Origin of the sequence: Roseateles sp. (assembly GCF_039595595.1) — a bacterium.
GTDB lineage: Bacteria > Pseudomonadota > Gammaproteobacteria > Burkholderiales > Burkholderiaceae_C > Roseateles.
In genome coordinates, this window is record NZ_JBCNLG010000019.1 from 1 (window position 1) to 56,180 (window position 56,180).

Annotated in this window: 48 protein-coding genes (1 of these 48 running past the window's edge); 27 read left to right on the forward strand and 21 right to left on the reverse strand. The window is 69.7% G+C overall.

Translation table 11 applies throughout. The features are described from left to right. Positions 1-218 precede the first annotated feature (218 nt). Positions 219-566, reverse strand: coding sequence for an antibiotic biosynthesis monooxygenase (locus ABDW61_RS19435; protein ID WP_343641029.1), 348 nt, complete (start codon positions 564-566; stop codon positions 219-221). Further along, the gene (locus ABDW61_RS19440) at positions 563-1,537 is read right to left on the reverse strand and encodes a hypothetical protein (RefSeq protein WP_343641030.1); all 975 of its coding nucleotides are present in this window, start codon (positions 1,535-1,537) and stop codon (positions 563-565) included. The genes ABDW61_RS19435 and ABDW61_RS19440 overlap by 4 nt, the downstream gene beginning before the upstream one ends. A 78-nt stretch (positions 1,538-1,615) precedes the next feature. Between ABDW61_RS19440 and ABDW61_RS19445 the strand changes: the two genes are divergently transcribed. From ABDW61_RS19445 to ABDW61_RS19455, 3 genes are all read left to right on the forward strand, one after another. Further along, positions 1,616-2,320, forward strand: a complete 705-nt coding sequence (locus tag ABDW61_RS19445; RefSeq protein ID WP_343641155.1) for a helix-turn-helix domain-containing protein — start codon at positions 1,616-1,618, stop codon at positions 2,318-2,320. After that, positions 2,317-3,114: a DUF72 domain-containing protein gene (locus ABDW61_RS19450; protein WP_343641032.1), complete on the forward strand. Its 798-nt coding sequence runs from the start codon at positions 2,317-2,319 to the stop codon at positions 3,112-3,114. Before ABDW61_RS19445 ends, ABDW61_RS19450 begins: the two co-directional genes overlap by 4 nt. A 92-nt stretch (positions 3,115-3,206) precedes the next feature. Next, a complete protein-coding gene (locus ABDW61_RS19455; RefSeq protein ID WP_343641033.1) occupies positions 3,207-4,409 on the forward strand; it encodes a GGDEF domain-containing protein in 1,203 nt (400 codons plus the stop codon). An 18-nt stretch (positions 4,410-4,427) separates the two neighbouring features. On the opposite strand, the gene ABDW61_RS19460 is transcribed toward ABDW61_RS19455, so the two are convergent. After that, positions 4,428-5,033, reverse strand: coding sequence for a YdeI/OmpD-associated family protein (locus ABDW61_RS19460; RefSeq protein ID WP_343641034.1), 606 nt, complete (start codon positions 5,031-5,033; stop codon positions 4,428-4,430). A gap of 58 nt (positions 5,034-5,091) precedes the next feature. Between ABDW61_RS19460 and ABDW61_RS19465 the strand changes: the two genes are divergently transcribed. From ABDW61_RS19465 to ABDW61_RS19475, 3 genes are all read left to right on the forward strand, one after another. Then, positions 5,092-6,207, forward strand: a complete 1,116-nt coding sequence (locus tag ABDW61_RS19465; protein ID WP_343641035.1) for an ionic transporter y4hA — start codon at positions 5,092-5,094, stop codon at positions 6,205-6,207. A 221-nt stretch (positions 6,208-6,428) separates the two neighbouring features. After that, complete coding sequence (locus ABDW61_RS19470) at positions 6,429-6,737, forward strand: hypothetical protein (RefSeq protein WP_343641036.1); 309 nt, start codon at positions 6,429-6,431, stop codon at positions 6,735-6,737. Further along, positions 6,734-7,348: a hypothetical protein gene (locus tag ABDW61_RS19475; protein ID WP_343641037.1), complete on the forward strand. Its 615-nt coding sequence runs from the start codon at positions 6,734-6,736 to the stop codon at positions 7,346-7,348. The genes ABDW61_RS19470 and ABDW61_RS19475 overlap by 4 nt, the downstream gene beginning before the upstream one ends. A gap of 50 nt (positions 7,349-7,398) precedes the next feature. Here ABDW61_RS19475 and ABDW61_RS19480 read toward each other — a convergent pair whose 3' ends face one another. The 4 genes from ABDW61_RS19480 to ABDW61_RS19495 all read right to left on the reverse strand — a co-directional run bounded on the left by ABDW61_RS19480 (position 7,399) and on the right by ABDW61_RS19495 (position 15,727). Beyond that, the gene (locus ABDW61_RS19480; RefSeq protein WP_343641038.1) at positions 7,399-8,949 is read right to left on the reverse strand and encodes a methyl-accepting chemotaxis protein; all 1,551 of its coding nucleotides are present in this window, start codon (positions 8,947-8,949) and stop codon (positions 7,399-7,401) included. A gap of 31 nt (positions 8,950-8,980) precedes the next feature. Next, a complete protein-coding gene (locus ABDW61_RS19485) occupies positions 8,981-10,195 on the reverse strand; it encodes a hypothetical protein (protein ID WP_343641040.1) in 1,215 nt (404 codons plus the stop codon). 74 nt (positions 10,196-10,269) lie between these two features. Next, on the reverse strand, positions 10,270-13,554 hold the full coding sequence (gene icmF / locus ABDW61_RS19490) for a fused isobutyryl-CoA mutase/GTPase IcmF (RefSeq protein ID WP_343641042.1): 3,285 nt from the start codon (positions 13,552-13,554) through the stop codon (positions 10,270-10,272). 199 nt (positions 13,555-13,753) lie between these two features. Continuing rightward, entirely contained in the window at positions 13,754-15,727 is a 1,974-nt protein-coding gene (locus ABDW61_RS19495) for a PEP-CTERM sorting domain-containing protein (RefSeq protein ID WP_343641044.1), read from the reverse strand. 171 nt (positions 15,728-15,898) lie between these two features. Between ABDW61_RS19495 and ABDW61_RS19500 the strand changes: the two genes are divergently transcribed. The 4 genes from ABDW61_RS19500 to ABDW61_RS19515 all read left to right on the forward strand — a co-directional run bounded on the left by ABDW61_RS19500 (position 15,899) and on the right by ABDW61_RS19515 (position 19,702). Then, positions 15,899-16,525 (forward strand): ANTAR domain-containing protein, encoded by a 627-nt coding sequence (locus ABDW61_RS19500; RefSeq protein ID WP_343641046.1) that lies wholly within the window; start codon positions 15,899-15,901, stop codon positions 16,523-16,525. Between the two features lie 310 nt (positions 16,526-16,835). Continuing rightward, on the forward strand, positions 16,836-18,059 hold the full coding sequence (locus ABDW61_RS19505; protein WP_343641048.1) for a CmpA/NrtA family ABC transporter substrate-binding protein: 1,224 nt from the start codon (positions 16,836-16,838) through the stop codon (positions 18,057-18,059). 23 nt (positions 18,060-18,082) lie between these two features. Beyond that, the gene (ntrB, locus tag ABDW61_RS19510) at positions 18,083-18,853 is read left to right on the forward strand and encodes a nitrate ABC transporter permease (RefSeq protein WP_343641049.1); all 771 of its coding nucleotides are present in this window, start codon (positions 18,083-18,085) and stop codon (positions 18,851-18,853) included. Positions 18,854-18,898: 45 nt separating this feature from the next. Next, the gene (locus ABDW61_RS19515; RefSeq protein ID WP_343641050.1) at positions 18,899-19,702 is read left to right on the forward strand and encodes an ABC transporter ATP-binding protein; all 804 of its coding nucleotides are present in this window, start codon (positions 18,899-18,901) and stop codon (positions 19,700-19,702) included. Between the two features lie 144 nt (positions 19,703-19,846). Here the strand turns inward: ABDW61_RS19515 and ABDW61_RS19520 are convergent, their stop codons facing one another. Next, positions 19,847-21,142: a type IV pili methyl-accepting chemotaxis transducer N-terminal domain-containing protein gene (locus ABDW61_RS19520; protein ID WP_343641051.1), complete on the reverse strand. Its 1,296-nt coding sequence runs from the start codon at positions 21,140-21,142 to the stop codon at positions 19,847-19,849. 301 nt (positions 21,143-21,443) lie between these two features. Here ABDW61_RS19520 and ABDW61_RS19525 point away from each other — a divergent pair, with 301 nt between their 5' ends. Then, complete coding sequence (locus ABDW61_RS19525) at positions 21,444-22,718, forward strand: MFS transporter (protein ID WP_343641053.1); 1,275 nt, start codon at positions 21,444-21,446, stop codon at positions 22,716-22,718. Between the two features lie 16 nt (positions 22,719-22,734). Here ABDW61_RS19525 and ABDW61_RS19530 read toward each other — a convergent pair whose 3' ends face one another. Beyond that, entirely contained in the window at positions 22,735-24,453 is a 1,719-nt protein-coding gene (locus ABDW61_RS19530) for a bifunctional protein-serine/threonine kinase/phosphatase (RefSeq protein ID WP_343641055.1), read from the reverse strand. A 50-nt stretch (positions 24,454-24,503) separates the two neighbouring features. On the opposite strand from ABDW61_RS19530, the gene nirB reads away from it, so the two are divergent. The 4 genes from nirB to cobA are packed head-to-tail and all read left to right on the forward strand — an operon-like array spanning position 24,504 to position 31,186. After that, positions 24,504-27,038 (forward strand): nitrite reductase large subunit NirB, encoded by a 2,535-nt coding sequence (gene nirB, locus ABDW61_RS19535; RefSeq protein WP_343641057.1) that lies wholly within the window; start codon positions 24,504-24,506, stop codon positions 27,036-27,038. A 14-nt stretch (positions 27,039-27,052) separates the two neighbouring features. Next, positions 27,053-27,433 (forward strand): nitrite reductase small subunit NirD, encoded by a 381-nt coding sequence (gene nirD, locus ABDW61_RS19540; protein ID WP_343641059.1) that lies wholly within the window; start codon positions 27,053-27,055, stop codon positions 27,431-27,433. 13 nt (positions 27,434-27,446) lie between these two features. Next, on the forward strand, positions 27,447-30,245 hold the full coding sequence (locus ABDW61_RS19545) for a molybdopterin-dependent oxidoreductase (protein ID WP_343641061.1): 2,799 nt from the start codon (positions 27,447-27,449) through the stop codon (positions 30,243-30,245). Beyond that, a complete protein-coding gene (cobA, locus tag ABDW61_RS19550) occupies positions 30,242-31,186 on the forward strand; it encodes a uroporphyrinogen-III C-methyltransferase (protein WP_343641063.1) in 945 nt (314 codons plus the stop codon). Before ABDW61_RS19545 ends, cobA begins: the two co-directional genes overlap by 4 nt. Here cobA and ABDW61_RS19555 read toward each other — a convergent pair. The 3 genes from ABDW61_RS19555 to ABDW61_RS19565 all read right to left on the reverse strand — a co-directional run bounded on the left by ABDW61_RS19555 (position 31,154) and on the right by ABDW61_RS19565 (position 34,741). Continuing rightward, positions 31,154-32,338 (reverse strand): YbfB/YjiJ family MFS transporter, encoded by a 1,185-nt coding sequence (locus ABDW61_RS19555; RefSeq protein ID WP_343641065.1) that lies wholly within the window; start codon positions 32,336-32,338, stop codon positions 31,154-31,156. The genes cobA and ABDW61_RS19555 overlap by 33 nt on opposite strands. A 9-nt stretch (positions 32,339-32,347) precedes the next feature. After that, positions 32,348-32,695, reverse strand: coding sequence for a HigA family addiction module antitoxin (locus ABDW61_RS19560; RefSeq protein WP_343641067.1), 348 nt, complete (start codon positions 32,693-32,695; stop codon positions 32,348-32,350). Between the two features lie 237 nt (positions 32,696-32,932). Continuing rightward, positions 32,933-34,741, reverse strand: coding sequence for a methyl-accepting chemotaxis protein (locus tag ABDW61_RS19565; RefSeq protein WP_343641069.1), 1,809 nt, complete (start codon positions 34,739-34,741; stop codon positions 32,933-32,935). Positions 34,742-34,928: 187 nt separating this feature from the next. On the opposite strand from ABDW61_RS19565, the gene ABDW61_RS19570 reads away from it, so the two are divergent. Beyond that, positions 34,929-35,708 (forward strand): type III pantothenate kinase, encoded by a 780-nt coding sequence (locus ABDW61_RS19570; RefSeq protein WP_343641071.1) that lies wholly within the window; start codon positions 34,929-34,931, stop codon positions 35,706-35,708. A gap of 27 nt (positions 35,709-35,735) precedes the next feature. On the opposite strand, the gene ABDW61_RS19575 is transcribed toward ABDW61_RS19570, so the two are convergent. The 7 genes from ABDW61_RS19575 to ABDW61_RS19605 form a co-directional block, all read right to left on the reverse strand. Beyond that, a complete protein-coding gene (locus tag ABDW61_RS19575) occupies positions 35,736-36,308 on the reverse strand; it encodes a nuclear transport factor 2 family protein (protein WP_343641072.1) in 573 nt (190 codons plus the stop codon). Continuing rightward, entirely contained in the window at positions 36,305-36,553 is a 249-nt protein-coding gene (locus ABDW61_RS19580) for a hypothetical protein (protein WP_343641073.1), read from the reverse strand. Before ABDW61_RS19580 ends, ABDW61_RS19575 begins: the two co-directional genes overlap by 4 nt. 114 nt (positions 36,554-36,667) lie before the next feature. Further along, complete coding sequence (gene hslU / locus ABDW61_RS19585) at positions 36,668-37,999, reverse strand: ATP-dependent protease ATPase subunit HslU (RefSeq protein WP_343641074.1); 1,332 nt, start codon at positions 37,997-37,999, stop codon at positions 36,668-36,670. Positions 38,000-38,031: 32 nt separating this feature from the next. Beyond that, positions 38,032-38,592, reverse strand: coding sequence for an ATP-dependent protease subunit HslV (hslV, locus tag ABDW61_RS19590; protein WP_343641075.1), 561 nt, complete (start codon positions 38,590-38,592; stop codon positions 38,032-38,034). A 195-nt stretch (positions 38,593-38,787) separates the two neighbouring features. Continuing rightward, the gene (locus ABDW61_RS19595; protein WP_343641076.1) at positions 38,788-40,545 is read right to left on the reverse strand and encodes a hypothetical protein; all 1,758 of its coding nucleotides are present in this window, start codon (positions 40,543-40,545) and stop codon (positions 38,788-38,790) included. Between the two features lie 74 nt (positions 40,546-40,619). After that, a complete protein-coding gene (gene dksA / locus ABDW61_RS19600; RefSeq protein WP_343641078.1) occupies positions 40,620-41,255 on the reverse strand; it encodes an RNA polymerase-binding protein DksA in 636 nt (211 codons plus the stop codon). Positions 41,256-41,404: 149 nt separating this feature from the next. Beyond that, positions 41,405-42,550, reverse strand: coding sequence for a GTP-binding protein (locus tag ABDW61_RS19605; RefSeq protein ID WP_343641079.1), 1,146 nt, complete (start codon positions 42,548-42,550; stop codon positions 41,405-41,407). A 126-nt stretch (positions 42,551-42,676) separates the two neighbouring features. On the opposite strand from ABDW61_RS19605, the gene ABDW61_RS19610 reads away from it, so the two are divergent. The 7 genes from ABDW61_RS19610 to ABDW61_RS19640 all read left to right on the forward strand — a co-directional run bounded on the left by ABDW61_RS19610 (position 42,677) and on the right by ABDW61_RS19640 (position 50,636). Then, positions 42,677-43,561: a transporter associated domain-containing protein gene (locus ABDW61_RS19610; RefSeq protein ID WP_343641081.1), complete on the forward strand. Its 885-nt coding sequence runs from the start codon at positions 42,677-42,679 to the stop codon at positions 43,559-43,561. Continuing rightward, complete coding sequence (gene lnt, locus ABDW61_RS19615; protein WP_343641083.1) at positions 43,561-45,039, forward strand: apolipoprotein N-acyltransferase; 1,479 nt, start codon at positions 43,561-43,563, stop codon at positions 45,037-45,039. The genes ABDW61_RS19610 and lnt overlap by 1 nt, the downstream gene beginning before the upstream one ends. 65 nt (positions 45,040-45,104) lie before the next feature. Next, complete coding sequence (gene glyQ / locus ABDW61_RS19620; protein WP_343641084.1) at positions 45,105-46,067, forward strand: glycine--tRNA ligase subunit alpha; 963 nt, start codon at positions 45,105-45,107, stop codon at positions 46,065-46,067. An 18-nt stretch (positions 46,068-46,085) separates the two neighbouring features. After that, on the forward strand, positions 46,086-48,227 hold the full coding sequence (gene glyS / locus ABDW61_RS19625) for a glycine--tRNA ligase subunit beta (protein ID WP_343641086.1): 2,142 nt from the start codon (positions 46,086-46,088) through the stop codon (positions 48,225-48,227). Positions 48,228-48,273: 46 nt separating this feature from the next. Beyond that, entirely contained in the window at positions 48,274-48,924 is a 651-nt protein-coding gene (gmhB, locus tag ABDW61_RS19630) for a D-glycero-beta-D-manno-heptose 1,7-bisphosphate 7-phosphatase (protein WP_343641087.1), read from the forward strand. Next, entirely contained in the window at positions 48,924-49,715 is a 792-nt protein-coding gene (locus ABDW61_RS19635; RefSeq protein ID WP_343641089.1) for a lysophospholipid acyltransferase family protein, read from the forward strand. The genes gmhB and ABDW61_RS19635 overlap by 1 nt, the downstream gene beginning before the upstream one ends. 15 nt (positions 49,716-49,730) lie before the next feature. Beyond that, the gene (locus ABDW61_RS19640; protein WP_343641091.1) at positions 49,731-50,636 is read left to right on the forward strand and encodes a SprT family zinc-dependent metalloprotease; all 906 of its coding nucleotides are present in this window, start codon (positions 49,731-49,733) and stop codon (positions 50,634-50,636) included. A gap of 360 nt (positions 50,637-50,996) precedes the next feature. Here the strand turns inward: ABDW61_RS19640 and ABDW61_RS19645 are convergent, their stop codons facing one another. Then, positions 50,997-52,052 (reverse strand): MBL fold metallo-hydrolase, encoded by a 1,056-nt coding sequence (locus ABDW61_RS19645; protein ID WP_343641093.1) that lies wholly within the window; start codon positions 52,050-52,052, stop codon positions 50,997-50,999. Between the two features lie 46 nt (positions 52,053-52,098). Between ABDW61_RS19645 and ABDW61_RS19650 the strand changes: the two genes are divergently transcribed. The 4 genes from ABDW61_RS19650 to ABDW61_RS19665 are packed head-to-tail and all read left to right on the forward strand — an operon-like array spanning position 52,099 to position 55,373. Continuing rightward, positions 52,099-52,560 carry a MerR family DNA-binding transcriptional regulator gene (locus tag ABDW61_RS19650; protein ID WP_343641095.1) on the forward strand — a complete coding sequence of 154 codons (462 nt, stop codon included), beginning with the start codon at positions 52,099-52,101 and terminating at the stop codon, positions 52,558-52,560. 8 nt (positions 52,561-52,568) lie between these two features. Next, on the forward strand, positions 52,569-52,961 hold the full coding sequence (locus tag ABDW61_RS19655; RefSeq protein ID WP_343641096.1) for an S-adenosylmethionine decarboxylase: 393 nt from the start codon (positions 52,569-52,571) through the stop codon (positions 52,959-52,961). 47 nt (positions 52,962-53,008) lie between these two features. After that, positions 53,009-54,253: a YjgN family protein gene (locus ABDW61_RS19660; RefSeq protein WP_343641097.1), complete on the forward strand. Its 1,245-nt coding sequence runs from the start codon at positions 53,009-53,011 to the stop codon at positions 54,251-54,253. A gap of 16 nt (positions 54,254-54,269) precedes the next feature. Continuing rightward, a complete protein-coding gene (locus ABDW61_RS19665; protein WP_343641099.1) occupies positions 54,270-55,373 on the forward strand; it encodes a M48 family metallopeptidase in 1,104 nt (367 codons plus the stop codon). Positions 55,374-55,409: 36 nt separating this feature from the next. Here ABDW61_RS19665 and ABDW61_RS19670 read toward each other — a convergent pair whose 3' ends face one another. Next, positions 55,410-56,180, reverse strand: partial view of a prolyl oligopeptidase family serine peptidase gene (locus tag ABDW61_RS19670; RefSeq protein WP_343641101.1) — the end only. It continues 2,304 nt past the right edge of the window; 771 of the gene's 3,075 nt are visible here — the last part of the coding sequence; its start codon lies off the right edge, out of view — the gene reads right to left on this strand; the stop codon is at positions 55,410-55,412.

Below are 56,180 nucleotides of genomic sequence, written 5' to 3' on the forward strand. Positions count from 1 at the left end.
GCTGTCTGTTCATGACGAACCGAGGTCGGCCGCCACGACCCTCGCTCTCCCTCGGTATGGCGCCCAAGCGCCTACCCTGGGCGGGTCGGCCTGTGGCGGCCTGGGCGTACTTTGCTACATACAAGGGGGGGGCTTCGAAGGGCAGCAGCGCTGTGGCACGAGCCCCCTCCCCTCCCTCTCCCCGCTGGGGCGAGGGGGTAGAGAAGAGAAGGGGCGCCTCAGGCGCGATGCCGTTCGCGGCTGTCTGACGGGGCCTGTTCGCGCTCTGTCATGCCGTAGTCTCTCAGCACCGATGCGACGCGCAACCGGTAATCGGCGAACACGCCGCCGCGCCCTTCCGACTGCGCTGCGCGATGCGCCTCCAGGCGGCGCCACTCGCGCACCGCCTCCTCGTCGCGCCAGAACGAGAGCGACAGCAGCTTCGTCGGATCGGTCAGGCTCTGAAACCGCTCGATGCTGAGGAAGCCGTCGATCTCCTGCAGCAACGGCTTGAGTTCGGCAGCGAGTTCCAGGTAACGGTCACGCCCGTCGGCGTTCGGCGTGACTTCGAAGATGACGGCGATCATGAGCGGTACTCCTGGTCCGGGTGGTCTTGAAACTGGGGGATGTCCATGTTGGGCAGCACCATTGGCTCCGCCGGCAACGGCCAGCGCAGGCCGGCCTGTTCGCCGAGCCAGACCAGCGCCGCATGAGCGCTCGACAGGGCCAGGCCTTGCCCGGGACAGCGATGCTGGCCGTCGCCGAACGGATGGTCCGTGCCGGACAGCGGCACCGTCACTGGCTTCGCTGGCGTCTCGCGGCCATCGAAGCGTTTGGTGATTCGCACGGCCCCGCCATCGCGTGCCAGCCGCAACAGGTCCTCCCGCGTCGGCGCGCACGCCGAGCCTCGCATCTCGATCAGCGCATGGCCGAGCAGCGCCGCCCCCGCCTCATGGCTCTGCCAGATCAAGCCCAGCCGGTTGGCGGTGAACGCCGCGCGGTCACTCCAGCGCGCCGCCGGGGCATGACGCAGCAGCGTCCATTGCAAGGGCGCGTCGGGCGATCGGCGCTCGGCATCGTCGAGCCCGTTCAGCAACGCGGCGACCGCCTCGCCCGCGGCCCGGACGTCCTCGCCATCCGCCTGCGCGCCCAGTCCCGCGGCCATTGCGCGCAGATCCTGATGCAATCGCCGCTGGGCATCGACGTCGTCGACAGCCCATCCCAACAGGCTCGCGACTGTCGCTGCCGGCACCGCCCAATGCCAGTGGCCCCAGCCTCCTCGCATCGCGATCGCGGCCTGGCGCCGCGCATGCGCGCGGATGTCGTCCTCCGACAGCGCCATCAGCGCGCGCGTCAACGCGGACTTCTCGGCGGCATGGGCCGCATCGTCCCGCTGTCGCAGCCAGCGCGCGAAGACCTCGGCCAGCGGGCCGCCATGCTCGCGCAATGGCGCGGGAAGCGGCTCGCCCGGCGGCCGCATGCGCAGCGCCGGATCGAGCAGCGGCGGCATGGCCGGGGCGCCGGCATCGTGCCGCGAATGAAAGGGACAAGCGCTCATGGCAGGGCCTGGATCGGTGGTCATGGGGGGATCTTCGCGATGGATCGCCCGGAACGCTTCGCTTAGCATCGAAACATGATTGACGTCCCCACCGCCGACGAGGCGCTGGCCCACATCGCCGCGAGCATGGCCGAGCCGGTCCGCGCCCGCATGCTGTGCTGCCTGATGGATGGCCATGCGCGCACGGCCACCGAGCTGGCCGCCGTTGGCGAGGTCGCCGCCTCGACCGCCAGCGCGCATCTGGCCAAGCTCCTTGGCCAGGGACTGGTGGGCTGCCTGGCCCAGGGCAAGCACCGCTACTACCGGCTCGCCGGTCCCGAGGTGGGCCAGGCGCTCGAGGCGATGCTGGTCCTGGCCGGGCTGCCGCGGCCGCGCTTCGAGCCCAGCACGCCGCCCGCGCTGCGCCAGGCGCGACGCTGCTACGACCACCTCGCGGGTCACTGGGGCGTGCGGTTGCACGACCTCGCGCTGAGCCGCCACTGGATGACGCCCGACCCCGAAGAGACGCGGGGCTACCGCTTCACCGGCGAGGGCCTGGACGCGCTGCGCGAGCTGGGCGTGGATGTCGAGGCCGCCACCGGCGCGCGCCGGCGCCGCCTGGCCTGTGCCTGCATGGACTGGAGCGAGCGCCGCCCGCACCTGGGTGGCGCGCTCGGCGCGGCCTGGCTGCAGGCGATGCTGGCGCAGGGCTGGCTCGACCCCGATCCCGACAGCCGCGCGCTGCGCGTCACGCGCCGCGGGCAGACCCGTCTCGAACGACTGATGGAGGACACGACGACATGAGCACCTCGATCCACGTGGGCATCGGCGGCTGGAACTTCGAGCCGTGGCGTGAAACCTTCTATCCGAAGGACCTGCCGGCCTCGCGCGAGCTGGAGTACGCCAGCCGCAAGCTGACCGCCATCGAGGTCAACGGCACCTACTACTCGACCTTCAAGCCGGCGACCTTCGCCAAGTGGCGCGACACCGCGCCCGAGGGCTTCGTGTTCTCGCTCAAGGCCAACCGCTTCGCGACCAACCGGCGCGTGCTGGCCGAGGCCGGCGAGTCGGTCTCCCGCTTCATCGACAGCGGCGTCGCGGAACTGGGCCCCAAGCTCGGCCCCATCGTGTGGCAGTTCGCGCCGACCAAGCGCTTCGACGCGGCCGACTTCGGCGCCTTCCTGAAGCTGCTGCCGGCGCAGTCGGGCGGCGTCGCGCTGCGGCATGCGCTCGACGTCCGGCATGAGAGCTTCCGCCATCCCGAGTTCCTCGCCATGGCGCGTGACCATGGCGCCGGCGTCGTCTTCACCGAGTCGGACGACTATCCGCCCATCCCCGATGTCACCGCGGACTTCGTCTACACCCGCGTGATGCGGACTCGCTCCGAACTCGTGACCGGCGTGACCGAGGACGAGCTCGACGGCATCGCGGCGAGCGCGAGCCGCTGGCAGTCGGGCGGGCAGCCGGACCGGCTGCCGCTGGTCGAGGCCGGCCGCGCGCCGCCGAAGCAGCCGCGCGACGTGTTCGTGTTCTTCATCAGCGGCGCCAAGGAGCGCGCGCCCGCCGCGGCGATGGCGCTGATCGAGCGGCTGCGCTGAGCGGGCTTGACGCGGCGCTCACGCCGCGAGGGCCGCGGGCGGTGCAAGACAGGGGGTAGGCGCGGCGGCGCCGATCACTACACTGTCTCGCCATGGCGTCCATCCACATCCCCACGCTGATGTTGGCGCTGCTGAGCGGGTTCGCGATGCTCGGCGTGCAGCTGTGGGCGGCGCAGCGCAGCCGGTTGCGCTATCTGGACCTGGGGGTGTGGACCTGGGGCTCGTGGACGCTGCTGGCCGGCTTCACGCTGCTGACCGCGCGGCTGATCATCCCGGTGTGGGTGTCGGCGCTGCTGGGCAACGGCTTGATCGCGCTGGGCCTGGTGTTCTACGACGAAGCCATCCATCGCCACGTGCTGGGCCGCTCGCTGCCGCGCTGGTTGTGGTGGGGCGCGCCCGCGGCCGCCTGGGCGCTCACGGCGTGGATGCTCAACTGGCCGCTGGCCTTGCGCACCAGCGCGATCTCCCTGGTCTTCGCATTGCTGCTGTGCCCGTCCATCCTTGTGCTGCTCGGGCCGGGCTGGCGAGGCGAGGCCTCGCTGCGGGCCGTCGGCGTGACGCTGGTCGCCGCGGCGGCGAGTCTGCTGCTGCGCAGCGTCCACGCGCTCACCAATCCCGAGGACTACCAGAACCTGATGCAGAGCAGCCTCGGCCAGGGCCTGACCTTCCTGTTCAGCTTCATCTGCCTGATGGGCGCGGGCTTCGGCTTCGTGCTCGCGAACTTCGAGCGCATCGCGCGGCGCATGGAGGAGATGGCCTCCACCGATGGCCTCACCGGCTGCCTCAATCGGATGACCGCGGATGCGCTGCTGCGGCACGAACTCGAACGCGGCCGCCGCGAAGGCACGCCGCTGGCCTTCGTGCTGCTGGATCTGGACCACTTCAAGGATGTCAACGACTGCCACGGCCACCACGCGGGCGACGACGCGCTGCGCGCCTTCGCCGAGGAAGTGCGATCGCGCCTGCGCGCCTCCGACGTGGTGGGCCGCTGGGGCGGCGAGGAGTTCGGCCTGATCCTGCCGGCGACCGATGGCGTCGGGGCGATGCGGCTGGTCGAGCAGATCCGCGAGGCGGTGGCGACGCTGCGTCTGTGCGATGGCGATGGCCGCGATTTCAGCCTGACCGTCTCGGCCGGCATCGCGGTGGCGGATCCCGGCGGCAAGCTCAGCGCCGACCACCTCTTCATGCGCGCCGATCGCGCGCTCTATCGCGCGAAGGACGTGGGACGCAACAACGTGCAGGTGCACGACAGCGACTGGCCCCGGGGCGTGGACCTGGGCGGGGCGCCGCTCTGACGGGCCGGGCGGCCGGGCTCAGCAGTTCTCGTACTTCCAGTTCCGGCGCTTGCCTTCGGCCATCCATTCGACAGCCTGCTCGAGGCGGCGCGCGCGGGTCTCCGGCCTTTTGGCCTCGACGATCCAGTCGATGTACTCGCGCCTTTGTCCCGGCGGAAAGCTCTCGAAAGTCTTGCGCGCGGCCGCGTTGCCCTGGAGCGCGGCCGCGAGATCGTCCGGCGTCTCGGGCGGCGGCCTGGGCGCGGAGGCGCGGGCGGGGCGGGCCTTCACGCCCGTCTCGATCAGGGTCATCGCGCGCTTCAGGATTGCTTTCTGTTCGGCCTGGGGCGGCAGGTCCTTGACGGAGGTGAGCCGGCCGAAGTCGCCCATCGCGCCGCCCTTGGCGTGATCCGCGCCGACGGCGGCCTCGCCGTGCCAGAAGCCGATCGAGCAATGGGCCTTGAACGCGGCCATGCCGGTCAGGATGCGGTCGCGGTAGGTGAAATTGGGGAAGCCCCACTTGATGGTCTCGACGACCTCGGGGCAGTGCGTGTGCACGGTCGCGCGCCAATGGCGCAGCAGCTCCTGCGCGAACGGCGCGGCGCGATCGATGTAGGCGTCGACGCGGGGATCGAGGGTGGGCATGGGCGCGAGCCTAACGATTGCCCGGCCATTCGACCATCGTGGTCTATGCTCGGTTCCCATGCGCGCCAAGTCCTCGACCTCCCTGTTCGCCCGCCTGCCGGCGGCCCTGCCGATCTGGACCCTTCTCGCGCCGTTGGCCGCGATCCTCGCCCTGCTGGGAGTGACGGCGGGCGGCAACTCGACCCTGGTGCTGGCGATGGTCAGCGCGCTGCTGATCGCAGCGGTGCTCGCGGCGGTGCATCACGCGGAGGTCGTCGCACACAGGGTCGGCGAGCCGTATGGCTCGCTGGTGCTCGCGGTGGCGGTCACCATCATCGAGGTCGCGCTGATCGTGTCGCTGATGCTGGCCGGCGGCGAGGCGACCAATGCGCTGGCGCGGGACACGGTGTTCTCCGCGATCATGATCGTCTGCAATGGCGTGCTGGGCCTGTGCATCCTGGTGGGCGGCTGGAAGCATCAGGAGCTGGCCTTCCGTGTCGAGGGCACCAGCCCGACGCTGGCGGTGCTGGCCGCGCTGTCGGTGCTGACGCTGGTGCTGCCGGCCTTCACGACGAGTTCGCCGGGCCCGACCTTCACCACGGCGCAGCTGCTGTTCGCGGGCGGCGTGTCGCTGGTGCTGTATGGCGCCTTCGTGTTCGTGCAGGCGGTGCGGCATCGCGACTACTTCCTGCCGGTGGCCGGTGTCGACGATCAGGACACCCATGCCGAGCCGCCGAGCTGGCGTGTCGCGGGCGTGAGCCTGGCGCTGCTGCTGGTGTGCCTGGTGGGGGTGGTCGGCCTGGCGAAGCTGCTGGCGCCGACGATCGAGCGCGGCGTGCATGCGATCGGCGCGCCGGCGTCGCTGGTCGGCGTGATCGTGGCGATGCTGGTGCTGCTGCCGGAGACGGTGGCGGCGGTGCGGGCGGCGCTGCACAACCGGCTGCAGACCAGCCTCAATCTCGCGCTGGGCTCGGGCCTGGCGAGCATCGGCCTGACGATCCCGACGGTGGCGGTGCTGTCGCCGCTGTTCCCGCACTCGCTGGTGCTGGGCCTGACGCCGCTGAGCATGGTGCTGCTGTTCCTGACCTTCATCGTCGGCGCGCTGACGCTGGGCGGCGGCCGCGCCACGGTGCTGCAGGGCGCGGTGCACATGGTGGTGTTCGTCGTGTTCCTGTTCCTGGCGGTGATTCCCTGAAAGCGCGTCGAGCGCTCCGGTGTTCCCGCCACGTCGATGAGGGCCGCCCGAGGGCGGCCTTTCTCATTGGCTGAGCCTGTCGTCAAGGATGAAGCGGTCTCGACCCCGAAACATTCTTCGCAACAGAATCTGATCCAAACGAGGTCTGGAGTCGCGCGACAACTTGCGCTTGATAGTTTTGAAAGAACAATACGACGCTTTTCGTACACTGTGAGCGCAGCGTGATTGAACCCAAGGGATTCAGAGCGGTGAGGCAGGCAGTCATCGAGGCGCTTCGTACGGGCTCTTTCCGGCATGAGATGCGGGATGAGTTCGATGAGAAGAACTTGCTTGGCTACGGCATGGTGACTGTGGATGACGTTCTAACGATCATCCGGTCAAGCCGAGGAACGGACTATTCCTGTTCCCCTTTGCATGGAGATCCGAAGATTGCCTGTCATCTGCTCAAGACCGGAGGTTGGTACGTGAAGTTCTACTTCGCCGATCCGCATACCGTCTTCATCAGCGTTCATCGAATGAGACTCTCATGAAAATCTTCGAAGCCGGCGAACACAGCAAGGCCTACTGTCGTGACTGTCGAAAGATGGTTCGGACGACCTTCGCTCGCAGGGATGTGCCCTTCAAGGACGGGCGCGGCATTGCTCGAAACGTACTCGTCGGGGTCTGTGATGAGTGCGACCGGGCGATCGAAGTCCCTCCGCAGACAACCCCTGCACTCGCCAGGGCGAGGAAGGCCGCGACACAAGCGATTGAGGCGAACCTTCCCGCAAGCTACATCGACGTCTTGGATTGCGCTGTACTGCGCATCGACGGTCAGGCCTCCACTGATTTCAGGCGAGCGCTGCTGACCTACTTCGTTCACAAGGCTGCGATCGACGCACGCGGAGGAACTCTGCTTTTGATGTCCTACCGGAAGGCAATCGAGCGTTTTCCTGAGGAGCGCGGTATTGCCAGGAGACGGCTATCGATGAAGGTGCCTCCACGGGTTACGGAGGACTTCCGGCGGCTTGAAGATTCGACCGCGTTGAACACAACAGAACTTCTGAAGTCCGTGGTGTTCTTGATTCAGGTCCGAGTCTTGGATGATCCGCGTCCCCGTTTGATGGAAGAACTTCGCGCGCTGTCAGCGATCTGGGCCTGACGACGGCCGTGGAAGGAGATCAACGCCGCCCGCAGCGGCGAGCCGGCCCCTCAGGCGGCGAGCCGGAACGTGCTGACCAGCGCGTTCAACTGCTCCGCCTGAGACTGCAGGCTCCCGGCCGCCGCGGCCGACTCCTCGACCAGCGCCGCGTTCTGCTGCGTCATCTCGTCGAGCCGCTGCACCGCCACGTTGACCTGGCCGATGCCGTCCTTCTGCTCGGCCGCCGCGGTGGCGATCTCGCCGACGATCTCGGCCACCCGGCGCACGCCCTGCACGATCTCGCCCATCGCCTCGCCCGCGTGCTGCACCAGGCGCGTGCCGGTGTCCACGCGGGTCACGCTCTCGCCGATCAGCGCCTTGATCTCCTTGGCCGCGCCCGCCGAGCGCTGCGCCAGCGCCCGCACTTCGCCCGCGACGACGGCGAACCCGCGCCCCTGCTCCCCGGCGCGCGCCGCCTCCACCGCCGCGTTCAGCGCCAGGATGTTGGTCTGGAAGGCGATGCCATCGATGACGCCGATGATGTCGCTGATGCGCCGCGAGCTCGACTCGATCTGCTGCATCACCTGGACGACCTCGCCAACGACGCTGCCGCCCTTCGAGGCCGAGGCGCTGGTCGCGCTCACCAGCGCATTGGCTTGCTGTGCCGAACTCGCCGTGTGCGCCACGGTGCCGGTCAACTGCTCCATCGATGACGCCGTCTGCTGCAGGTTGGACGCGGTGGCCTCGGTACGCGCCGACAGGTCGTGGTTGCCGGTCGCGATCTCGCGCGTGGCGACGTTGATGGTCTCGGTGCCATCCCGCACCTGCCGCACCATGCGCCGCAGCGAGTCCTGCATCGTGCTCAGCTCGCGCAGCAGCACGCCGATCTCGTCGCTGCGGTCGACGTCGATGTCCTGGCTCAGGTCGCCGCTGGCGATGGTCTGCGCCACCGTGCCGGCCCGCACCATCGGCGCGCGCACCGAGTGCGTGATGCGCCACGCGATGAAGATCCCCAGCGCCACCGCCAGGCCGGTCAGCGCGAGCATCAGCGTTGCGGCGTCGCTGGCCTGCTGCCGCTGACGCGCGGCGAAGGCGTCGGTGTCCTCGCCGATCAGTGCCACCAGCTTCTCGACCGAGGCCAGGTAGCTCGTCGCGGCCGGCACCAGCGTCTGGTCCACCTGCTTGGCGCCGGCGTCGGGGTCGGCCTTGAGCGCCGCCAGCACGCGCTTGCGAAGATCGACGTAGCGTTGGCGCTCGGCCGCGATCACCGGGAGCTGGGCCTTCTGCTCGGGATCGTCGATCACCTTCTCGAGCTCGGCCTGCAGGCCGTTGATGCGCTCGGTGGTGCGCGTCATTTCGCCGGCCAGGTAGTTGCCCAGTCCTTCATGTGCGCCGGACTTGGCCAGGGCGAGCACGCGGTTGAGATTGAGCTCGGTCGCCGCGCGCCAGTTCGTCGCCATCAACCGGCGCTGCTCGAGCGTGTCCAGCTGCTGGCCAAGCCGCACCATCTCGCGCAGCTTCAGCACGCCCACGCCGGTCATCAGGGCCGCCATCGCGAGCACCGCCGCGAAGCCGACTTGAAGCAGGGTGGTGATCTTCATCCGGTTCAGCACGTGCAGCATGGCGGTCTCCTCCAGGCGACGATGGGACCGATTATGGGCGCGTGTCCGGCGCGCGGGTACCCTCGGCCCGGGGTGGCGTCCAGACGGGGTGCCGGAGCTTGCGAACAGGCGCCAGACCCATGCGCTGGAGCAGCCCGACGTCCGGACTCGGCTTGCCAGGTTGCAGGATCGCGGCCGCGGCCTTGCCGTCCTGCTTGCGCTCCCACGCCTTGCGCAGCGCGGATGCCACGTGCTGGCGCTCGTGCTGCGCGGGCGGAACGGGACGGGCCCTGACATAGGCCTGTGCATCGGGCCAGGCCCACTGTTGCAACTGCATCAGCACGGGCATCGCTTCCGCAGGCCGCTTCGACCACGTGCCATCCGCGCCCCGGGGACGCATCACCTCTTCGATGTCGAAGAGCAGGCCCTGCAGCTGGAGGAAGTCCCGCTTCTCGCAGGCGCCAAGCGTCTCGGGATCGCGCAGCCGCCTCTCCCAGAGCCGGCGCACCGCCGCGGCCGGCGCCGACAGGAGCACCGCCGGGACGCAGCGCAGCAGCAGGCACAGTTGCGGGACGTCATCGGGCGGGATGGGCGCAAGCTTGCCTTCCAGGCGGTCGATCGCCTGGAAGAGCACTTGGCGAGCATCGAACGTCCGCCATTTGAGTTCGGCCTCGGGCATCAGTCGGAGCAGGCAGGTGTCGGTGGCGATCGCGCGGCGCAGGCCGTCGAGGGCTTGCGTCTCGGCATCCCCTGCGATCGGCGCGGCCGTCGCGGCCGATGTGACGAAGGTGGGCGGCATGCCGGCGGGCCGCGTCAACACCGGGATCTGGCCCAGATTCAACAGCCAGAGCTCCTGCGCCGACGTTTCCAGCATCTGCAGGCCGGACGCCTGGGTCAGGTCGATGGGGATTCCCGGCGTGGACGGATCGTCGACGCTGCACGCATGCACGTGCGGCATGGCCGAGAGCGCCCGTTGCACCGTGTGGGAGTGGCAGCCCCTGAAGGCCACCCGCGGCGGCAGGCGGCCATCCCGATCGGACCTGGCCAAGTCGCGCCAGGCCGTCCAGGGCAGGGCGTCGAGCGCGGGGCCGGGAAGATCGCGCAGGTCGGCGCAGCAGGCCTGGGGGTCGGTCAGCCGCCGCGCGAGTTCGCCGCGCAGGTCCGCCTGGGGGGCCGCGGGCCGATGCGGATCGCCCGCCAGCAACCGGTCCGGCAAGAGGTGGGAAGCGGCGGAGCCGGAGGAGAAAGGCGAGAAGAAGGGCAGCATCGTCGCGGCGCCGGAGTGAGGGGCCCAAGTAGTGCCCCGTCATCCTCCCGCCGCCCGACACCCGCCCGCGCCGTTCACATGCTGCGCCGGTACTGCCCGCCCACTTCGAACAGCGCCGCCGTGATCTGCCCCAGCGAGCACACGCGCACCGCGTCCATCAGGACCTCGAAAACATTGCCGTTGTCGATGACCGCCTGCTGAAGCCGCTTGAGCATCGCCGGCGCCTGGCCGGCGTGGCGCGCCTGGAAGTCGGCCAGGCGCGTCAGCTGGCTCTGCTTCTCCTCCTCGGTCGAGCGCGCCAGCTCGATGTGTTCGGGCACCGGGTCGCCATGCGGGTTGCGGAAGGTGTTGACGCCAATGATCGGGTACTCGCCGGTGTGCTTGAGCATCTCGTAGTGCAGCGACTCCTCCTGGATCTTGCTGCGCTGGTAGCCCGTCTCCATCGCACCCAGCACGCCGCCGCGCTCGGCGATGCGCTCGAACTCGGCCAGCACCGCCTCCTCGACCAGCTCGGTCAGCTCGTCGATGATGAAGGCGCCCTGGCTCGGGTTCTCGTTCTTGGCAAGGCCCCACTCGCGGTTGATGATCAGCTGGATCGCCATCGCGCGGCGCACCGACTCCTCGGTCGGCGTGGTGATCGCCTCGTCGTAGGCGTTGGTGTGCAGCGAGTTGCAGTTGTCGTAGATCGCGATCAGCGCCTGCAGCGTGGTGCGGATGTCGTTGAACGCGATCTCCTGCGCATGCAGCGAGCGGCCCGAGGTCTGGATGTGGTACTTCAGCTTCTGGCTGCGCTCGTTGGCGCCGTACTTGTCGCGCATCGCCACCGCCCAGATGCGGCGCGCGACGCGGCCCAGCACGGTGTACTCCGGGTCCATGCCGTTGCTGAAGAAGAAGCTCAGGTTGGGCGCGAAGTCGTCGATGTGCATGCCCCGCGCCAGATACGCCTCCACGAAGGTGAAGCCGTTGGACAGCGTGAACGCGAGCTGCGAGATCGGGTTCGCGCCCGCCTCGGCGATGTGGTACCCGCTGATCGACACCGAATAGAAATTGCGCACGTCATGGTTGACGAAGTACTGCGCGATGTCGCCCATCACCTTGAGCGAGAACTCGGTGGAGAAGATGCAGGTGTTCTGGCCCTGGTCCTCCTTGAGGATGTCGGCCTGCACCGTGCCGCGCACGTTGGCCAGCACCCAGGCGCGGATCTTGGCGGCCTCGTCGGCGGTGGGCTCGCGGCCGTTGTCGGCCTTGAACTTCGCCAGTTGCTGGTCGATGGCGGTGTTCATGAACATCGCCAGGATCGACGGGGCCGGGCCATTGATCGTCATCGACACCGAGGTCGTCGGGTTGCACAGGTCGAAGCCGTCGTACAGGACCTTCATGTCGTCCAGCGTCGCGATGCTGACGCCGGAGTTGCCGACCTTGCCGTAGATGTCTGGCCGCGGCGCGGGATCGGCGCCGTAGAGCGTGACCGAGTCGAAGGCCGTCGACAGCCGCTTGGCCGGCATCCCTTCGGACACCAGCTTGAAGCGGCGGTTGGTGCGGAAGGCGTCGCCCTCGCCAGCGAACATGCGGGTCGGGTCCTCGCCCTCGCGCTTGAACGCGAACACGCCGGCCGTGTACGGGAAGCTGCCCGGCACGTTCTCCAGCATCAGCCACTTGAGCAGTTCGCCCTGGTCCTCATACGGCGGCAGCACGACCTTGCGGATCTTGGTGCCCGACAGTGACGTCGACACCAGCGCGGTGCGGATCTCCTTGTCGCGGATCTTCACGACGTACTCGTCGCCAGCGTAAGCCTTCTGCATGTCGGGCCATTGCGCCAGCAGTTGGCGTGCGTCGGCGTCGAGCTTGGCCTGCCGCGAGGCGGCCAGCGCCTCGAGCGCCGCCACGTCCGCCGGCGCATCGGACTGCCCCAGCATCGCGGCGCTGGCGCTGAGCTGCTGGATCTCGCGCGCGAGCCGCGCCTGCGCGCGGGCGCGCTTCTTGTAGGCGCGGACGGTGTCGCTGATCTCGGCCAGGTAACGCGCGCGCGCTGGCGGCACGATCGGCGTCTGGTGGGTGCTGAAGCGCGTCGCGGCGATCGGCAGGCGGCCGTCGCGCAGGCTCAGGCCGAGCTCCGCCAGCCGCGGCTTGAGCGCCTGGTACAGCGCGGTGACGCCGTCGTCGTTGAAGCGGCTGGCCATCGTGCCGAAGACGGGCATGTCCTCGGCCTTCTTCCCCCACGCCTCCTTGTTGCGCTGCACCTGCTTGGCGACGTCGCGCCAGGCATCGGCCGCGCCCTTGCGGTCGAACTTGTTGATCGCCACGAACTCGGCGAAGTCCAGCATGTCGATCTTCTCGAGCTGGCTGGCGGCGCCGAACTCCGGCGTCATCACGTACATCGGCACGTCCACGTGCGGGACGATGGCCGCGTCGCCCTGACCGATGCCGGAGGTCTCGACGATGACGAGGTCGAAGCCTGCCACCTTCGCCGCGGCGATCACGTCGGGCAGCGCCTGCGAAATCTCGGAGCCGAAGTCGCGCGTGGCCAGCGAGCGCATGTACACGCGCGGACCGGCGGCCCAGGGCGCGATGGCGTTCATGCGGATGCGGTCGCCGAGCAGCGCGCCGCCGCTCTTGCGGCGCGACGGGTCGATCGAGATCACCGCGATGCGCAGCGCGTCGTCCTGGTCCAGGCGCAGGCGGCGGATGAGTTCGTCGGTCAGCGAGGACTTGCCGGCACCTCCGGTGCCGGTGATGCCGAGCACCGGGGTGCGCAGGTCGCGGGCCGTCTCCCGCAGCGACTGCGTGAAACCGGCGTGGGCGCGGCCGTTCTCCAGCGCCGTGATCGCCTGCGCGAGCGCGCGCCACGCGGCTTCCGAATGGCCCTGCAGCGCGGCGATGGCCGAGGGCGCGGCGGCGCTGAGGTCCTGGTCGCAGCGCATGACCATCTCGCCGATCATGCCCTGCAGGCCCATGCGCTGGCCGTCCTCGGGACTGAAGATGCGCACGCCGTGGTCGGCCAGGTCGCGGATCTCGGCCGGCACGATCACGCCGCCGCCGCCGCCGAAGACCTGGATCCTGTCGCCGCCGCGCTGGCGCAGCAGCTCGACCATGTACTTGAAATATTCGACGTGGCCGCCCTGGTAGGAACTGACGGCGATGCCCTGCGCGTCTTCCTGCAGCGCGGCGGTCACGACCTCGTCCACCGAGCGGTTGTGGCCCAGGTGGATGACCTCCGCGCCCATGCTCTGCAGGATGCGCCGCATGATGTTGATCGCCGCGTCATGGCCGTCGAAAAGACTCGCGGCGGTTACGAAGCGGACCTTCTGGGTGGGGCGGTACTCGGCCAGGGCCTTGTACTCGGCGGACATCTCGGTCATGCGTGTGTCTCCGGCTGGGGGGCGCGGTCGCCTGCGGACGGCGAGGGTGGTCCCGCCGCGGCGCCTGTCGTGGGTCGATCCCTTCTGGGGACTGACCATGGCCGCCGATTCTAGGTGCCGGTTGACGTTTACGTAAACGTGAGAAGCCCGGAGTTGCTGACCCGCGAAGTGCGGGTAATCCCTGAATGCCGTCCTTCCTTCAGGTCCGGCGCCGCAGGACGAGCGCCAATAGCGCCAGCCCGGACAGCAGCAGCGCCCAGGTGCCCGGCTCGGGCACGGCCGCGGCGGCGAACGAGCGCGCGTAGTCGACACCGACGGCATTCAGCGCGGTGTAGCCCGACGCGAGCTGTCCATCGGCGGTCCGCACCGAGGTAATGCCTTCCCAGGTGAAGGCGTGGGTGAAGTCGGTCGTCGTCATCGCCCAGACCGTGGAGGCGCCGGGCGTCGCTGGCGACATGGCGATCGCCAAGCTCGTCACGGAGGCCTGGAAGTCCAGCTTGATTGGCTGGCCGAAGACGAAGCGGATGCCCAGTTCCATCGTCCCCAGGCTGCCCCAGCCGTTCTGGCCGAATTCGTCGTTGTTGCGGTAGTCGTCATGCCACGCGTTGACCGCGGTCCAACTGCCGTCGCCCATGGGCGGCGTGGGGCCGGGCTCCTGGGGGAAGTTCTGCGCCGCCAGCGACAGCGTGTAGCCCCACCCGGTCAGGTTGTTGTGATTGCCGCCGGGCGAGGACTCGCCGGACATGTGCTGCGGGCCGCCGATCGCGCTGGCGCGGAAGGTCAGCTCGCCGATCGTGCCCGCCTGGCAGCCGGCGCAGGCGATGGTGAAGCTGTCGTCGATGCCGGCGGAGGCGACGGCATAGCCCGCGCCGCTGAGGTTCGCGCTGCTGGTGCTGAGCAGCGCCGCGGACTGGGTGGACAGCGACATGCGGCCATAGTCGACGCTGGCGCGCGCGGTGCCCTGCGAGAAGCCGGAACTCGCGCCCTGGGCCATCGCCTGGGCGATCGCCGTCGCGGAGCCCGGGCCGGGGCCGCTGAACGGGATGTCCTTGGTGTCGCTCTGTCCGGGCACGCCGGTCTCGACATAGGCCCGCGCCGTCAGCGTCTGCGCGCCGGCGGCCGAACCCGCCGCGAGCAGCGCGCCCCCGAGCAGCGCCGCCGGCAGCTTCCGCCGCGCGAGCACGGCCAGCAGCGCGAGGCCCGCGGTCATCATTGCCCAGGTGCCAGGCTCCGGCACGACCGCGGCATTGGCGAAGGACTGCGCGTAGTCGACGCCGACGCTGTTCAACGCGGTGAAGCCGTTCACCAGCGCGCCGTTGGCATCGGTGACCGCCGAGATCCCGTCCCAGTAGAAGCTGTTGGAGAAGGCGGCGTAGCCCATCGCGCTCAGCGCGCCGATGGCCTGGCCGTCGCCCGGGCGCAGGTCTGCCATCGAGGTCGCCGTGCCCAGCCAGCTCATCTGGATGGGCGTGCCGAACTCGAACTCCAGCTGGTAGTCGAAGACGCCCATGCCTTCGCGCGAGCCGCCGGCCACGATGTTGTCGTTGACCATGGCCCGGAAGTCGTAGGCATACAGCGACAGCGTGCCGGGCCCGGGAAAGTCCATCGCCACGCCCCCGGCGCGCATCGACAGGTTGCTGGACCAGTAGTACTGCGTGGTCCGGGCGGCCCCGGGAATCGGTTGCCCGCCCAGGTCCGTGGATGAGTTGTTCAGCCCGACGTCCCCGGTCAGCACCACGCGGAAGTTCATCGTGCCGCGCGTGCCGGCCACGCAGGTGGGGCAGGTGATGGTGAAGTCGTCCTGGGCCGCGGCGCTGGCGTAGGACTCCGCATGCAGGCCGGGCTGGTCGCCGGAGACCGAGGTCTGGTTGGTCGCGGCGCGCGACACGAAGACGAGGTGGCCGTAGCTGGCGCTGGCATAACCGACGCTGCCCGCGTTCTGCAGCACGCCGGGGGCGGCGTCGTACAGATTGACGTCACCGCCGGACCAGAGCGGCGCGCTGCCGGTCTTGGTCTCCGGATTGATCTGCTGGCTCTTCGTCGCGCCCTGGGCAGAGGCGCCGGCGGTGGCGCTGAAGCTGGCGGCGCTGGCGGTGGCGGCACTCAGCACGAGCACGGCGCCCAGCAGGAACCCCGGGCACGGAGGGCGGGAAGGAAGGCGGACGAGGCGCATGGGAGGCTCCCTGGCGGCGATGACGCCGCTCGGATCCGAAGTTAAGACGAAGTGAGGAAATGCGCGGCCCCCTCTTGGCAGGACCCTGGGCATGGCGCTTGCGCGGGGGCGGGAGCGTCGATTGCTCCCCGCCGCGCCGCGGCAAGGCATGGAACTTGCGCCGGTGCGGAGGTGAAGCCGCCGCCCGCCCTTGATCGCCAGCCTCCGCCCGCGCATGCCGGGCTGCGGGTGCTGCTGATCGACGACGGCGCGCATCGCGCCGACCTGCTGCGCGACGCGCTGGTGCGGCAGGGCTGCGAAGTCGTGGGTGTCATCGAGCAGGCGACGCTGATCCACGATTGCGTCCTGCGGCTGCAGCCGGACGTCGTGATCGTCGACGCCGAATCGCCGACGCGCGACACGCTGGAGCACCTGGCCACGCTGTCCGCGAAGATGCCGCGTCCCGTCGTCGTGTTCGCCGAGGACGACGACCGGGCGCCGATGCGGCGCGCGCTGCAGGCGGGCGTCAGCGCCTATGTCGTGGCCGGCCTGCAGCCGGGGAGGCTTGCGCCGGTGCTGCACGTGGCGATCGCGCGTTTCGAGCAGGACCTCGCGCTGCGCGAGGAGCTCAGCAAGGCGCAGGCGCAACTGGCCTCGCGCAAGCTGGTCGACAAGGCCAAGGGCATCCTGATGCGGGAGCAGGGCCTCGGCGAGGAGCAGGCTTATCAGCGCCTGCGCAAGCTCGCGATGGACCGCGGCGAGGCATTGGCGCAGGTGGCGCGGCGCGTCATCGACGCGCACGAGCTGCTGCGCGGCTGAAGCGCGCTGGCGCGCACCGGATCCGGCGCCATGCACCGCCGCGGCGCACCAACGCCGCGAAGCAGTGCGCTGGCGCGGTGCGCGGAGCGCCTGCTGTCGCCGGACTGACCCCGGTTCACCCTCCATCGGCGCTGGCACGCTTCCTGCGAAGCTGATGGCAGGCCCTCGCAACGGCGTGAGGGCCTCCCCAGATGGTCCGGACAAAGGCGTCCGATCGCATTCCGCGCTGCGCGCGCGGGATCGATCGCGGCGCCTTTTTTCATTTTTCTCGCGGAGGTTCTGCATGCAACACGGTTCGAAGGAGGGTCTGATGAGCGCTGAGCGTCGCAAACTGCTCGCCACGGGCGCCGCACTGGGCGGCTTGTCCGCGCTGCCGGGCGGGGGCGCCTATGCCGCGGGCTCGGACAAGCCGGAGAAGGAGGAGGTCCGCATCGGCTTCATCCCGCTCACGGACTGCGCATCGGTGGTGATGGCCGCGGCGCTGGGCTTCGACCGCAAGCACGGCATCAAGATCGTTCCCACCAAGGAGGCCTCCTGGGCTGGCGTGCGCGACAAGCTCGTCAACGGCGAGCTCGACTTGGCGCATGTCCTGTATGGGCTGGTCTATGGCGTGCATCTCGGCGTGGCCGGTCCGAAGAAGGACATGGCGGTGCTGATGACGCTCAACAACAACGGGCAGGCCATCACGCTGTCGAAGAAGCTGGCCGAGGCCGGCGCGGTCGACGCCGCGTCGCTGACCCGTGCGATGAAGAAAGAGCAGCGCGACTACACCTTCGCGCAGACCTTCCCGACCGGTACGCATGCGATGTGGCTCTACTACTGGCTGGCCGCCGCAGGCGTGAACCCGATGAAGGACGCCAAGGTGATCACCGTGCCGCCGCCGCAGATGGTCGCCAACATGCGCGTGGGCAACATGGACGGCTTCTGCGTCGGGGAGCCCTGGAACCACCGCGCCATCATCGACGGCATCGGCATCACCGCGGCCACGACGCAGGACATCTGGAAGGACCACCCGGAGAAGGTGCTGGGCACCACCGGCGACTTCGTGAAGAAGTATCCGAACACCGCGCGCGCCGTGATCATGGCCGTGCTCGAGGCGGGACGCTGGATCGACGCGAGCCTGTCCAACAAGCAGAAGATGGCCGAGACCATCGCCGACAAGGCCTACGTCAACACCAGCGTCGACGCGATCAACCAGCGCATCCTGGGGCGGTACCAGAACGGTCTGGGGCGGACCTGGGACGACCCCAACTACATGAAGTTCTTCAACGACGGCCAGGTCAACTTCCCCTGGCTGTCCGACGGCATGTGGTTCCTCACGCAGCACAAGCGCTGGGGGCTGATCAAGGAGCACCCCGACTATCTGGGCGTCGCGCGCCAGGTCAACCAGATCGAGCTCTACAAGCAGGCCGCGGCGGCGCTGGGCGTGTCGGTGCCCAAGGAGACGATGCGGTCGGCGAAGTTCTTCGACGGCGTCGTGTGGGACGGCAAGGAGCCGGCCAAGTACGCCGACGCCTTCAAGGTTCGCGCATGAGCCGCCCGCCTCGTGAGCGCGCCATGCGAGCGTCCCTCTGGATGCGCCTGCTGCCGCCGGTGCTCGGGCTCGGACTGTTGTGGCTGGTCTGGTTCGTCGCGACGCTCAAGGGCGGGCCGTTCCCGACACCGGGCCAGACCTGGCAGGCCGCGGTCCAGCTGTTCTCCGATCCCTTTTATCGCAACGGACCCAACGACCAGGGCATCGGCTGGAACGTGCTGAACTCGCTGCAGCGGGTGGGGCTGGGTTTCGGGCTGGCGGCGCTGGTCGGCATTCCGCTGGGCTTCGTCATCGGCCGCTTTGAATTCGCCAGCCGCATGCTGTCGCCGCTGATCAGCCTGCTCAAGCCGGTGTCGCCGCTGGCCTGGCTGCCGATCGGGCTGCTGGTGTTCAAGAGCGCGAACCCGGCGGCAATCTGGACCATCTTCATCTGCTCGATCTGGCCGATGGTGGTGAACACGGCGGTCGGCGTGCAGCGGGTGCCGCGGGACTACCTCAATGTGGCGCGCGTGCTGCGCCTCTCCGAATGGAAGCTGGTCACGCGCATCCTGTTCCCGGCCGTGCTGCCCTACCTGCTCACCGGCGTGCGGCTGTCCGTGGGCACGGCCTGGCTGGTGATCGTCGCGGCCGAGATGCTGACCGGCGGCGTGGGCATCGGCTTCTGGGTCTGGGACGAGTGGAACAACCTCAACGTGCGTCACATCCTGATCGCGATCTTCGTCATCGGCCTGGTCGGGCTGCTGCTCGAGGCGGCCTTGATGGCGCTCGCGCGGCGGTTCTCCTTCGATGACTGACCGGCCGTTCCCCTTGTCTTCCCTCTGCGTTTCCAGGAGTCCGCGATGAGCCAAGCCTTCATCCGCGTGCAGCGCACCGACATGCTGTTTCCGACCCGCCAGGGCTGGTTCCACGCGCTGCGCGACATCGACCTCGACATCGCCCAGGGCGAGTTCGTGACGCTGATCGGCCACTCGGGCTGCGGCAAGTCGACGCTGCTCAATCTGATCGCCGGGCTGATCACGCCCACCGGCGGCGCCTTGCTGTGCGATGGACGCGAGATCGCCGGCCCCGGCCCGGACCGGGCGGTGGTGTTCCAGAACCACTCGCTGCTGCCGTGGCTGACCTGCTTCGACAACGTGCTGCTCGCGGTCGAGTCGGTCTTCGGCGGGCGGGAGCCGCGATCGCGCCTGATGGCGCGGACAGAGGAGGCGCTCCAGCTCGTCGGCATGGGGCATGCGATGGCGAAGCGGCCGCATGAGATCTCCGGCGGCATGAAGCAGCGCGTGGGGATCGCCCGGGCGCTGGCGATGGCGCCCAAGGTGCTGCTGATGGACGAGCCCTTCGGCGCGCTGGACGCGCTGACGCGGGCGCATCTGCAGGACGAGCTGCTGAAGATCGTCGCCGCGACGCGGAGCACCGTGGTGATGGTCACGCACGATGTGGACGAGGCGGTGCTGCTGTCGGATCGCATCGTGATGATGACCAACGGGCCGGCGGCGACGATCGGCGAGATCCTGCCCGTGGCGCTGCCGCGGCCGCGCGATCGCGTGGCGCTGGCGGAAGACCCGGCGTATGTGCACGCGCGCAAGGCGGTGATCGACTTCCTCTACACGCGGCATCGGCACGCGGAGGCCGCATCGGCATGACCCACTCCCTCGCCCCCCGCTGGAGCGAGGGGGTAAGAGTGTCGTGGTCAGGGTTGCCCGCACTTGCCTTGCGCAAGCACTCCCTCGCCCCCCGCGAGGGGGGAGAGGGCAGGGGAGAGGGGGCTCTCCGCGACGCGCGATGGATCACCCCAGGATGATCTGCAAGCTCTGCTGATAGTGCCCGGTGAGCGCCTCCAGCCGGTCGAGCAGCACTTCGCTGCTGCGGGCCAGGCCGCTTGCGGCCTCGCGGCCATGCGCGTCGCGCAGGCTGCGCATCAGCCGCAGCCATTCGGCGCCCACTTCCGCCAGCAGCGCGCGGATCGCGTCGCTGGACAGCGGTGACGCCTCCAGCTCCGCCAACCCCGCCGCGAAGCGGTCCAGGCTGTCCCGCAGCAACGCCGGATCTCTCTCGGGCAGCAGATCCGCCAGCAGCGCGTCCTTGGCCAGCCGCTGGCTCAGCATCCGCTGCCGTCCGCACAGGTTGACGACTTGCAGCGGCTTGCCGCCGCCCGCGCCCGCGAGCACCGTCGCCAACGCATCGGAGCGCGTGAGCAGGTCTTCGGCCGCCGCATCGGCGGCGGCCAGCGTCTCCGCCCCCGGCTTGCCCGCGATCAGCGGCTCGAGCCGCCGCCACGCGTCGATCACCGCCTCCACGCGCTGCGCCGCTTCCGGCAGCGCCGGCAACAGCGCCGGCAGCCGCGCCAGGTTCGCGCTCACGCGCGCCCGTGACTCATCCTGCAGCGTCCTGGCGCGCTTGGCCTCGATCCCGGCGGCGCGCTGCGCCAGCAGCTTCACAAGACGCTGGCTGAGCATCCGTTGCTGTCCCGCCAGATTGACCGCCTCGGCCAGCTGCGCCGACTGCACCACCGCGCGCGCGACCTCGCCGAGCCGCAGGTGCGCGTGCATCGCGGCCTCGCGCAGCAGACGGAAGGCGCTGTCCTCGTCGAGCTCGCGCCCTGCCATCAGCAGGCCCTTGGCGCGTTCGGTCCACTTGCGGTCGTCGAGTTGCGCCCGCAGCGCCGCGTGGCGCCCGGCCTGCCAGACCGCCCAGCGGAGTTGGCGCTGCAGCGCCTCGAGCGGCGGCCACGCCTCCAGCAGCGTCTGGATGCCGAGCCCCATCGCACGCTGCTGCAGCACCGCGGGCAGCCGCGCCGCATCGCCGATCACCGCCACACCGGGCAGCTCGAGCCGGGCAGTTTCCAGCGCCTCCAGCCAGGGCCCCAGGCCGTCCGCCGCCGAGTTCAGCACGAAGGCCTGCGCGGCCTGTTCTTGTGCAGCGCGCACCAAGCTGTCGCATCCGGGCTGGTGCACCGATGCCGCGATCCAGTGCGGCAGTCCCGCTGCGTCGCCCGGCGCGGCGCCCAGCCACAGCACGCGGCGGGGCAGGTCATCGTCGGAGTGGGGGGCGTCAGCGGCGGCGCGCGCGGTCGGCTCGGACATGGTCGCTACAGAGGGGAGACACACGATCCCACGCGCACGGATCGTGCCGCCGCGCGAGGCGTCGCAGCATAAGCCCATCGGCCCCGCCGCGCCCGGCCCCGGTGCACCGCAGCAAACTGGCACGCGACTTGCGAAGAGAAGCCCGTGGCGCAACGGCGCGCCGCACCCGCGCGGAGCTGCGGCTCCGCGGTCTTGGCACCGGGCCGCCCCGCGATCCGATGCCCCATCCGTCAGAAGGCCTCGCCGAGCCCGGTGCTCGACGCGGCCTTTTTTCGTTCCAGCCACCCAGAGCCCCCCCGCCATGGCAGCGTTCCGCACCTTCCTGCGCTCCGGTCACGCCCCGACCCTCGGCGCGGCGTTCCTGTACTTCGCGTTCTCGTGCTGCATCTGGGTGCTGAACGGCGCGCTCGCGCCCTTCATCAGCGAGGCCTACCAGCTCAGCGCCGCGCAGAAGGGCCTGATGCTGTCGATCCCCATCATGGCGGGCGCGCTGATGCGCTTCCCGCTGGGTGTGCTGTCGCAATACATCGGCCGCAAGAACGCGACGCTGGTCGAAATGGCGCTGATCGCCGTCGCGATGGGCTACGGCTTCTTCATGGTCAAGGGCTACGACGACCTGCTTGCCATGGGCGTGCTGCTGGGCATCGCCGGCGCGAGCTTCGGCGTCGCGCTGTCGCTGGGCTCGGGCTGGTACCCGCCCAAGTACAAGGGCCTGGCGATGGGCCTGGTCGGCGCGGGCAACGTCGGGACCGCGGTGTCGGTGCTGGTGGCGCCGCCGCTGGCGCAGTGGCTCGGCTGGCAGGCGGTCTATGCGGTCGCCGGCGCGGCGATCCTCGTGCCGATGCTCGTGATGATCGTCTTCGCCAAGGAGCCGCCCGATGTCGACAGCCACGCCGGCCTGCGCAGTCACATGGCCTGCCTGTTCGAGAAGGACGGCTGGGCCTTCAGCCTGATCTACGCGGTGACCTTCGGCGGCTTCATCGGGCTCATCACTTTCCTGCCCACCTACTACTACGACCAGTTCGGCGTCTCCAAGGTGCAGGCCGGCCAGCTCACGATGCTGGCGGCGTTCATGGGCGCCGCGGTGCGCGTGATGGGCGGCTGGATCTCCGACCGCTGGGGCGGCGTCAACACGCTGACCGTGGTGCTGGTCGCGGTGACGGCGACGCTGCTGCTGGTGGGTCTGGCCGGCGGATCGCTGGTGGCCACGACGCTGCTGCTGATCGCATGCTTCGCCGCGCTGGGCGCGGGCAACGGCGCGCTGTTCCAACTGGTGCCGCTGCGCTGGCCCGCGGCCACGGCGGTGGCGGGCTCGATGATCGGCGAGGTCGGTGCGCTGGGCGGCGGTCTGGTGCCCAACCTGATGGGCCTGTCCAAGCAGTACGCCGGGACCTACTTCTGGGGCTTCGCGATCTTCGCGGTGCTGTCGCTGCTCATGCTGGGCGTGATGCGCGTGATGCAGATCCGCTGGACCCGCACCTGGGCCGAGCGCGGCGGCCGCGCCCGCGCACCGGCGGAGAGCCACGGCGCCGCGGGCCGTGCGCCGTCCCACGGGAGGGCGTATGAAGCGCGCTGACGCGGCCCCGCCGCGCTCAGCGCGGCAGGAACAGCAGCCAGACCAGCAGCAGCAGGTTGAGCAGCGCCGACAGGCCGAAAGCCAGCTGCCAGGCGGCGATCGGATTGCGGCGGGCAAGCGCGCTGCCGCCCGCGGGGGGCAGCGGGCGCGAGGCGCCGCGCTCCAGCGCCAGCAGCAGTTCGTCGGCGGTCTCGAAGCGGGCCGCCGCCTCGCGGTGAACCGCCTTGAGCAGCAGCCGGTCGAGCCAGATCGGGACATCGGGCCGCAGCCGCGAGGGCGGACGCGGGTCATGCCGGTAGCGGCCGCGCTGGTAGGGCTCGATCTCGCCGTAGGGCAGCCGGCCGGTGAGCCACTGGTACAGCGTCACGCCCAGCGCGAAGAGATCGCTGCCGGCCTCCGCCGGCGCGGGCGGATCGTCCCATTGCTCGGGATTGATGTAGCTGGGCGTGCCGGCATGCAGGTCGCGCAGCGCCTCGGGTTCATGGCCGGACAGCGCCACGCCCAGGTCCAGCACGCGCCAGCGGCCGTCGTCGCCCAGGTGCAGGTTGGCGGGCTTGATGTCGCGATGCACGATGCCCGCGCGATGCAGCCGGCCCAGCGCGGCGGCGATCTCGCCGGCCGCGGCCAGGAAGTCGGCCAGTGCCGGCCGGCCTTCGGCCATCAACTGCTCCAGCGTGCGTCCGTCATGCCAGTCGGCCAGCAGGTACAGCGCGCTGGCGTCGGGCGTCTCGTGGGCGCGCGCCAGGCCGGGATGGTCGCCGACGCGGCGCGCCACCCAGCCCTCGTGCGCGAGCATGGCGCGCTCCTGCGGATCGTCGCCGCGGGCCTCGGCGAGCGTCTTCAAGGCGAGCGGTCGCCGATCGTCGAGGTCCTCCTCGCGGCGGACCCGCAGCAGCCGGTGCACGCCGTTGTCGGCCACCAGCGCGGTGATGCGCAGGCCGTCGAGCAGATCGCCGGCCTTCAGCCGCGGCGGCACCGGCAGGCGCTGCGCGCCGCGCAGCAGATCGTCGTAATCGGCGGTGCCCGGCGCGCGGACCAGCACCAGCAGCGCCGTGGCGTTGTCCCGTCCGCCTGCCTCGAGCGCGGCGCGGACCAGCGCCTCGGCCGCCGCCTGGGCGTCCTCGCCCATCGCCAGCGCGGCCAGCTGGCTCGCGCGCAGCGGGCCATGCACGCCGTCGCTGGTGAGCAGCAGGCGGTCGCCAGCGCGCAGGTCGCCTTGCGCGTAGTCGACGCGCACCGTGTCGTCCAGGCCGATCGCGCGCGTCAGCCGCGCGAAGTCGCTCTGGTCGATGGCGTGGTCCTGCGTCAGCTGCGTGGCCTGGCCCTCGCGGATCAGCCAGACGCGGCTGTCGCCGACGTGGGCCACCGTGTAGCCGCCGCCCTGCAGCACGACGGCGCTGAGCGTCGTCAGCGCCGAGCGCTCGCCGCGCCGGTTGTGATGGGCCAGCCAGCTGTTCTGGGCGGCGATCAGCCGGTCCAGCGCGACGGTGGTGTCCCAGTGGCGCGGGGTGGCGTGGTAGTCGCGCACCAGCGCGCCGACGGTGGTCTGGGCCGCCATGCGGCCGCCGCCTTCGCCAGGATGACCGGGCTGTCCGGAGACGCCGTCCGCCAGCGCCGCGATCCAGCCCTTGCCGGCCTCGCGCGCGTCCTGCGGCCGCTGCACGGCGGCGAAGTCCTCGTTGCGTTCCCGCGGGCCGCGGTCGCTGGCCAGGCCGATGGCGATGTCAAAACTCATGGTGGCGGCGATTCTGCCGTCGTCGCTCGAATCCGAATGGAGCGTGCCGCATGAAAAAGATGAAGCTGGTGATGGTGGGCAACGGCATGGCCGGCGTCCGCACCCTGGAAGAGCTGTTGAAGATTGCCCCCGATCTGTACGACATCACGGTCTTCGGGGCCGAGCGGCATCCCAACTACAACCGCATCCTGCTCAGCCCGGTGCTGGCGGGCGAGCAGACGCTCGACGAGATCATCCTGAACCCGCTCTCCTGGTACGAGGAGAACGGCATCACGCTGCACCTGGGCAAGACGGTGTCGACGATCGATCGCGTCAAGCGCCAGGTGATCGCCGACGACGGCACCGTGGCCGACTACGACCGGCTGCTGATCGCCACCGGTTCCAACCCCTTCATCCTGCCGGTGCCCGGCAAGGACCTGGATGGCGTGATCGGCTACCGCGACATCACCGACACCAACACGATGATCGAGGCGGCCACCAAGTACCGCCACGCGGTCGTCATCGGCGGCGGCCTGCTGGGGCTGGAGGCGGCCAACGGCCTGATGCTGCGCGGCATGCAGGTGACCGTGGTGCACATCGCCGGCTGGCTGATGGAGCGCCAGCTCGATGACCAGGCCGGTGACCTGCTGCGCAAGTCGCTGCAGGAGCGCGGCCTGCGCTTCCGCATGGGCGCGCAGACCGAGGCGCTGATCGGCGAGGAGGACGGCCGCCTGGATGGGGAGGCCCCGGCTCGCCGCCGGGTCCGGGCCGTCCGCTTCAAGGACGGCGAGGAGATTCCCGCCGACCTCGTCGTGATGGCCGCCGGCATCCGCCCCAACACGGCGCTGGCCGAGAGCGCCGGCCTGCACTGCCATCGCGGCATCGTCGTCAGCGACACGCTGCAGACGGTGACCGATCCCCGCATCTACGCCGTCGGCGAGTGCGCCGCGCATCGCGGCATCGCCTACGGGCTGGTGGCGCCGCTGTTCGAGCAGGGCAAGGTCTGCGCGAACCACCTGGCGCAGTTCGGCATTGGCCGCTACCTCGGCAGCCAGACCAGCACCAAGCTGAAGGTGACCGGCATCGACCTGTTCTCGGCCGGCGACTTCATGGGCGGCGACGGCACCGAGGAGATCGTGATGAGCGATCCCTTCGCCGGCGTCTACAAGAAGCTCGTGATCAAGAACGACCAGTTGGTCGGCGCCTGCCTGTATGGCGACACCGTCGATGGCAGCTGGTACTTCAAGCTGCTGCGCGAGGGCCGCAAGATCGGCGACATCCGGGACAAGCTGATGTTCGGCGAGAGCAACATCGGCGACGTCGGCCACCAGGGCCACAACAAGGCCGCCGCGATGGCCGACAGCGACGAGGTCTGCGGCTGCAACGGCGTGACCAAGGGCGCCGTGTGCAAGGCGATCAAGGAGAAGGGCCTGTTCACGCTGGAGGAGGTGCGCAAGCACACCAAGGCCAGCGCGAGCTGCGGCTCCTGCACCGGCCTGGTCGAGCAGCTGCTGATGTTCACCGCCGGCGGGGACTACTCGGCCACGCCGAAGAAGAAGGCCGTCTGCGGCTGCACCGAGCTGAGCCACCAGGAGGTGCGCGACGCCATCTTCAAGGAGCACCTGGTCACGCTGGACCAGGTGTACGAGCGGCTCAACTGGAAGACGCCCAATGGCTGCGCGACCTGCCGTCCGGCGCTCAACTACTACCTGATCTCGTCGTGGCCCAAGGAGGCCGTGGACGATCCGCAATCGCGCTTCATCAACGAGCGCAGCCACGCCAACATCCAGAAGGACGGCACCTACTCGGTGATCCCGCGCATGTGGGGCGGGGAGACCTCCGCCGACGAGCTGCGCCGCATCGCCGACGCCGTCGACAAGTACAAGATCCCCACCGTGAAAGTGACCGGCGGCCAGCGCATCGACCTGCTGGGCGTGCGCAAGGAGGACCTGGTCGACGTCTGGCGCGACATCGGCATGCCCAGCGGCCATGCCTACGCCAAGGCGCTGCGCACGGTGAAGACCTGCGTCGGCTCCGAGTGGTGCCGCATGGGCACGCAGGACAGCACGCAGATGGGCAAGGACCTGGAGCGCGCGATGTGGCGCATGTACGCGCCGCACAAGGTCAAGTTCGCCGTCAGCGGCTGCCCGCGCAACTGCGCCGAGGCTGGCATCAAGGACGTCGGCATCATCGGCGTGGACTCCGGCTGGGAGATGTACATCGCCGGCAATGGCGGCATCAAGACCGAGGTCGCGCACTTCCTGGTCAAGCTCAAGACCGCCGAGGAGGTGATGGAGTACACCGGCGCCTTCATGCAGCTCTACCGCAAGGAGGGCTGGTACCTGGAGCGCACCGTCCACTACGTCGCCCGCGTGGGCCTGGACCATGTCAAGCAGCGCATCCTCGAGGACCACGAGGGCCGCAAGGCGCTGTGGGCCGAGCTTCAGTTCGCGCTCGACGGTGAACCCGATCCGTGGTTCGAATTCGCCAAGGCGCAGGTCGACGTGCGCCAGTTCGAGCCGGTGGCCAGCGTCGGCGCGCCGGCGTCCACCGCCGGTGCCGGCGCGAAGACCGTGCCTGCCGCGCCTGTCCGCGACACCTTCTGATCACGAGGATTCCCATGACCCACTGGATTGCCGTCTGCGCCGTCACCGACATCCCCGTGCTTGGCTCGCGCCGCGTCGCCCGCGACCAGGGACCGCAGGTCGCGCTGTTCCGCACCGCCGATGATCGCGTCCATGCGCTGCTCGACCGCTGCCCCCACAAGGCCGGGCCGCTCAGCCAGGGCATCGTCTTCGGCAACGCGGTCGCGTGCCCGCTACACAACTGGACCATCGCGCTGGATAGCGGCTGCGCACGCGAGCCCGACGAAGGCCGCACGCCGGTGTTCCAGGTGAAGGTCGAGAACGGCTTCGTGCTGCTGGACCGGCAGGAGCTGGACACCATCGGCATCGACCTGCCGCCGGTGAAGGCGGGTCCCTGCACCCGCGTGGCTTGCTGAGCGGAGCGCCGCGATGGCCCAAACGCGTTCGACCTGCCCGTACTGCGGCGTCGGCTGCGGCGTGCTCATCGAGACGGCGGGCAGCGGTGAGGACGCCCGCGTCATCGGGGTGCGCGGCGATCCGGACCATCCGGCCAACTTCGGCCGGCTCTGCACCAAGGGCGCGACGCTGCACCTGACCGCCACGCCGCTCGTGCGCGCGCAGCAGCGCCTGCTGCAGCCCGCCTGGCGGCCGACGCGCGACGAAGCGCTCCAGCCGCAGGACTGGGACACGACCGCGCAGCGCCTGGCCGACCAGTTGCTGGCGATCCGCGCGCAGCATGGGCCCGATGCCATCGGCTTCTACATCTCGGGCCAGTTGCTCACCGAGGACTATCACGCGTTCAACAAGCTGGCGCGCGGGCTGGTCGGCACCAACAACATCGACAGCAACTCGCGGCTGTGCATGAGCTCGGCGGTGGTCGGCTACAAGCAGTCGCTCGGCGCCGACGCGCCGCCGGCCTGCTACGAAGACCTCGAGCGCACCGATTGCCTGTTCATCGCCGGCTCCAACACCGCGTGGGCGCATCCGATCCTGTTCCGCCGCATCGAGGCCGCGCGCGCGGCGCGGCCGGAGATGAAGATCATCGTCGTCGACCCGCGGCGCACGGAGACGGCGGAGTTCGCCGACCTGCACCTGGCGCTGAAGCCGGGGAGCGACGTCGCGCTGTTCCACGGCATGCTGCACGCGGCGATCTGGGAAGGCTGGATCGATGCCGCCTTCATCGAGCGCCACACCAGCGGATTCCGCGCGCTGAAGGCGCTGGTGCGGGCGATGACGCCGGCGGAATCGGCCCGGCTCACCGGGCTCAAGGAAGAGCAGATCCTGCAGGCGGCGCAGTGGTTCGCGCAGTCGCCCTCGACACTGTCGCTGTACTGCATGGGCCTGAACCAGAGCAGCAGCGGCGCGGCCAAGAACACCGCGCTGATCAACCTGCATCTGGCGACGGGGCAGATCGGCCGCGCGGGCGCGGGCCCGTTCTCGCTGACCGGGCAGCCCAACGCGATGGGCGGGCGCGAGAGCGGCGGCATGGCGACGCTGCTGCCCGGTCACCGCGACCCGGGCAATGCCGCGCATCGCGATGAAGTGGCCGCCTTGTGGGGCGTGGAGGCGATGCCGGAACGGCCAGGCAAGACGGCCGTCGAGCTGTTCCAGGCGGCGGCACGCGGTGAGGTCAAGGCGATGTGGATCGCGTGCACGAATCCGGCGCAGTCCATGCCCGACCAGGCGCTGGTGCGCGCGGCGCTGGAACGCTGCGAGCTGGTGATCCTGCAGGAAGCCTTCGCGGGCACCGCGACGGCGGACTTCGCCGACGTGGTGCTGCCCGCGGCCACCTGGGCGGAGAAGGAAGGCACCGTCACCAACAGCGAGCGCCGCATCAGTCGCGTGCGCGCGGCCGTGCCGCCGGCCGGCGAGTCGCGCGAGGACTGGCGCATCGTGCGCGATGTCGCGCGGCGCATGGAAGCGGCGCTGCGGCCGGGGCGCGCGAGCCTGTTCGCATGGGAGCGTCCGGAACAGCTCTGGCTGGAGCATCGCGAGGCGACGCGCGGGCGGGACCTCGACATCGGCGGGCTCAGCTACGCGATGCTCGAGGAGGCGCCGCGCCAGTGGCCCTGGCCCGAGGGCGCGGTGGATGCGAAGGCCCGGCTGTACGAGGACGGCGCGTTCCCGCATGCTGACGGCCGCGCACGCTTCATCGCCAAGGCCTTCCAGCCGCCGGCGGAGACGCAGGATGCGAAGTTCCCGCTGGCCTTGAGCACCGGACGGCTGCGCGACCAATGGCACGGCATGAGCCGCAGCGGCACCGTCGCGCGGCTCTTCGCCGGTGAACCGGCGCCCGCGCTGTCCATGCATCCGCAGGACATCGCGCGGCGCGGCCTGGAGGCAGGCGCGCTGGTGCGGGTGGCGTCTCGGCGCGGGCCCTTGATCGTGCCGCTGCGCGCCGATGAGCGTGTCGGCCCGCAGCGCGCCTGGCTGCCGATGCATTGGGGCAGCGAGTTCCTGGGCGGACGCGGGCAGCTCGGCATCAACGCGCTGACGCAGCCGGCCTACTGTCCGGACGCGCGCCAGCCCGAACTGAAATTCGCAGCCGTCCGCGTCGAGCCGGTGAGCCTGCCGTGGCGCGTCTTCGGCGCCGCCTGGGTCCGGCCCGGCGAGGGCGCGGCGCTGCGCGCCCAGCTGCGCGTGCTGATGGCGCAGGCGGAGTACGCCTGCTGCCTGCCGGGGCCGGCGAACGAGGCGCTCGAGGGCTGGAGCCTCGAACTCGCCTTCGCCGAGCCGCCGCCGGCGCCGGTGGTACAGGCGCTGTCGACGGTGCTGCAGCTCAATGGGGTCGGCGTGCTGCGCTACGCCGATGGGCGGCGCGGTCGCAGCCGGTCCTTGCGGCTGGACGGCGAAGGCGCCGAAGCGCGATTGCAGGCGCTGCTGCGCGTGGGCGAGGGCAGCGAGGGCGCGTGGCTCGACGCGCTGTGGAGCGAGCGCGCGGCGGTCGCGCCGTTCGGCCGCCGCCTGCTGGCGCCTGATGCGGAGCAGCCCGCCGCACCCGCGAGTCCGCAGGTCTGCAACTGCTTCGATGTGCGCGAGGACGCGATCGCGGCCTGCCTCCAGAGGCAGCCGGAGGGGTCGCCGGAGGCCAGGCTCGCCGCGCTGCAAGGTGAGCTGCGCTGCGGCACGCAATGCGGCTCCTGCCTGCCGGCGCTGCGGCGCCTGGTGCAAGGCAGCGCCTCCGCCGGCGGCAGGCCGGTGTCCGTGGAAGTGAAGGAAGCGACATGACTCCCCTCGACGTCAGCCCCGCTGTCGGCCCATTCGTCGGCCCATTCGTCGGCCCATTCGTCGGCCCATCCGCCAGTTCATCCGCCAGTTCATCCCCCCGCCCATCCGGCAGCACGCCGCTGGTGTCCCTTGTCGGCGCGGGGCCAGGCGATCCGGAACTCCTCACCGTCAAGGCGCTGAAGCGCCTGCAGCAGGCCGAGGTCGTGCTGACCGATGACCTGGTCGATGCGCGCGTGCTCGCCTGCCTGCCGGTGTCGGCGCGCGTGCTGCGCGTGGGCAAGCGCGGGGGGGGCGTGTCGACGGAGCAGCGCTTCATCCACGAGCTGATGATCCGCGAAGCGAAGGCCGGCGCGCGGGTGGTGCGGCTCAAGGGCGGCGATCCGTTCGTGTTCGGGCGCGGTGGCGAGGAGGTCGATGCGTTGCGCGAGGCCGGCATCGAGGTCGAGGTCATCAACGGGCTGTCGGCCGGGCTGGCGGCGCCGGCCTCGGTCGGCGTGCCGGTGACCGATCGGCGCTGCACGCCGGGCGTGGCCTTCGTGACGGGGCACAACGGCGAGCACGGCATCGCACCCGACTGGGCGGCGCTGGCCAGGAGCCGGCTCACGCTGGTGGTCTACATGGGGCTCGCGCGGGCGGCGGCCATCGCGTGCTCGTTGCAGGAAGGCGGACTGAGCGGAGAGACGCCGGCGGTGATCGTCAGCGCAGCCCACACGGCGCGTCAACGCGAGTGCTTCACCACGCTCGCCGGGCTGGCGCAGGCCATCGAACGTGAAGGGCTGCCGAGTCCGGCGCTGCTCGTCATCGGCGAGGTGGTGGCCTTGTCGCCGCGCTGGCGCGAGCAGGTGGATCTCGATGCGGCGATCGAGGCCTCGGCGCGCAGGGCCGATGGCATCGGTCTTCTGGATGAATCAGACCTCGCCGCGGCGTTCCAGGCCGCGTAGGCGCCACATGATCAGCATGCCGGCGGTGAGCACCGCCGCCGTGAGCCACAGCGAGGCGAGATAGCTGCCGCTGGCCTGCGCCATGGCGCCGGCGAGCGCGGGCGCGGTGACCTGGGCGACGCCATAGCTGAGCGTGAGGCGGGCCATCGCCTTGCCGGGATTGCCGGGCGAGCGGCGGCCCACGAGCGCGAGCGTCAGGCTCACCAGGCCGATGAAGGTGGCGCCATAGAGCAGGGCGCCGGTGAGCGCGGCGGCGAGGCTGCCCGACAGCGCGGGCAGCACGACGGAGACGATCTGCAGCGCGAAGGCGGTGAGCAGCGCGTTCAGATCGCCGGTGCGGCGCGCGACGCGGTCCCACAGGAACACGGCCGGCGTGGCGGCGAGTCCGACGAGCAGCCACGCCCACGGCCCCTGGCCATGCAGCAGCGGCTGGCGCTCGACGATGGCGACGGTGAAGGTGGCGCTGATGACGAAGCCCCAGCCCGCGCAGAAGTAGCCGGCGATCATCCACCGCATCCATCTGGGGCTTGGCGCGCCGGCCGCGAGCGCGGCCGCAGCGGGCGGCGGCACCGGTGGACGCCACCACCACGTGATCGCGAGTAGCGGCAGGCCGACGAGGACGAAGCCCCACCAGTGGCCGGCCCAATCGAGCGCAAGCCGGTCCATCGCCATCGCGCCGAGCGCGGAGACGACGATGCCCAGGCCGAGTCCGAGAAAGTGGACGCCGAGCTCGGGGCGTCTGCCGGCGCGCATCAGGAAGCCCAGCACGAGTCCGGATCCCAGCAGCATGCCGGCGGCGCCGCTGAGTCCGCCGAGGTAGCGGGAGATGGCCCACAACGCGAGGTGCGGCGCGCTTTGAGGGGCGATTGGCATGAGCGCCGTGGCGACGAGGCCCAGCAGCATGCCCCAGAAGTACAGGCGCGAACGCCAGCGCGGGTCGTCGATGAGCGCGGCGAGCAGGGCGCCGCTCATGTAGCCGGCGTAGTTGATGGCGGCGAGCGTGCCGCCCATCGCGTCACCGAGGCCGGCCTGCTGCTGCATCAGCGGCAGCAGCGGCGTGTAGGCGAAGCGTGCCAGGCCGATGCTGAGGATCAGGCCGGCGATGCCGCCGGTGGAGACCTGCCAGGGAGCGAGCGAGGTGGCGCTGCGCATGACGCGGGATCAGGCGGCCAAGGCGTCGATCTCCTCCACCAACTGGTCGCCATGCGCTTGCAGGATGACCTCGATGTCGTACTGCGCCTGGAGGTTGAGCCAGAAGCGCGGGTCCACGCTGAAGGCCAGCCCGAGCCGGACGGCCGTGTCGGCGGAGATCGAACGCTCGCCTGCGCAGATCTCGTCGATGCGCCGCTGCTGAACACCGATCGCCTTCGCGACGCGATACCGGGTGAGTCCGAGCGGCTCGATGAACTCCGTCATCAGGATGCTTCCAGGATGGACCGGATCGAGCCGGCGCCCCGTCGTGAGGTCGCCGAAATCGATCTGGTTCAGCCGGCTGCGTGGAATGCTCATGTCGTCGTTCCGTCGAAGATCGCCGCCGTGCGCTTGTCCGCAAAGCTCTTGATCATTAGTATCGACAGGCAATAGTAATCGCGTCAAGGCTGTCGTGTGCCTTGGCCTGAATCTGGTCGCGGGTGCTGAGCATCGGCCCTCAAAGAGGAGAGGGCAGAAAGCCTATGCCGCACGCGGCCGGTCGCCAAGCAGACAAATGGGGGAAGGGCCCTCACTCTTGAGGGCCGTTGAGGCAGATCAAAAAGTTTCCCAATCGTCGCCGGGCGCCGAGGTCGCGCTGGGGCCGGCCGGGGCCGGAGGCGCCGCTTTCGGCACCGGCGCGGGGGCAGGGCTTGCCTTGGCGAGCGGTCTTGAAGCCGCTGTCGTCGTGGAGGCTCTTGCCGCGGAATTCTTTGCGGTAACGGGCTTCGCGATCGGCGCCTTGGCGGCGGGCGCCGCCGCCGGGCGTGGCGCTGCGAGCGGCTTCGGCGCCGCCGCGGACGGTGGCGGGTTGCCTTCCGCCGGCTTGGGATCGCTGACCTTGAAGTGTCCCACCAGCGCCGTGAGCTTGCGGGCCTGCTCGCTGAGCGATTCCGCGGCGGCGGCCGATTCCTCGACCAGCGCGGCGTTCTGCTGCGTCATCTGGTCCAGCTGCGCCACCGATCCGTTGACGGTGCCGATGCCCTGGCTCTGCTCCACCGTGCTGGCGCTGATTTCGCCAATGATGTCCGACACCCGCTGCACGCTGGCGACGATCTCGGTCATCGTTGCCCCCGCGTCGCGCACCAGCTGCGAGCCCGCTTCGACCTTGGTCACGCTGTCGCCGATCAGCGCCTTGATCTCGCGCGCCGCGCCGGCGCTGCGCTGCGCCAGCGCCCGGACCTCGGACGCCACCACCGCGAAGCCCTTGCCGTGTTCGCCGGCCCGCGCCGCTTCGACCGCCGCATTCAGCGCCAGGATGTTGGTCTGGAACGCGATGCCGTCGATGGTCCCGATGATGTCGTTGATCTTCTTGGCCGACGCGTCGATCTGGGCCATCGTGCCCACGACCTCGCCCACCACCGCGCCGCCGCGCTCGGCCACCTCGGCCGCACTGCCCGCGAGCTGGTTGGCCGTGCGGGCGCTGTCCGCGCTCTGCTGCACGGTGCCCGTCAGCTGCGCCAGCGACGACGCCGCCTGCTGCAGGTTGGACGCCGTCTGCTCGGTGCGCTGGCTCAGGTCCTGGTTGCCGCTGGCGATCTCCTGGCTGGCGGTCTGCATGCCGTCGGCGCTCGCGCGCACCTCGCGGATGACCTTGCGCAGCGAGCTCTTCATCGCCGCCAGCGCGCGCTGCACGTCGCCGATCTCGTCGTTGTTGTAGTCGCGATCGACGTGGAACAGGTCGCCCTCGCCGATGCGCTCGGCCTCCACCATCAGCGACTTCAGCGGGGTCGAGATCGTGCGCACGAAATACGCCGTCGCCAGCGCCAGCAGGCCCACGATCGCCGCCATCATCGCGGCCACGCCCCACACGGTGCGCATGCGCTCCGCGCCGGCGGCCTCGCGCAGCGCGGCCGAGCGCTTCTGCTGCAGCGCCACGAATTCCTGCTGCGCCGTCAGGTACTGCTCGATCGCCGGCACCACCTGCGACTGCAGGGCCTTGTGCGAGCCCTCGACGTCGCCGCCGGACTTGAGTTTGGCGGCTTCGTTGCGGGCGGCGATGTAGGCCTTGCGACGGTCGGCGATCTTGGCCATGGCGGCCTTGTCGTCCTCGCCGTCGGCCAGCGCCTCGAGCTGCTTCTGCACCTCGTTGATGGTCTCGGTGGTGCGGGCGATGTCGCCCTTCATCGCGTCGGCGACGGCGTTGTCGTTGGCCGCCAGGCCGGCCTGCACGCGGCTGGCATTGGCCTCGGTCAGGCCGCGCCAGCGCAGCGCGAGCTCGAAGCGCTGCTGCTGCTGCTCCTGCGTGATCTGCGCGGCGGCGAGCAGCGTGCGGGTGCGGGAGGCCGCGCCCAGCGTCATGACGACGGTCACGGCCGCCATGACGGCGACGGGGATCCAGAGGCGCGTGGCGATGGAGAACTTCATCGGTCCGGGGTCTCGTGTGAGGGTGGATCTTCGGCAGCGCCCCAGGATGGAGCGGCGAATGCCGATCCCATCCTATTTCGGCTGCGGGGTGCACCGCCTTGAGGATAAACACTGCTAACCTGCCGCCCTGTCCCCGTCCCGCGCTTCAGTGCCTGGCGCGCATTCCACGGAACAAGCCCCCACGCCCATGAGTTTCCTGGCCATCGACATCGGCAACACCCGCCTCAAGTGGGCGCTTTACGCGAGTCCCCAGCCTGGCAGCGCGATGCTGGCGCACGGCGCGCAGTTCCTGGAGAACATCGAGCAGCTGGCGGATCACGACTGGGCCCGGCTGCCGGTCACGCCAGGCAGCATGCTGGGCAGCAATGTGGCCGGCGACGCGATGCGGCATCGCGTCGAGGAGCAGATGGAGCTGTGGGACATCGAGCCGCGCTGGGTGGCCTCGTCGGCGCACGCGGGCGGCGTGACCAACGGCTATGACCATCCGGGGCGCCTGGGCGCGGACCGTTTCGTGGCGCTGATCGGGGCGCGGCATCACGTCCTCGCGCGCATGCGCGGGCAGGCGGCACGCCCGGCGCTGGTGGTGATGATCGGCACGGCGGTGACGGTCGACGCGCTGGACGCGGACGGCAAGTTCCTCGGCGGGCTGATCCTGCCCGGGCACGGCATCATGCTGCGCGCGCTGGAAGGCGGCACCGCCGGCCTGCGCGTGCCCACCGGCGAGGTGCGCGAGTTCCCGACCAACACGTCCGATGCGCTGACCAGCGGCGGCAACTACGCCATCACGGGCGCGATCGAGCGCATGCACCGCCACATCGTCAAGCGCTGCGGCCAGGCGCCGGTCACGCTGATGACCGGCGGCGCGGGCTGGAAGGTCTCGCCGGCGCTGGACATCCCGCACGAGCTGATCGACTCGTTGATCTTCGACGGCCTGCTGGCCCTGCAGGCGCACCGGCTGGCGCTGTGAGCGGCGTGCCTGCCGGTCGATCTTGGCCTATCGCTGCACGACCTGCTTGCTGTTGAAGTCCACCGGCACCGAGGTGTGCTGATGCACCGCGCGCCAGCGGCCGTTCTCGTTGCGGAGCACGACGGTCAGGCGGTTCTCGGTGGCGCGCAGCGGCTTGCCGCTGTCGTCGAGCGCGGCGAACTCCAGCGTCGCGGCACCGCCCGCGACCTGGTCGTCGCACCAGCTCGCGATGTCCTTGGCGGTCACGCGTACGCGCACGTCACGGATGCCTTCGAACCAGCCGGCGGCCATGTCCGCCCAGGCCTGGCGATCGTGCTGCCAGCGGTCCCAGCTGTCGAAGACCTGCATGTCCGCGCTGTACAGGTCCATGAAGCGGGCCAGATCGCGCTCGTAGACGGCGGCGGCGTAATCGCGCAGGAAGGCATGGATGGGGGTCTCGGTCATCGCGAAGCTCCTTGAGTCAGGGTGGGGTGACTCCTCACGACGAATGGCCGGCGTCGAGATCGACAGCCGGCCGCTGGCCTCGAGGCGCAGGCTGCGGCCGGCGTTCCCGCTCAGCGACAGGCGCAGGAAGTGGTGCAGGGCGGGGAGGCGCATCATTGCCACTGCCGCTGATGACGTTGCCAAGCCCGCTTCCAGCTGACGATGTTGTAGAGCAGCACCGTCACCGAGCTCAGCCAGAACATGCCCAGCCAGATCCCGAAGACCTTGAGCGTGAAGATCATGTCGCCGTCGCAGCGCCCAGTGAAGTCGCAAGGAGACGGGACGTAGAAGTCGATCAGCAATGCGGTCGACGCATTCCAGGCCACGAGGCCGAGAAGCACGGAGATGAGAAAGCGGTTCATCGCAGGACGGGTCCTCTCGTGGGGAGAAGACGCCAGTCTCGCGACGGCCTTCGAGCTCAGGATGAGCTCATGGTGAGCTCATTGTGAAGTCGGCGGCGCAAACCGCCGCGGCGGTCAGAGGATGAATCGGCTCAGATCCTCGTTCTGCGCCAGTGCGCCGAGCTTCTCGTCGACCTGCGCGCCGTCGATCGTGACGGTCTTGCCGGCATGCTTGTGCGCGTCGAAGCTCAGATCGTCCAGCAGCCGCTCCAGCACGGTCGACAGACGCCGGGCACCGATGTTCTCGGTGCGCTCGTTGACCTCATACGCGATCTGCGCCAGCCGGCGGATACCGTCCTCGCTCAGCTCCAGCGTCAGTCCCTCCGTCGCCAGCAGCGCCTGGTATTGCTTCACCAGGCTCGCATGCGTGCTCGACAAAATGGCCTCGAAGTCCTCCACCGACAGCGACTTCAGCTCCACCCGGATCGGGAACCGGCCCTGCAGCTCAGGGATCAGGTCGCTGGGCTTGCTCAAGTGGAAGGCGCCCGACGCGATGAACAGGATGTGATCGGTCTTCACCATCCCGTACTTGGTGTTCACCGTCGTGCCCTCGACCAGCGGCAGCAGGTCCCGCTGCACGCCCTGGCGCGACACGTCCGCGCCACCGCTGTGCTCGCTGCGCGTCGCCACCTTGTCGATCTCGTCGATGAAGACGATGCCGTTGTCCTGCGCATGCGCCAGCGCCGAGGTCTTGATGTCGTCCTCGTTGACCAGCTTGGCGGCCTCCTCCTCGACCAGCAGCTTCATCGCCTCGCCGATCTTGAGCTTGCGCGCCTTCTTGCGCTCCTGACCCATCTGCGAGAACAGCCCCTTGAGCTGCTCCGCCATCTCCTCCATGCCCTGCGGCCCGAGGATCTCCATCGAGGGACGGGCCTCGGCCAGTTCGATCTCGATCTCCTTGTCGTCCATCGAGCCCTCGCGCAGCCGCTTGCGCATCACCTGGCGCGCGGTGTTGTCCGCGCCGCCGTCCGAGGCCGGCGCGAAACCCGTCGTCGAGCGCGGCGGCGGCACCAGCGCGTCCAGGATGCGCTCTTCGGCCGCGTCCTCGGCCCGCGCGCGCTGCAGGCGCATCTGGCGCTCGCGCTCCTGCTTCACCGCGATGTCCACCAGGTCGCGCACGATGCTGTCCACGTCCTTGCCGACATATCCCACCTCGGTGAACTTCGTCGCTTCGACCTTGATGAAGGGCGCGTCCGCCAGCTTGGCCAGCCGGCGCGCGATCTCGGTCTTGCCCACGCCCGTCGGGCCGATCATGAGGATGTTCTTGGGGGTGATCTCGCCGCGCAGCTTCTCGTCCACCTGCTGGCGCCGCCAGCGGTTGCGCAACGCGATCGCGACGGCGCGCTTGGCGTCCCCCTGGCCGACGATGTGCCGGTCCAGCTCGGAGACGATTTCCTGCGGGGTCATGCTGCTGCTCATTCGTGTGCTCCGGCGCCGGCTCAGTCCAGCGTCTCGATCGTGTGATTGCCGTTGGTGTAGATGCAGATTTCGCCGGCAATGACCAGCGACTGCTTGACGATGTCCACCGCGCTCAGCTCGCTGTGGTTCAGCAGCGCCTTCGCCGCCGCCTGCGCATAGGCGCCGCCGCTGCCAATGGCGACGATGCCCTGCTCGGGCTCGAGCACGTCGCCATTGCCGGTGATGATCAGCGAGGCCGTGCGGTCGGCCACCGCCAGCATCGCTTCCAGCCGCCGCAGCACGCGGTCCGTGCGCCAGTCCCGCGTCAGGTCCACCGCCGCGCGCACCAGGTTGCCCTGGTGCTTCTCGAGCTTGGCCTCGAAGCGCTCGAACAGCGTGAACGCGTCCGCCGTCGCCCCGGCGAAGCCCGCCAGCACCTGGTTCTTGTAGAGCTTGCGCACCTTGCGCGCCGTCGACTTCACGACGATCGAGCCCAGCGTCACCTGTCCGTCGCCCCCGATCGCGACCTGATTGCCGCGCCGCACGCTGACGATGGTGGTGCCGTGATACGGAGGGAGCGGGGAGGAGTGATCTTGAGACATGGAAGTTCCGGTCATGACCCCCTCACGTGGGATCCGATGCGCGGATCACAAGGTGAGGAAAAGACGTTGGCCTCGCGTGTGCGAATGCCGGTTGACGAATGGCCGTCCGGCGCTGCGCCGGTCCTCGATGATCGGCCATCCAAAAGCGCAACGGGGCCAGAGGCCCCGTTGCTGCGAAGGTCGGCCGGACGGCCGTCAGACGTGCCGCACCTTGACGCGTGCGTGCTCGTTGATGCCCATCGCGCCGAAGAACAGCGCCACGAGGCGGTGCGCGTCGCTGAATTGCACCGCGCGGTTCTCGCTGCGCCGCGCCAGCACCCAGTTCAGCAGGTCGCCAGCGGCCATGAAGTCCAGCCGGATCAGCTTGGGGCAGGCAATCGTCACCAGCGACGCGGTGCCGAGCTGCTCGGTCATCAGCGCCAGCGTCTCGCTGATGTCGCCGCTCAACTGGCCGGACAGCTCCATCAGCGCCGCGGTGTTGACCGCGTCGGTCATCGTCGACTCGAGGAAGGCGATGCCGGTGTCCGGCGCCGCTGGCTGGATCGACGACGGGGAGCTCGTGGACAGCGCGTTGCCGCTGATGCGCACATGGCACAGCGCCTTCTCCCAGCTGGGCGGGGAGACCTCGTAGGTGACGCAGTAGTCGATCGCGACTTCGTCGAACTGGTCCGGCCGGTTGGCCAGGCGCAGCGCCTCCAGCCGCAGCATCCAGAGGATGGGGTCCGCGTCGCGGCTGCCGACCGGGGCCTGCTCGCGCAGGACCTGGAAGAAGTGGTCGCCGGAGAGCCAGCGCAGGTCCAGCGACTGCTGCGCCCAGGAGCGGAACAGGTCGCGCAGCTTGGCGCAGGCCTCGATGTCGATCTGGCGCAGCGGCGCCCAATCGATCACCCAGGGCATCGGCAGGTTCTCGCAGCGCGTGCGCATCTGCGTCACGGCTTCCGTATCCAGATACTCCGGGCTGGTCCAGGACACGCTGCTCGCGCGGCCGAGCGGCGCGCGCTCCTGCTGCACCGCCTCGGCCACCAGCTTGGGCAGCGAGAACCATTGCGGGGACGACAGGCCGAACTGCTGCGCGTACTCGTTGGCCAGATGCTCGAACTTGCCCTGCTGGCCGGTCGCCCGGTAGAGGTCGAACAGCACCAGCCAGGTCTCGGCGTGCTCGTGGCGCGCGCCGCCAGGGCGCGTCAGGTCGGTCAGGCTGCGCTCGCAGTGCTCGTAGTCGGCATTGGCGAAAGCGATGACGGCCTCGTCCAGCTCGGCGTCATGGACGACCTCGCTGACCTCGACCTGAGGATCCGCGACGCGGAAGCTCAGCGTCGGGATCTCCTTCTTGAGCTCGGGGATGGGCGCTGGCGCGGCGGCCGGCGACAGCGGCGCCATGCCGGCGCCCATCGAGGCCGCGGCCGGCGCAGGCGCCAGGTCCAGGCGCTCCATGTCCGCCGCCGGGGCGTGGTCGGAGACCCGCGCCCCGATCTGATCGGCCGGCTGCGTCGGCGCGAAATTCACCGGGCGGGTGCTGGTCTCGAAGAAGCCCGCCGGATGCTGGCCCGGCACATGGGTCGTGACGAAGCCCTCGCCGACCATCTGCTGCTCGATCTGGTCGATCTTGGCCTTGACGCTGGCCTCGTCGCGTCGCGCGCCCTGGATCTCGCTGATGCGGCCCAGTTCGTCGATGCCCGATGTGGCATGGCCGCCCAAGGCGGCCAGCTGTTCCGGCGTCAGGCCCTCGCGCCGGATCTTGCGCAGCATGTCGAGCTCGCGCTTGCGCACGAAATCGTTGCGGCGCTTGCGCTCCACCATGGCCCGCAATTCCGCCTTGGCCGCATCGGCCTCGGGATCGTCCTGGCGCGAATTGATCTCCGCCCAGTCGGTCGTCGGATTGGCCACGAAACGCGCCACCTTGCGGAAAAAGCTCTCGCCTTCTTTATTGGTGCCGTCTTTGGGATCGGACATGCTTTAGCGGACCTTGCTCTTCACCGGACACTTCGCGTGATGCTGCTTGACGCTTGCGCAGCGCAGTCGGCGGCTCAATCGCCGAACATCTTCTGCTTGAGTTCGCGCCGCTGCTGCGCTTCCAGCGACAGCGTCGCGGTCGGGCGCGCGATCAGGCGGCCCAGACCGATCGGCTCGCCGGTTTCGTCGCAGTAGCCGTACTCGCCACTTTCCAGGCGCTGCAGCGACTGCATGATCTTCTTCAGCAGCTTGCGCTCGCGGTCACGGGTGCGCAGCTCCAGGGCGTGTTCTTCCTCGATCGTGGCGCGGTCGGCCGGGTCGGGGACGATGGAGGTGTCCTCGCGCAGGTGCTCGGTCGTCTCGCCGGCATTGGACAGGATGTCTTCCTTCAGCTGCGTCAGCTTGGCGCGGAAGAAGTCCACCTGCTTGTCGTTCATGTACTCGCTGTCCGGCATCGCCAGCACTTCAGCGTCGGTCAGTTCGGCACCGGACTTGTTCTTCCAGGCGGAGGAGAGTTTGGGATCAGTCTTCACGGCGGGGCGGCTGTTGTTCGAAGTTGATGTCGGGGTCGCGGGCCGGACGGGGCTGTCCAGCAGAGAGACCGTGCTGTCTGGCGCGTCCGCCTCGGCGGACTTGCCCGCCGCCGAGGCCTTGGCCGCCTTCGTGGCGGGCTTGGGCGCGGCGGTCTTGGAGGCCGGTGTCTTGCTCACGTTACTCTCCTAGCGGCTCTTTATACCTGCTCGGCAGAAGAAGCCGGAGCTTCCCGCCGATGGCGCAGGGGCCTGGTTCGGGCGCGGCGGATTGTAGCCACCTCCGCCGCCGCCCGAGCGATGGCTCGGAACCGCTGGCCAGTGTGGCACTAAGCCAGGCAGCCTTCCAGCCCCTGCAACAGGATGTCCTTTGGCAAATCGATGCCAATGAACACCATCTTGCTGACCTTCTTTTCATTCGGCATCCATTTCGGACCGAGATCCGAACCCATCAGCTGGTGCACGCCCTGGAAGATCACCTTCTTGTCGGTGCCGTTCATGTTCAGGACGCCCTTGTAGCGCAGCATCTTCGGTCCGTACACCTGCACGATCGCGCCCAGGAAGTCCTCCAGTTTGGCCGGATTGAACGGACGCTCGGAGCGGAAGACGAAGGACTTCACGTCGTCGTCGTGATGGTGGTGGTGCGGGTGGTCGCAGTGCTCGCCGTGCTCATGGTCATGGTCATGGTCATGGCCGTGGTGGTCGTGCCCGTGGTCATGGCCGTGCGCATGGTCGTGGTCGTCGGCGGCCAGGAAGTCCGGATCGATCTCGAGCTTGGCGTTCAGGTTGAAGCCGCGCAGGTCGAACACGTCCTTGATCGGCACCTCGCCGAAATGCACGCGGGACTGCGGGGCGCGCGGGTTCATGTGCTTGAGGCGGTGCGTCAGCGCGTCGACGGCTGCGTCGTCCACCAGATCGGTCTTGCTCAGGAAGATCTGATCGGCGAAGCCCACCTGGCGGCGCGCTTCCTGGCGGGTGTCGAGCTGGTCGTTCGCGTGCTTGGCGTCGACCAGCGTCAGGATCGAGTCGAGCAGGAAGGTCTCCGCGATCTCGTCGTCCATGAAGAAGGTTTGCGCGACCGGGCCGGGATCGGCCAGGCCGGTGGTCTCGATGACCACGCGCTCGAAGTCCAGCTCGCCCTTGCGGCGGCGCGCGGCCAGGTCGGACAGCGTGGTGCGCAGGTCCTCGCGGATCGTGCAGCAGACGCAGCCGTTGCTGAGCTGGATGATCTGCTCCTGCGTCTCGCTGACGAGGATGTCGTTGTCGATGTTCTCCTCGCCGAACTCGTTCTCGATGACGGCGATCTTCTGGCCGTGGGCCTCGGTCAGCACCCGCTTGAGCAGCGTCGTCTTGCCCGAGCCCAGGAAGCCCGTGAGGATGGTGGCGGGGATCAGTCCCTGCGCGGGACTCGGGGCGGCGCCCTGCGAGCCAGTTTGCGGGCCAGTTTGCGAGGCAGTTTCAGCGGCGGACGGCATATGGACGACCCATCTCTCTTTAGGAAAAGCTTGGCCCCGGCAACTGGGGGCGGATGACTGTGTTTCAAGCGAATGTCAATGTCAATCGGTTATTCTGGCGCCTCCTCAACGACGGCACACACGACAGTGTCTGAACCTCAGCCTAGTCGGCCCGCCAAGCATGGCGGGCGTGGCAACGACCCGCGCGGCCTGCTGGACCGGGTCCTCGAATTCCTGCATCCCGGCCCCGACTCGACCAGCGAGCTGATCGAGAACTTCGCCGAAGCCGAGGAGCGCGAACTGATCGCGCCCGAATCGCGCCAGATGCTCGAAGGCGTCCTGCGCATGGCCGAGCTCAGCGCGGGCGACGTGATGGTCGCCGCGCCGCGCATGGACCTGCTGGACATCCACGCGCCCACCGACGAACTGCTGGCGACCGTCATCGACACCGGGCACTCGCGTTTCCCGGTCTATGACGGTCAACGGGACAACATCATCGGCATCCTGCTGGCCAAGGACCTGCTCAAGCTCCAGCGCGCCCCGGAACTGAACCTGCGCGCGCTGCTGCGCCCGGCAGTTTTCGTGCCCGAGAGCAAGGGCCTGAATGAACTGCTGCGCGATTTCCGTTCCAACCGGAATCATCTGGCCATCGTCATCGACGAATTCGGCAACACCGCCGGGCTCATCACGATCGAGGACGTGCTCGAGGAGATCGTCGGCGAGATCGAGGACGAATTCGACGTCGGCGACGGCGACGCCGGCATCTACACGCTGGCCGACGGCAGCTACCGGGTGGCCGGTGACGCGCACATCGCCGCGGTCAACGAGGCCTTCGGCCTGTCGCTGTCCGACGCGGCCTTCGACACCATCGGCGGCATGGTCGCGCACGAGCATGGCCGCGTGCCGCGCCGCGGCGAGACCGTCGAGGTGGCGGGCCTGCGCTTCTCGGTGATGATCAATCGCGGCGGCGCCGTGCGCTGGTTCAAGGTGACCCGCGCGCCGGCCTCCGAGGCCGACGACCACAGCGGCTGATGCGCCGCACGGAGTCCCGCGCGCCCGCCTGGTGCTTCCATCCCGCGCTGGCGCTGGCGGCCGGCGCGCTGCACACGGCCTCGTTCTCGCCCAGTCCGGCCTGGTGGCTGCAGCCGCTGGCGCTGGCCTGGCTGATCGCGGCCTGTGATGGCGCGCGGACCCGGCGCGCGGCGCTCACCGGGGCGCTCTTCGGGGTGGGCTGGCTCACGTCCGGGCTCTGGTGGCTCTACATCAGCATGCACGACTTCGGTCACCTGCCCGCGGCCGTGTCGGCGCTGGCCGTGCTCGCGCTGGCGCTGTTCCTGTCCGCCTACTACGCCGCCGGCCTCGGCCTGGCCGCGCGCTGGTCGGCAGGCCGGGCCGGGTGGCGCCGCGCGCTCGCGTTCGCCGGACTGTGGCTGGGCGCGGAGCTCGCCCGCGCGACCTTCTTCACCGGCTTCCCGTGGATCGCCAGCGGCTACGCGCATGCGCAGGGCCCGCTGGCCGTGTTCGCGCCTTACCTCGGCGTCTACGGCATCACCGCGCTGGCGGCGCTGGCCGCCGCCTCGCTCGCGCTGCGGCAATGGGCGCTGCTGGGCGCGTTGGCGGCCGGCGTCGCCGCGGCGCAGTTCCTGCCGCAGGATTTCACCCGCTCGACCGGCTCGATCGCCGTGTCGCTGGTGCAGCCCAACATCCCGCAGGACCAGAAGTTCGATCGCGCGCGATTCGACGAGAACTTCGACCAGCTCACCGCGCTGATCGGCGCCGCGCGCGGACAGGTCGTGGTCACGCCCGAGTCGGTGCTGCCGGTGCCGCTGGCCTTCCTCGGCGACGAGCATGTCGAGCGCCTGCGCCGCGGCGCCGCGATCCGGCCGCTGCTGCTGGGCACCTTCCTGGGCAACTCGGCCGACGGCTTCGTCAACTCGCTGGCCGGCCTGGGCTTCGCTCAGCCCTATGACTATGGCAAGCGTCACCTGCTGCCGTTCGGCGAGTTCATTCCGCCCGGCTTCCACTGGTTCGTCACCGCGATGAACATGCCGATGGACGACCAGGCGCGCGGCCGGCACCAGCGCGCGCTGCCCTTCGCCGGGCAGCGGCTGCGGCCGCTGATCTGCTACGAGGACCTGTTCGGCGAGGACGTCGTCGCCAGCGCGCTCGACACCGGCGAGCCGGCCGCGACGGTCTTCGTCAACGCGAGCAACCTGGCCTGGTTCGGGCCGCGCATGGTGCAGGACCAGCATCTGCAGTTCTCGCAGATGCGGGCGCTGGAGTTCCAGCGGCCGATCGTGCGCGCGACCAACACCGGCGCGACCGCCCATGTCGACCATCGCGGCCATGTCCTCGCGCGGCTGCCGGCGGAACGAGCCGGCGTGCTGGAGACCGTGGTCGACGGCCGCGCCGGCGTCACGCCGTACGCGCGCTGGCTGTCGGCGCTCGGGCTGTGGCCGCTGTGGGCGCTGGCGGCGGCGGGTGTCCTGCCGGCGCTGCGACGCCGGTGAGCGGCACGGGCCGCACATAGAATCGGTCGTTTTGCTCCAACGCCCGTCCGACGGCCCGACGCCCCATGCTGACATTCCAGCAACTGATCCTCCGCCTGCAGGAGTACTGGTCCAAGCAAGGCTGCGCCCTGCTGCAGCCCTATGACATGGAGGTCGGCGCCGGAACGAGCCACACCGCGACGTTCCTGCGCGCGCTCGGCCCCGAGCCCTGGAAGGCCGCGTACGTCCAGCCCAGCCGCCGCCCCAAGGATGGCCGCTACGGCGAGAACCCGAACCGGCTGCAGCACTATTACCAGTTCCAGGTCGTGCTCAAGCCCGCGCCGGCCAACATCCTGGAGCTCTACCTGGGCTCGCTGGAGGCGCTGGGCTTCGACCTGAAGAAGAACGACGTCCGCTTCGTCGAGGACGACTGGGAGAACCCGACGCTGGGCTGCTGGGGCCTGGGCTGGGAGGTCTGGCTCAACGGCATGGAGGTGACGCAGTTCACCTACTTCCAGCAGGTCGGCGGCATCGACTGCAAGCCCATCACCGGCGAGATCACCTACGGCCTGGAGCGGCTGGCGATGTATCTGCAGGGCAAGGAGTCCGTCTACGACCTGGTCTACACCGACGGTCTCAGTTACGGCGACGTGTTCCATCAGAACGAAGTCGAGCAGTCGACCTACAACTTCGAGCACAGCGACGTGGACTTCCTGCTCGGCGCCTTCGCCGCGCACGAGCGCCAGTCGCAGCACCTGATGGGCGCCCAGCTCGCGCTGCCGGCCTACGAGCAACTGCTCAAGGCGGCCCACACCTTCAACCTGCTGGATGCGCGCGGCGCGATCAGCGTGACCGAGCGCGCCGCCTACATCGGCCGCATCCGCAACCTGGCGCGCGCCGTCGCGCAGGGCTACGTGGACAGCCGCGCGCGGCTCGGCTTCCCGATGGCCCCGAAGGCCTGGGCCGACGAGGTGATCGCGCAGATCGAGAAGAAGGGCGCCGAGGCTGCCGCCAAGGCTGAGAAGGCCGACAAGAAGGCCGCCGCCTGAGGCCGAGGAATCACGAGCATGACCACCAAGAATCTTCTCGTCGAACTGTTTGTCGAGGAACTGCCGCCCAAGGCGCTGAAGAAGCTGGGCGAGGCCTTCGCCTCGGTGCTGGCGGACGCGCTGAAGGCGCAGGGCCTGGCCGAGGCTGGCGCCGCGGTGCGCGCGTTCGCGACGCCGCGCCGGCTGGCCGTCCACGTGACTGGCGTGGCCGCCAAGGCCGCCGATCGCGCGGTGCAGCAGAAGCTGATGCCCGTGGCGGTGGCGCTGGACGCCGCCGGCAACGCGACGCCGGCGCTGCTGAAGAAGCTGGCCGCGGTCGGCGCCGACGCGTCGGCCGTCCCCAGCCTGAAGCGCGCCCCCGACGGCAAGGCGCAGGCGCTGTTCCTGGACACCGTCGTCCCCGGCGTGACGCTGAAGGACGGCCTGCAGAAGGCGCTGGACGAGACCCTCGCCAAGCTGCCCATCCCCAAGGTGATGACCTATCAGCTGGCCGACGGCTGGAGCGACGTCAAGTTCGTGCGTCCGGCCCATGGCCTGATCGCGCTGCACGGTGACGACGTGGTCGAGGTCGGCGCGCTGGGGCTGAGCTCGGGCCGCGTGACCCGCGGCCATCGCTTCGAATCCAAGGCCGCGGCCATCGAGGTCCGCAGCGCCGACAGCTACGAGCAGCAACTGCGCGAGGAAGGCGGCGTGATCGCCTCCTTCGAGCAGCGCCGCAACGAGATCGTGCGCCAGTTGCAGGCCAGCGCCGAGCCGCTGGGCTTGTCGCCGATCGACGCGCCCGAACTGCTGGACGAGGTGACCGCGCTGGTCGAACTGCCCAACGTGCTCTCGTGCCAGTTCGAACCGGAGTTCCTGGCCGTCCCGCAGGAATGCCTGATCCTGACGATGAAGGCCAACCAGAAGTACTTCCCGCTGCTGGATGGCCACGGCAAGCTGACCCACCGCTTCCTGGTGGTCAGCAACGTGCATCCGCAGGACGCGTCCAAGGTCGTCGAGGGCAATGAGCGCGTCGTGCGCCCGCGCCTGGCCGATGCGAAGTTCTTCTTCGACCAGGATCGCAAGAAGACGCTGGCGTCGCGCGTCGAGGGCCTGGGCAAGGTGGTCTATCACGGCAAGCTCGGCAGCCAGGGCGAGCGTACCGAGCGCGTGCGCGCGATCGCGCATGCGATCGTCAACCAGCTGCGCATGGCCCAGCACCCGTACACGGCCGAGGCCAAGGACGAGTTCGACGTGCTCGACAGCAAGGCGCAGGAAGCCGCGCGGCTGGCCAAGGCCGACCTGCTGACCGACATGGTCGGCGAGTTCCCCGAGCTGCAAGGGATCATGGGCGGCTACTACGCGCGCCATGAAGGCCTGCGCGACGGCGTGGCCAAGGCGATCGAGGACCACTACAAGCCGCGCTTCGCCGGCGACGCGCTGCCGCGCAACCACACCGGCACCGTCGTGGCGCTGGCCGACAAGCTGGAGACGCTGATCGGCCTGTTCGGCATCGGCCAACTGCCCACCGGGGACAAGGACCCGTTCGCGCTGCGCCGCCATGCGCTGGGCGTGATCCGCATCCTGGTCGAGAACCACATGCACCTGTCGCTGCCGGAGCTGATCCAGGGCGCGCTGCCGGCCTTCGGCGAGCTGATCCAGGATCCGACCGAGGCGCTGCTGGGCTTTTTCGCTGACCGCCTGGCGGTCAGCCTGCGCGATCAGGGCTACAGCGCGCAGGAGGTCGACGCGGTGCTGGCGCTGAACCCGGCCCGCCTGGGCGACGTGCCCAAGCGCCTGGAGGCGGTGCGCGCCTTCGCGGCGCTGCCGGAATCGGCCTCGCTGGCCGCGGCCAACAAGCGCGTGGGCAACATCCTCAAGAAGATCGAGGGCGAGCGGCCGACCGAAGTGACGCCGTCGCTGCTGACCGAATCCGCCGAGCAGGCGCTCGCGGCGGCGCTGGCCGCGGTGAAGCCGCAGGCCGACACGCTGTTCGAGCAGCACGACTACGCCGGCTCGCTGAAGGCGCTGGCCGCGCTGAAGGCGCCGGTCGACGCCTTCTTCGACGACGTGATGGTCAACGCCGAGGATCCGGCGCTGCGGGCGAATCGCCAGGCGCTGCTCGGGCAGCTGCACGAGGCGATGAATCGCGTGGCCGACCTCTCGCGGCTGGCCGCCTGATCGCCGCCGCGCCGAAACGCTGCAACGCCGCTGAACGGAGACCCCGATGCCCACCCGGTCCGACCATCCGCATGGCATGAAGCTGGTGATCCTGGGCCGTGACGGCACGATCAACCGGTACCGCGACGACCACGTGAAGTCGCCCGAGGAACTCGAGCCGCTGCCCGGCGCGCTCGAGGCCGTCGCGCGGCTGAACCACGCTGGCTGGCACACGGTGATGGCCACCAACCAGCCCGGCATCGGACGCGGACTGCTGGACATGGCGTCGCTGAACGCGGTGCACCTGCGCCTCAATCAATTGCTGGCGGAGAAGGGGGGGCGCCTCGACGCCGCCTTCTTCTGCCCGCACGCGCCGGAAGAGAACTGCAACTGCCGCAAGCCGCTGCCCGGCCTGGTCGAGCAGATCGGCGAGCGCTTCGGCGTGGACCTGTCGCAGGTCCACATGGTCGGCGCCAGCGTGCGCGACCTGCAGACGGCACGCAATGCCGGCTGCGTGCCGCACCTGGTGCGCGGCGACCGCCTGGGCGGCGTCGACGAGGCGCAACTGCAGGAGCAGATCGCGCTGGTGCCCGGCAGCCGCGTGCACCAGGACCTCGCCGCCTTCGCCGAAACCCTCATCCATGAGGAACGCCGCGCGCGCGCCCAGTCGCGTGGCGAGTCCGCCGAACCCGACACCTCCCCCGGAGACCTGAGCTGATGCTCATCGCCCTGCGCTCGATCCTCTTTGTCCTCTATCTGGTCGTCACCGTCGTGCCCTGGGGCACCGCGGTCGTGATCTGCTCGCTGTTCCTCGACAGCACCCGGCTCTACTGGATGTGCGCCAACTGGCTGCGCGTCGCCATCTGGGGCGCCCGCTTGATCTGCGGCGTCAAGTGGCGCGTGCGCGGCATGGAGCACCTGCCCACCGGCGAGAAGCAGTCGGCCATCCTGCTGTCCAAGCACCAGTCGACCTGGGAGACCTTCGCCTACCCCATGCTGATGCCGCGGCCGCTGGCCTACGTGTTCAAGCGGGAACTGATCTACATCCCGTTCTTCGGCTGGTCGATGGCGCGGCTGGACATGATCCACATCGACCGCAGCAAGCGCAGCGAGGCCTGGAGCAAGGTGGCCGCGCAGGGCAAGCGGATCATGGGCCAGGGCAACTGGGTGATCATGTTCCCGGAAGGCACGCGCGTGGCGCGCGGCAAGGCCGGCGAGTACAAGACCGGCGGCACGCGCCTGGCGGTCGAGACCGGCCAGCCGGTCGTGCCCATCGCGATGAACTCGGCCCGCTGCTGGCCGCGCAAGAGCTTCCTGCTCAGGCCGGGCACGATCGACATCTCGATCGGCCCGATGATCCCGAGCGAGGGGCGCGCGCCGGCCGAGCTGATGAAGGAGGTCCAGGCCTGGATCGAGGCCGAGATGAGAGTCCTGGACCCCGAGGCCTATCCGCCCGGCGAGGCGCCGCGGGCCGCGGCCGCGCCACCCCCCGCGCAGGCCTCCGCCTGATTACACTCGCAGCCCATGCTGCCTTCCAAGCTGCGGGGACTGGGCGGACTGCTGAACAGCTTCACCCAGCTGTCGCTGTTCGACACCGAGCCTGAACCCGCGCCCCCGCGTCCCGCTCCCGACCCCGTCGCCCCGGCGCCTCGCTCACGCGGCGATGCGGGCGCGTCGCTGCGCCAGGTCTTGCTGCAGGGACAGGCGATTCCCTACGAACTCAAGCGCGCGCGGCGGCGGAGCATCGGCTTCACCGTCAGCGAGGATGGCCTGCGCGTGTCCGCGCCGAAGTGGGTGCCGCTGGGCGACATCGACAGCGCACTGCAACAAAAGGCCGAGTGGATCCTGCGCAAGCTGGTCGAGCAGCGCGAGCGCGCCCGGCGCACGCAGGCGGCCCGCATCCATTGGGGCGACGGCTGCAGCCTCCCTTATCTGGGCGAGCCGCTGATCGTGGTGCTCGACCCGTCGCTGACCGGCGCGCGGCTCGACGAAGGCCAGGCCGATCCGCAGCCGACGCTGGCCACGGTGCCTCGGCGCATGCTCTACCTCGGGCTGCCGCAGGACGCATCACCCGAGCAGATCCGCGACACCGTGCAGGCCTGGCTGCAGCGTCAGGCGCGGCAGCTCTTCGAACAGCGCTGCCGGCACTTCGCCGGCCCGCTCGGCGTCACGATGACCGGGCTGCGGCTTTCGTCCGCGCAGACCCGATGGGGCAGCGCGAGCGCCGACGGGATGATCCGGCTGAACTGGCGGCTGATCCATTTCTCGCCGGCGCTCATCGATTACGTCGTCGCGCACGAGTTGGCCCATCTCAAGGAAATGAACCACAGCCCGCGCTTCTGGGCGGTCGTGCGGTCCGTCTTCCCCGAGTACGAGCTCGCGCGGGATCGCCTGAAGCAGGCGGTGTTGCCGCTGATGGACGAAGCCTGAGCATTCCCCCGAGAACAAATACCGAACGCGTCAATCGCCATGGACGGTAGCGGTAAACCTCCGCACTTCCCCCTTTGGGGGGGCTTGTGACTCATTTGAGTGGGGCTGCACACTCCAATCTGCTGTCATCACCGCATCTGAGCCAGAACCGCCTCCCGCGTTCCGCTCCCGGCGGCGCTCAGGGTCCCCCAGCCAAAGGCTGAGCCAGGTCGACCCGCGCTCAGAGCCGACAAGCTGATGCATTACAAGGCGCAGCGCCGCCGTCCCGTGACCGGGACGGCGGCGACTGTCATTTCAGGGCAGCGATTTCCCTTCGATCGATCCGCGGCAACTGCGCGTCCGCGTCGGTGCGCGCCGGCCTCAGACCGAGAAGCGGTGGATGCCGTCTTCGTCCAGCGAGCGCCGGAGCTGACCGCCATGCCACAGCCGGTTCAGGTGGGCCACCGCCTCGCCCATCGCGAAGGTGGTCTGGTGCAGGTCCAGCGGCCGCCGGAACATCATGGGCAGCAGCTCCGCCGCATGGCAGGGCTTGGCGGTGCAGGCTTCCTGCACTTCGGCCAGGCGCTCCTGATGGTGCTGCTGCAGCTGGTCGATGCGCGCGTGAAGGCCGCGGAAGGGCTTGCCATGGGCCGGCAGCACCAGCGTGTCCGCCGGCAGCGGCGCCAGGCGGGCGAGCGAGTCGAGATAGAGCTGCAGCGGATCCGCCTCGGGCTCCACGTCCACGACCGACACGTTGGTCGAAATGCGCGGCAGCACCATGTCGCCGGAGATCATCACGCCCTGCGTCTCGCTGAACAGACTGATGTGCTCCGGCGCGTGCCCATAGCCCACGAGGCAGCGCCAGTCGTGCTCGCCGATCCGGACGATCATGCCGTCCATCAGCCGCCGGAAGGTCGAAGGGATTGCGGGGACCATGCCAGGGTAGTAGCTCGCGCGGCTGCGGATCTTGTCCAGCGCGGCCGGGTCGGTCAGTCCGTGGCTGCCGAAGAAGGCCGCCGCGGCCTCGCCGCCCATCCCGACCGTCGAGGACGAGGCCAGCCGCGCCAACTGGTAGTCCGTCGCGCTGATCCACAGGCGGCACTGCCAGCGCTGCGTCAGCCAGTGCGCCAGGCCCATGTGATCGGGATGGAAGTGCGTCACGATGACGCGCAGCACCGGCAAGCCCTCCAGGTGCTCGGCGAAGACCTGTTCCCAGCCCGCTTTCGTCGCGTCGTTGTGGATGCCGCAGTCGACGAGGGTCCAGCCCTCCCGCCCGTCGATCGCATCGCGCAGCAGCCACAGGTTGATGTGGTCCAGCGCGAAGGGCAGTCCCATTCGCACCCAGCGCACGCCGGGCGCCACCTCCAGCGCCTGGCCCGGGCCGGGCAGCGTGTCGCCGAGGGGGTAGGTCAGTTCGGATTCGCGGGGATTGGCCATGGCTATAGACTTACGTTTACGTCAACGTCATCTGTCCAGTGTAGCCATGAGCACCGAACCCCGCCCGAGCCCGGCCGACGACCTGTCCGAGGACGCCCTGCCCGAGGCCGGCGACGACGCCGGGCCGCTGTTCACCATCACCGAGCTGGCGGCCGAGTTCGACATCACCCCGCGCGCGATCCGCTTCTACGAGGACATGGGCCTGCTCACGCCAGCGCGCGCCGGACGCAACCGCGTCTACACCCAGCGCGACCGCACGCGGCTCAAGCTGACCTTGCGTGGCAAGCGGCTGGGCCTGTCGCTGCAGGAGATCAAGCAACTGGTGGACATGTACGACACCCAGTCGGACACCGTGCCGCAGCTGCGGGCTTTCCTTGGCGTGCTGGACCAGCACCGGCGCCAGCTGCAGCAGCAGCTCAGCGACATCGAGGTCACGCTGGCCGAGATCGCCCAGCATGAGGAACGCTGTCACGCGCTGCTCGCGGAGGCGGGTCAGCCCGCCGGTTGAGCGCGCCGATGAACGGTTTGCACCTCACCGCGGATCTGTCGGGCTGTGCGCGTCCGGCGCTGTTGATCGATGCTTCAAGCCTGGCCCGCGAGACCCGTGCCGCTGCCGAGTCCGCCGGCCTGGCGGTGGTCGGCGAGCATTGGCACCGCTTTCCGGACAGCCCCGCCGGCGAGCCGGGAGGCATCACCGGCATGCTGCTGCTGGCCGAATCGCATGTCGCGCTGCACACCTGGCCGGAGCTGGCGTCGGTGACGCTGGACGTCTACGTCTGCAATTACGGTGGCGACAACTCGGACAAGGCGCGCGCGCTGATGGCGGCGCTGGCCGCGCTGTTCGAGCCGGCGTCCGCGCACCACAACGCGTTGCAGCGTGGCGTGCTCCGCGGGGGCGAGCCGGCCTGAACCACTAGACTCTCGCCCGGGCCAGATCCGGCCTGGGAGAAGTGGGATTGATCGACAACAAGATCGAGCTGGAACTGGTGCCGATGGCGCCTGCGGCCGCGGCGCCCAAGCCGCCCGCCGCGCCCGCCGCGCCGGGAGCGCTGCCCGTGCCGCCGGCAGCCGCGCCGGCCGGGCCGATGGCCACCGGCCTGCTCGCGAAGCTGCATGAACAGCGGGTCGAGTTCACCGGCACCGGCGCGGAATACTTCCGCGTCTGGATCGTCAACACGCTGCTGACGCTGGCCACGCTGGGCGTCTATTCCGCCTGGGCCAAGCGGCGCAAGGCACGCTGGTTCGCGCGGCACACGCTGCTGGCCGGCGACTCCTTCGATTTCCACGGCGATCCGCGCCGCATCCTCGCCGGCCGCGTGCTCGCGCTGGCGCTGCTGGTCTGCTATGGCCACGCTTTCGAATGGTCCAAGGGCGCCGGCATCGCGATGCTGATCGTGCTCTACGCCTGCGGCCCGATGCTGTTCGCCGGCGCGCAGCGCTTCAAGCTCGGCAACACCAGCTGGCGCGGCGTGCGCTTCGGCTTCCAGGCCAGCGCGCCCACCACCTACCTGTCCTGCCTGCCGCTGCTGGTGGCGTGGACCTTCGTGTCCGTCGGCGCCGGGCTGGGCCTGCACCCGGTGCTCCTGGGCGTCGCCGGCCTAGCGCTGAGCCTGCTGTTCCCGCTCGCGCATGGCTGGCTCAAGCGTTTCCAGCACCGGCATGCGCGCTACGGCACGCTGCAGTTCGACTTCGAACTGCCGGTGCGCGCCTTCTATGGCCTGTACCTGCGGCTGATCGGGGTCGGGCTGCTGGCCGGCCTGGCGGCTGGCGTGATCACGGCGATCGGCGCGGGCGCCTTGAAGGCCGCCGCCGCCAGCGGGCCCGCGTCGCAGCTGGCGATCTTCGCGCCGCTGGCGACGATGGGCGTGGCCTGGGTGATCGGCTGGCCGGTGTACATCGCGCGGCTGCAGAAGCTGATCTGGGACAACACCCGTCTGTCCGGCGGCATCGAGTTCGCGTACGAGCTGCCCGCCCTGCGGCTGTTCAAGACGCTGATGGGTCACGGCCTGCTGACCGTGCTGACGCTGGGCCTGTACTGGCCGTTCCTGGCGGTGCGCATCGCGCGGCTGCGCGTCGAAGGCATGACCGTGCTGTCCGACGAGCCGCTCGACACGCTGGTCGTCAAGTCCGGGCGCGGCCACGGGCGGGGCGCGGCCGGCGATGGCGTTGCCGACGCCTTCGGCCTGGACATCGGCTGGTGAGGCCGCGGGAGCTGACATGAGATCCAGATCGCAGACCGGCACCGGCCGCTGGTTCGACGGCGCCGAGAACCGTCCGCAGGAGGTGCGGGTGCGCCTGAGCCGCAACCACCTTGAATTCATGCCCTGGCCGCCGCGTCCGCAGGCGGCCACGGCGTCCCCGCCGTCGGAGGCGGAGCTCGCCGCCTCGCAGCCCTCGCTGCCCGGGCTGCGGCGCTACGCCCGCAGCAAGCTGCAGGTTGGCGAATGGTGGCGTGACAGCGCCACGCCGGTCGGCCTGCCCGATGGCGGCACGCTCTGGATCCCGGCAGGCCACGCGATGGGGCGCCAGCTCGGCGGCCAATCGCTCGGGGCGCAGATGATCGGGAGCTGGGTGCTGTCGCTGTGCGGCCTGATCCTGTTGATCCTGCTGGTGGCCTGGTTCGACCGTCAGGGGGCCGGGCTGCTCGCGCGGGCCGCGCTGCCGCTGGTGCCGACGAAGCTGGATCAGGCGGTGGGCAACGAGGTCGAGGAGCAGATCGAGCACGAATGGCTGAAGCCGTCGCAGTTGCCCGAACGCCGCCAGAAGGAGATCGTCGACCGCTTCGATGACATCGCCTCGCGCGTCTTCCCCGGCGTGCCGCTGGACGTGCGATTCGCGCGGCAGGGCGACCGGGCCGGCTTCAACGCGATGGCGTTGCCCAACGGCACGATCATCGTCTTCGACGGGCTGGCCGAGGCGCTCACCGATGATGAGCTGATGGCCGTGCTGGGCCACGAGGCGGGCCATGTGAAGCATCGGCATGCGATGCGGCAGGTGGTGCAGGGCATCGGCCTGCTGAGCGTCGCGGGCGTGGTGCTGGGCGATTTCTCGACGGTCGCCGCCGGCTCGATGGCCTCGTTGCAGGCGCTGCGCTACAGCCGCAATGCCGAGCGCGAGTCCGACGCCGAGGCGCAGCGGCTGATCCTGCGCGAGCATCTGCCCAACGAGACGCTGGTCGGCGCGTGGAGCAAGCTGCGCGAGGAGATGCGCCGCGAGGGACGCTCCGATCGCGGGGCCGAATGGCTCTCGACGCACCCGCCCATCGCCGAGCGCATCGAGAGCGCACGCCAGGCCGCGCAGAACGCGGACCCCGTGCGCTGACCGCGGCGCCGGCCGCAACGGCGGCGCCTGCCGGACCTATTTGGCGCTGCCGCCCCCGGGCGGCGCTTCCTGGCCCTTGGCGACGGCGGTTTCGGCCGGCGCGGGCACCGGCTTGAACTGCCCCATCACGTCGCGCTTGCCGCGCTCGAGGTAGGGCACCGGCTGGTCCATCCACTCGGGGCGCGGGCGTCCAAGCAGGTAATGGTCGAAGAACTCGGCCATGTGCACGGTGTAGTGCTTCATGTGGTCGCGCTCGCGCAGGCCGTGCTTCTCGCCGTTGTAGTTGAACCAGTAGGCTTCCTTGCCCAGCCGCCGCAGCGCGGTGAAGAACTCGATGCCCTGGTACCAGGGCACGGCGTCGTCCTCGTCGTTGTGGATGGTCAGGTAGGGCGTGGTGACCTTGTCGACGCGGAAGATGGGCGAGTTCTCCAGATACAGGTCGGGCCGTTCCCACGGCGTGGCGCCGATGCGGCTCTGGCCGTGCTCGTACTGGAACGCGCGGCTGACGCCCGCGCCCCAGCGGATGCCGCCGTAGCCGCTGACCATGTTGGCCATGGAGGCGCCGGCCTCGGCGGCGCGGAACAGCGTCGTGTGCGTGATCAGGTAGTTGATCTGGTACGCGCCCCAGCTGTGGCCCTGGATGCCGACGCGCTTCGGATCGACGAAGCCCTTGGCGATCTGCTGGCGGATCGCCGGCAGCACCGTGTTCATCGCGCTCCGGCCGGGATGGCCGGTGGTGTAGACGATGTCGGGCCGCAGCACCAGGTAGCCGTTGGAGACGTAGCGCGTGACGTTGATGTTCTGCGC

What these genes read in the sequence shown, in the direction of transcription:
- ABDW61_RS19435 (WP_343641029.1), bottom strand. Translation starts at nt 566, where the DNA reads ATGATCGCCGTCATCTTCGAAGTCACGCCGAACGCCGACGGGCGTGAC.
- ABDW61_RS19440 (WP_343641030.1), bottom strand. Translation starts at nt 1,537, where the DNA reads ATGAGCGCTTGTCCCTTTCATTCGCGGCACGATGCCGGCGCCCCGGCC.
- ABDW61_RS19450 (WP_343641032.1), top strand. Translation starts at nt 2,317, where the DNA reads ATGAGCACCTCGATCCACGTGGGCATCGGCGGCTGGAACTTCGAGCCG.
- ABDW61_RS19455 (WP_343641033.1), top strand. Translation starts at nt 3,207, where the DNA reads ATGGCGTCCATCCACATCCCCACGCTGATGTTGGCGCTGCTGAGCGGG.
- ABDW61_RS19460 (WP_343641034.1), bottom strand. Translation starts at nt 5,033, where the DNA reads ATGCCCACCCTCGATCCCCGCGTCGACGCCTACATCGATCGCGCCGCG.
- ABDW61_RS19465 (WP_343641035.1), top strand. Translation starts at nt 5,092, where the DNA reads ATGCGCGCCAAGTCCTCGACCTCCCTGTTCGCCCGCCTGCCGGCGGCC.
- ABDW61_RS19475 (WP_343641037.1), top strand. Translation starts at nt 6,734, where the DNA reads ATGAAAATCTTCGAAGCCGGCGAACACAGCAAGGCCTACTGTCGTGAC.
- ABDW61_RS19480 (WP_343641038.1), bottom strand. Translation starts at nt 8,949, where the DNA reads ATGCTGCACGTGCTGAACCGGATGAAGATCACCACCCTGCTTCAAGTC.
- ABDW61_RS19485 (WP_343641040.1), bottom strand. Translation starts at nt 10,195, where the DNA reads ATGCTGCCCTTCTTCTCGCCTTTCTCCTCCGGCTCCGCCGCTTCCCAC.
- icmF (WP_343641042.1), bottom strand. Translation starts at nt 13,554, where the DNA reads ATGACCGAGATGTCCGCCGAGTACAAGGCCCTGGCCGAGTACCGCCCC.
- ABDW61_RS19495 (WP_343641044.1), bottom strand. Translation starts at nt 15,727, where the DNA reads ATGCGCCTCGTCCGCCTTCCTTCCCGCCCTCCGTGCCCGGGGTTCCTG.
- ABDW61_RS19505 (WP_343641048.1), top strand. Translation starts at nt 16,836, where the DNA reads ATGAGCGCTGAGCGTCGCAAACTGCTCGCCACGGGCGCCGCACTGGGC.
- ntrB (WP_343641049.1), top strand. Translation starts at nt 18,083, where the DNA reads ATGCGAGCGTCCCTCTGGATGCGCCTGCTGCCGCCGGTGCTCGGGCTC.
- ABDW61_RS19515 (WP_343641050.1), top strand. Translation starts at nt 18,899, where the DNA reads ATGAGCCAAGCCTTCATCCGCGTGCAGCGCACCGACATGCTGTTTCCG.
- ABDW61_RS19520 (WP_343641051.1), bottom strand. Translation starts at nt 21,142, where the DNA reads ATGTCCGAGCCGACCGCGCGCGCCGCCGCTGACGCCCCCCACTCCGAC.
- ABDW61_RS19525 (WP_343641053.1), top strand. Translation starts at nt 21,444, where the DNA reads ATGGCAGCGTTCCGCACCTTCCTGCGCTCCGGTCACGCCCCGACCCTC.
- ABDW61_RS19530 (WP_343641055.1), bottom strand. Translation starts at nt 24,453, where the DNA reads ATGAGTTTTGACATCGCCATCGGCCTGGCCAGCGACCGCGGCCCGCGG.
- nirB (WP_343641057.1), top strand. Translation starts at nt 24,504, where the DNA reads ATGAAAAAGATGAAGCTGGTGATGGTGGGCAACGGCATGGCCGGCGTC.
- nirD (WP_343641059.1), top strand. Translation starts at nt 27,053, where the DNA reads ATGACCCACTGGATTGCCGTCTGCGCCGTCACCGACATCCCCGTGCTT.
- ABDW61_RS19545 (WP_343641061.1), top strand. Translation starts at nt 27,447, where the DNA reads ATGGCCCAAACGCGTTCGACCTGCCCGTACTGCGGCGTCGGCTGCGGC.
- cobA (WP_343641063.1), top strand. Translation starts at nt 30,242, where the DNA reads ATGACTCCCCTCGACGTCAGCCCCGCTGTCGGCCCATTCGTCGGCCCA.
- ABDW61_RS19555 (WP_343641065.1), bottom strand. Translation starts at nt 32,338, where the DNA reads ATGCGCAGCGCCACCTCGCTCGCTCCCTGGCAGGTCTCCACCGGCGGC.
- ABDW61_RS19560 (WP_343641067.1), bottom strand. Translation starts at nt 32,695, where the DNA reads ATGAGCATTCCACGCAGCCGGCTGAACCAGATCGATTTCGGCGACCTC.
- ABDW61_RS19565 (WP_343641069.1), bottom strand. Translation starts at nt 34,741, where the DNA reads ATGAAGTTCTCCATCGCCACGCGCCTCTGGATCCCCGTCGCCGTCATG.
- ABDW61_RS19570 (WP_343641071.1), top strand. Translation starts at nt 34,929, where the DNA reads ATGAGTTTCCTGGCCATCGACATCGGCAACACCCGCCTCAAGTGGGCG.
- ABDW61_RS19575 (WP_343641072.1), bottom strand. Translation starts at nt 36,308, where the DNA reads ATGATGCGCCTCCCCGCCCTGCACCACTTCCTGCGCCTGTCGCTGAGC.
- ABDW61_RS19580 (WP_343641073.1), bottom strand. Translation starts at nt 36,553, where the DNA reads ATGAACCGCTTTCTCATCTCCGTGCTTCTCGGCCTCGTGGCCTGGAAT.
- hslU (WP_343641074.1), bottom strand. Translation starts at nt 37,999, where the DNA reads ATGACCCCGCAGGAAATCGTCTCCGAGCTGGACCGGCACATCGTCGGC.
- hslV (WP_343641075.1), bottom strand. Translation starts at nt 38,592, where the DNA reads ATGTCTCAAGATCACTCCTCCCCGCTCCCTCCGTATCACGGCACCACC.
- ABDW61_RS19595 (WP_343641076.1), bottom strand. Translation starts at nt 40,545, where the DNA reads ATGTCCGATCCCAAAGACGGCACCAATAAAGAAGGCGAGAGCTTTTTC.
- ABDW61_RS19605 (WP_343641079.1), bottom strand. Translation starts at nt 42,550, where the DNA reads ATGCCGTCCGCCGCTGAAACTGCCTCGCAAACTGGCCCGCAAACTGGC.
- lnt (WP_343641083.1), top strand. Translation starts at nt 43,561, where the DNA reads ATGCGCCGCACGGAGTCCCGCGCGCCCGCCTGGTGCTTCCATCCCGCG.
- glyQ (WP_343641084.1), top strand. Translation starts at nt 45,105, where the DNA reads ATGCTGACATTCCAGCAACTGATCCTCCGCCTGCAGGAGTACTGGTCC.
- glyS (WP_343641086.1), top strand. Translation starts at nt 46,086, where the DNA reads ATGACCACCAAGAATCTTCTCGTCGAACTGTTTGTCGAGGAACTGCCG.
- gmhB (WP_343641087.1), top strand. Translation starts at nt 48,274, where the DNA reads ATGCCCACCCGGTCCGACCATCCGCATGGCATGAAGCTGGTGATCCTG.
- ABDW61_RS19635 (WP_343641089.1), top strand. Translation starts at nt 48,924, where the DNA reads ATGCTCATCGCCCTGCGCTCGATCCTCTTTGTCCTCTATCTGGTCGTC.
- ABDW61_RS19640 (WP_343641091.1), top strand. Translation starts at nt 49,731, where the DNA reads ATGCTGCCTTCCAAGCTGCGGGGACTGGGCGGACTGCTGAACAGCTTC.
- ABDW61_RS19645 (WP_343641093.1), bottom strand. Translation starts at nt 52,052, where the DNA reads ATGGCCAATCCCCGCGAATCCGAACTGACCTACCCCCTCGGCGACACG.
- ABDW61_RS19650 (WP_343641095.1), top strand. Translation starts at nt 52,099, where the DNA reads ATGAGCACCGAACCCCGCCCGAGCCCGGCCGACGACCTGTCCGAGGAC.
- ABDW61_RS19655 (WP_343641096.1), top strand. Translation starts at nt 52,569, where the DNA reads ATGAACGGTTTGCACCTCACCGCGGATCTGTCGGGCTGTGCGCGTCCG.
- ABDW61_RS19665 (WP_343641099.1), top strand. Translation starts at nt 54,270, where the DNA reads ATGAGATCCAGATCGCAGACCGGCACCGGCCGCTGGTTCGACGGCGCC.